The 57671-nt window shown below is 63.9% G+C and carries 46 protein-coding genes, 1 tRNA gene, 1 pseudogene and 1 riboswitch (2 of these 49 cut by a window edge); of the genes and pseudogenes, 26 read left to right on the forward strand and 22 right to left on the reverse strand.

The features are described 5' to 3' along the window. Window positions 1–853, forward strand: the 3' portion of a protein-coding gene (locus D8M36_RS06170) for a glycosyltransferase family 4 protein (protein ID WP_126847586.1). 200 nt of this gene lie to the left of the window's left edge; 853 of the gene's 1053 nt are visible here — the last part of the coding sequence; the start codon falls outside the window, past its left edge; its stop codon occupies window positions 851–853. Here D8M36_RS06170 and D8M36_RS06175 read toward each other — a convergent pair. From D8M36_RS06175 to dnaK, 4 genes are all read right to left on the reverse strand, one after another. Further along, a complete protein-coding gene (locus tag D8M36_RS06175) occupies window positions 850–1284 on the reverse strand; it encodes a heat shock protein transcriptional repressor HspR (RefSeq protein WP_126847588.1) in 435 nt (144 codons plus the stop codon). The genes D8M36_RS06170 and D8M36_RS06175 overlap by 4 nt on opposite strands. A 33-nt stretch (window positions 1285–1317) precedes the next feature. Continuing rightward, entirely contained in the window at window positions 1318–2313 is a 996-nt protein-coding gene (locus D8M36_RS06180) for a DnaJ C-terminal domain-containing protein (RefSeq protein ID WP_126847590.1), read from the reverse strand. Between the two features lie 136 nt (window positions 2314–2449). Further along, window positions 2450–3097, reverse strand: a complete 648-nt coding sequence (locus D8M36_RS06185; RefSeq protein ID WP_126847592.1) for a nucleotide exchange factor GrpE — start codon at window positions 3095–3097, stop codon at window positions 2450–2452. Then, entirely contained in the window at window positions 3094–4956 is a 1863-nt protein-coding gene (gene dnaK, locus D8M36_RS06190) for a molecular chaperone DnaK (RefSeq protein WP_126847594.1), read from the reverse strand. The genes D8M36_RS06185 and dnaK overlap by 4 nt, the downstream gene beginning before the upstream one ends. A 318-nt stretch (window positions 4957–5274) precedes the next feature. Between dnaK and D8M36_RS06195 the strand changes: the two genes are divergently transcribed. Continuing rightward, window positions 5275–5826: a methylated-DNA--[protein]-cysteine S-methyltransferase gene (locus D8M36_RS06195; RefSeq protein ID WP_126847596.1), complete on the forward strand. Its 552-nt coding sequence runs from the start codon at window positions 5275–5277 to the stop codon at window positions 5824–5826. Between the two features lie 64 nt (window positions 5827–5890). On the opposite strand, the gene D8M36_RS06200 is transcribed toward D8M36_RS06195, so the two are convergent. The 4 genes from D8M36_RS06200 to D8M36_RS06215 are packed head-to-tail and all read right to left on the reverse strand — an operon-like array spanning window position 5891 to window position 9343. Next, window positions 5891–6679 (reverse strand): amino acid ABC transporter ATP-binding protein, encoded by a 789-nt coding sequence (locus tag D8M36_RS06200; RefSeq protein WP_274542646.1) that lies wholly within the window; start codon window positions 6677–6679, stop codon window positions 5891–5893. Next, a complete protein-coding gene (locus D8M36_RS06205) occupies window positions 6666–7352 on the reverse strand; it encodes an amino acid ABC transporter permease (RefSeq protein WP_126847597.1) in 687 nt (228 codons plus the stop codon). Before D8M36_RS06205 ends, D8M36_RS06200 begins: the two co-directional genes overlap by 14 nt. Window positions 7353–7373: 21 nt before the next feature. After that, window positions 7374–8177 carry a transporter substrate-binding domain-containing protein gene (locus D8M36_RS06210; protein WP_126847599.1) on the reverse strand — a complete coding sequence of 268 codons (804 nt, stop codon included), beginning with the start codon at window positions 8175–8177 and terminating at the stop codon, window positions 7374–7376. Window positions 8178–8203: 26 nt separating this feature from the next. Further along, entirely contained in the window at window positions 8204–9343 is a 1140-nt protein-coding gene (locus D8M36_RS06215) for a trans-sulfuration enzyme family protein (protein WP_126847601.1), read from the reverse strand. A 281-nt stretch (window positions 9344–9624) separates the two neighbouring features. Between D8M36_RS06215 and D8M36_RS06220 the strand changes: the two genes are divergently transcribed. Beyond that, entirely contained in the window at window positions 9625–10350 is a 726-nt protein-coding gene (locus D8M36_RS06220) for an ABC transporter ATP-binding protein (RefSeq protein ID WP_126847603.1), read from the forward strand. Further along, window positions 10347–12911, forward strand: coding sequence for an FtsX-like permease family protein (locus D8M36_RS06225; protein ID WP_126847605.1), 2565 nt, complete (start codon window positions 10347–10349; stop codon window positions 12909–12911). Before D8M36_RS06220 ends, D8M36_RS06225 begins: the two co-directional genes overlap by 4 nt. Window positions 12912–13084: 173 nt before the next feature. Here D8M36_RS06225 and D8M36_RS06230 read toward each other — a convergent pair whose 3' ends face one another. Further along, entirely contained in the window at window positions 13085–14164 is a 1080-nt protein-coding gene (locus D8M36_RS06230) for an ADP-ribosylglycohydrolase family protein (RefSeq protein WP_126847607.1), read from the reverse strand. A 193-nt stretch (window positions 14165–14357) separates the two neighbouring features. On the opposite strand from D8M36_RS06230, the gene D8M36_RS06235 reads away from it, so the two are divergent. Then, a complete protein-coding gene (locus tag D8M36_RS06235) occupies window positions 14358–15179 on the forward strand; it encodes a hypothetical protein (protein WP_126847609.1) in 822 nt (273 codons plus the stop codon). Window positions 15180–15194: 15 nt separating this feature from the next. On the opposite strand, the gene D8M36_RS06240 is transcribed toward D8M36_RS06235, so the two are convergent. Then, a complete protein-coding gene (locus D8M36_RS06240; protein WP_126847611.1) occupies window positions 15195–16193 on the reverse strand; it encodes a YeiH family protein in 999 nt (332 codons plus the stop codon). A 135-nt stretch (window positions 16194–16328) separates the two neighbouring features. Here D8M36_RS06240 and D8M36_RS06245 point away from each other — a divergent pair, with 135 nt between their 5' ends. From D8M36_RS06245 to D8M36_RS06270, 6 genes are all read left to right on the forward strand, one after another. Further along, window positions 16329–18323 carry a M13 family metallopeptidase gene (locus D8M36_RS06245; RefSeq protein WP_126847613.1) on the forward strand — a complete coding sequence of 665 codons (1995 nt, stop codon included), beginning with the start codon at window positions 16329–16331 and terminating at the stop codon, window positions 18321–18323. Between the two features lie 3 nt (window positions 18324–18326). After that, window positions 18327–18911 carry a hypothetical protein gene (locus D8M36_RS06250; protein WP_126847615.1) on the forward strand — a complete coding sequence of 195 codons (585 nt, stop codon included), beginning with the start codon at window positions 18327–18329 and terminating at the stop codon, window positions 18909–18911. A gap of 45 nt (window positions 18912–18956) precedes the next feature. After that, window positions 18957–19062: riboswitch (TPP riboswitch) on the forward strand. A 54-nt stretch (window positions 19063–19116) separates the two neighbouring features. Then, window positions 19117–19761: an ECF transporter S component gene (locus tag D8M36_RS06255; protein WP_126847617.1), complete on the forward strand. Its 645-nt coding sequence runs from the start codon at window positions 19117–19119 to the stop codon at window positions 19759–19761. Next, complete coding sequence (locus tag D8M36_RS06260; protein ID WP_126847619.1) at window positions 19758–20366, forward strand: ECF transporter S component; 609 nt, start codon at window positions 19758–19760, stop codon at window positions 20364–20366. The genes D8M36_RS06255 and D8M36_RS06260 overlap by 4 nt, the downstream gene beginning before the upstream one ends. Then, the gene (locus tag D8M36_RS06265) at window positions 20363–22528 is read left to right on the forward strand and encodes an ATP-binding cassette domain-containing protein (protein WP_126847621.1); all 2166 of its coding nucleotides are present in this window, start codon (window positions 20363–20365) and stop codon (window positions 22526–22528) included. The genes D8M36_RS06260 and D8M36_RS06265 overlap by 4 nt, the downstream gene beginning before the upstream one ends. Further along, window positions 22525–22926, forward strand: a complete 402-nt coding sequence (locus D8M36_RS06270; RefSeq protein WP_126847623.1) for an ankyrin repeat domain-containing protein — start codon at window positions 22525–22527, stop codon at window positions 22924–22926. Before D8M36_RS06265 ends, D8M36_RS06270 begins: the two co-directional genes overlap by 4 nt. Here D8M36_RS06270 and D8M36_RS06275 read toward each other — a convergent pair. Then, entirely contained in the window at window positions 22923–23942 is a 1020-nt protein-coding gene (locus tag D8M36_RS06275) for an N-acetylglucosamine kinase (protein WP_161970218.1), read from the reverse strand. The genes D8M36_RS06270 and D8M36_RS06275 overlap by 4 nt on opposite strands. Window positions 23943–24073: 131 nt before the next feature. Between D8M36_RS06275 and D8M36_RS06280 the strand changes: the two genes are divergently transcribed. The 8 genes from D8M36_RS06280 (at window position 24074) to D8M36_RS06315 (ending at window position 33646) form a co-directional block, all read left to right on the forward strand. Further along, on the forward strand, window positions 24074–25378 hold the full coding sequence (locus tag D8M36_RS06280) for a sugar ABC transporter substrate-binding protein (RefSeq protein ID WP_126847627.1): 1305 nt from the start codon (window positions 24074–24076) through the stop codon (window positions 25376–25378). 89 nt (window positions 25379–25467) lie between these two features. Further along, entirely contained in the window at window positions 25468–26436 is a 969-nt protein-coding gene (locus D8M36_RS06285) for a carbohydrate ABC transporter permease (protein ID WP_126847629.1), read from the forward strand. A gap of 50 nt (window positions 26437–26486) precedes the next feature. Then, window positions 26487–27302: a carbohydrate ABC transporter permease gene (locus D8M36_RS06290; protein ID WP_126848014.1), complete on the forward strand. Its 816-nt coding sequence runs from the start codon at window positions 26487–26489 to the stop codon at window positions 27300–27302. Between the two features lie 9 nt (window positions 27303–27311). Further along, window positions 27312–28811 (forward strand): glycoside hydrolase family 3 N-terminal domain-containing protein, encoded by a 1500-nt coding sequence (locus D8M36_RS06295; protein ID WP_126847631.1) that lies wholly within the window; start codon window positions 27312–27314, stop codon window positions 28809–28811. Beyond that, the gene (locus D8M36_RS06300) at window positions 28808–30031 is read left to right on the forward strand and encodes an anhydro-N-acetylmuramic acid kinase (protein WP_126847633.1); all 1224 of its coding nucleotides are present in this window, start codon (window positions 28808–28810) and stop codon (window positions 30029–30031) included. Before D8M36_RS06295 ends, D8M36_RS06300 begins: the two co-directional genes overlap by 4 nt. Beyond that, window positions 30024–31022, forward strand: a complete 999-nt coding sequence (murQ, locus tag D8M36_RS06305) for an N-acetylmuramic acid 6-phosphate etherase (protein WP_126847635.1) — start codon at window positions 30024–30026, stop codon at window positions 31020–31022. The genes D8M36_RS06300 and murQ overlap by 8 nt, the downstream gene beginning before the upstream one ends. Before the next feature lie 9 nt (window positions 31023–31031). Continuing rightward, on the forward strand, window positions 31032–31943 hold the full coding sequence (locus tag D8M36_RS06310) for a MurR/RpiR family transcriptional regulator (RefSeq protein ID WP_126847637.1): 912 nt from the start codon (window positions 31032–31034) through the stop codon (window positions 31941–31943). Window positions 31944–32065: 122 nt separating this feature from the next. Further along, window positions 32066–33646 carry a glycoside hydrolase family 10 protein gene (locus D8M36_RS06315; RefSeq protein ID WP_126847638.1) on the forward strand — a complete coding sequence of 527 codons (1581 nt, stop codon included), beginning with the start codon at window positions 32066–32068 and terminating at the stop codon, window positions 33644–33646. Window positions 33647–33750: 104 nt separating this feature from the next. Here D8M36_RS06315 and D8M36_RS06320 read toward each other — a convergent pair whose 3' ends face one another. Genes D8M36_RS06320 through D8M36_RS06340 form a run of 5 tightly spaced genes read right to left on the reverse strand, consistent with a single transcriptional unit; the run spans window position 33751 to window position 37395 of the window. Further along, window positions 33751–34719 (reverse strand): isoaspartyl peptidase/L-asparaginase family protein, encoded by a 969-nt coding sequence (locus D8M36_RS06320; RefSeq protein WP_126847640.1) that lies wholly within the window; start codon window positions 34717–34719, stop codon window positions 33751–33753. A gap of 21 nt (window positions 34720–34740) precedes the next feature. Continuing rightward, on the reverse strand, window positions 34741–35241 hold the full coding sequence (locus tag D8M36_RS06325; RefSeq protein WP_126847642.1) for a GNAT family N-acetyltransferase: 501 nt from the start codon (window positions 35239–35241) through the stop codon (window positions 34741–34743). A 1-nt stretch (window position 35242) separates the two neighbouring features. Further along, entirely contained in the window at window positions 35243–36250 is a 1008-nt protein-coding gene (locus tag D8M36_RS06330; RefSeq protein WP_126847644.1) for an Fpg/Nei family DNA glycosylase, read from the reverse strand. 17 nt (window positions 36251–36267) lie between these two features. Continuing rightward, a complete protein-coding gene (locus tag D8M36_RS06335) occupies window positions 36268–36732 on the reverse strand; it encodes a ribose-5-phosphate isomerase (protein WP_126847647.1) in 465 nt (154 codons plus the stop codon). 42 nt (window positions 36733–36774) lie between these two features. Then, window positions 36775–37395 carry a mycothiol-dependent nitroreductase Rv2466c family protein gene (locus D8M36_RS06340; RefSeq protein ID WP_126847649.1) on the reverse strand — a complete coding sequence of 207 codons (621 nt, stop codon included), beginning with the start codon at window positions 37393–37395 and terminating at the stop codon, window positions 36775–36777. Between the two features lie 124 nt (window positions 37396–37519). Between D8M36_RS06340 and D8M36_RS06345 the strand changes: the two genes are divergently transcribed. The 4 genes from D8M36_RS06345 (at window position 37520) to nagE (ending at window position 44089) form a co-directional block, all read left to right on the forward strand. Beyond that, window positions 37520–39283, forward strand: a complete 1764-nt coding sequence (locus tag D8M36_RS06345) for an ABC transporter transmembrane domain-containing protein (protein ID WP_238638404.1) — start codon at window positions 37520–37522, stop codon at window positions 39281–39283. Next, window positions 39280–41127 carry an ABC transporter ATP-binding protein gene (locus tag D8M36_RS06350; protein ID WP_126847651.1) on the forward strand — a complete coding sequence of 616 codons (1848 nt, stop codon included), beginning with the start codon at window positions 39280–39282 and terminating at the stop codon, window positions 41125–41127. Before D8M36_RS06345 ends, D8M36_RS06350 begins: the two co-directional genes overlap by 4 nt. 209 nt (window positions 41128–41336) lie before the next feature. Next, window positions 41337–41999: a DUF402 domain-containing protein gene (locus D8M36_RS06355; protein ID WP_126847652.1), complete on the forward strand. Its 663-nt coding sequence runs from the start codon at window positions 41337–41339 to the stop codon at window positions 41997–41999. A gap of 104 nt (window positions 42000–42103) precedes the next feature. Continuing rightward, window positions 42104–44089, forward strand: coding sequence for an N-acetylglucosamine-specific PTS transporter subunit IIBC (gene nagE, locus D8M36_RS06360; protein ID WP_126847654.1), 1986 nt, complete (start codon window positions 42104–42106; stop codon window positions 44087–44089). A gap of 66 nt (window positions 44090–44155) precedes the next feature. Here the strand turns inward: nagE and selB are convergent, their stop codons facing one another. The 3 genes from selB to D8M36_RS06375 all read right to left on the reverse strand — a co-directional run bounded on the left by selB (window position 44156) and on the right by D8M36_RS06375 (window position 47533). Continuing rightward, a complete protein-coding gene (gene selB, locus D8M36_RS06365) occupies window positions 44156–45961 on the reverse strand; it encodes a selenocysteine-specific translation elongation factor (protein ID WP_126847656.1) in 1806 nt (601 codons plus the stop codon). Further along, complete coding sequence (selA, locus tag D8M36_RS06370) at window positions 45930–47327, reverse strand: L-seryl-tRNA(Sec) selenium transferase (protein ID WP_126847658.1); 1398 nt, start codon at window positions 47325–47327, stop codon at window positions 45930–45932. The genes selB and selA overlap by 32 nt, the downstream gene beginning before the upstream one ends. 111 nt (window positions 47328–47438) lie before the next feature. Continuing rightward, window positions 47439–47533, reverse strand: a tRNA-Sec gene (locus D8M36_RS06375). A 40-nt stretch (window positions 47534–47573) separates the two neighbouring features. Between D8M36_RS06375 and selD the strand changes: the two genes are divergently transcribed. Then, window positions 47574–48617: a selenide, water dikinase SelD gene (selD, locus tag D8M36_RS06380; protein ID WP_065248702.1), complete on the forward strand. Its 1044-nt coding sequence runs from the start codon at window positions 47574–47576 to the stop codon at window positions 48615–48617. A gap of 216 nt (window positions 48618–48833) precedes the next feature. Here selD and nrfD read toward each other — a convergent pair whose 3' ends face one another. From nrfD to fdnG, 3 genes and pseudogenes are all read right to left on the reverse strand, one after another. Further along, window positions 48834–49937 (reverse strand): NrfD/PsrC family molybdoenzyme membrane anchor subunit, encoded by a 1104-nt coding sequence (nrfD, locus tag D8M36_RS06385; RefSeq protein ID WP_065247549.1) that lies wholly within the window; start codon window positions 49935–49937, stop codon window positions 48834–48836. Further along, a complete protein-coding gene (locus D8M36_RS06390) occupies window positions 49934–50917 on the reverse strand; it encodes a 4Fe-4S dicluster domain-containing protein (protein ID WP_065247548.1) in 984 nt (327 codons plus the stop codon). The genes nrfD and D8M36_RS06390 overlap by 4 nt, the downstream gene beginning before the upstream one ends. Before the next feature lie 248 nt (window positions 50918–51165). Beyond that, window positions 51166–54348, reverse strand: a pseudogene (gene fdnG, locus D8M36_RS06395) (formate dehydrogenase-N subunit alpha); the annotation flags it as partial. A 237-nt stretch (window positions 54349–54585) separates the two neighbouring features. On the opposite strand from fdnG, the gene pepN reads away from it, so the two are divergent. Then, a complete protein-coding gene (gene pepN, locus D8M36_RS06405; RefSeq protein ID WP_074297293.1) occupies window positions 54586–57141 on the forward strand; it encodes an aminopeptidase N in 2556 nt (851 codons plus the stop codon). 116 nt (window positions 57142–57257) lie between these two features. Then, window positions 57258–57671, forward strand: partial view of a mechanosensitive ion channel family protein gene (locus D8M36_RS06410; protein WP_126847662.1) — the 5' portion only. The gene runs 513 nt beyond the window's last position; 414 of the gene's 927 nt are visible here — the first part of the coding sequence; its start codon is at window positions 57258–57260; its stop codon lies beyond the right edge, outside the window.

A 57671-nucleotide genomic window follows, 5' to 3' on the forward strand; every position in this document is an offset into this window, starting at 1 on the left:
CCCCCTCGCCAAGCGGCGTGGGGCGACGCTCGCCCACGTGCACTTCATTCCAGAGACCGTCGATGATTCGATCGCGATGCCGAAACCGGCACGCTGGGCGTTCTACCGCTACATGCTGAACTTCTACCGCACCACGGATACGCTCGTCACGGTCAATCCCTGGTTCATCACGGCGCTCGAAAGCGAATACGGCTTCGATCCGTCACGCATCACGTTTATCCCGAATTTCGTTTCGGAGGAACAGTTCCATCCGCTCGAGAGAAACGAGAGCATCGCACAACGGCGACGGGCCTGGGGTGCAGACGACACTCGCTTCGTGGTCATGTGTGCCGGCCAGCTCCAAACCCGCAAGGGATTTTTTGATCTTCTCGACGTTGCACGCGCGATGCCTGAGGCGCTCTTCGTGTGGGCCGGGGACTTTTCTTTCGGTCGCATCACGAGCGGCTACGAACAAATCACAAAGGCAAAAGAAAATCTCCCCGCGAACGTCAAGCTCATTGGGCTTGTGCCGCGCGAGGAGATGAATGAGTGCTTCAACGCCGCGGATGCGTTTTTCCTGCCAAGCTACGAGGAACTCTTTCCCATGACGATTCTCGAAGCCATGGCAACCGACACCCCCATCGTGGTGCGTGACCTCGTGTATTACGAAGGCGTGCTGTTCGATCACGCGACGCGCGTTGAGGCCGGTCGTGGCGAGATCGATGGGTTCGTCGAGGCCCTCACGAGTCTGAAGGACTCCTCCGCCGCGTATGCGAAGGCCCAGCAGTCCGCACGCGAAGGCGCGGCCCGCTATTCGAGGGCGTCGGTCGCCGAGCAGTGGCGCGAGTTCTACCGGAGCCAGCTCACGCGCTAGCGGGAACCTTCGGGCCTCCACACGACAAGCGCACCCGCTTGGCGTCGGCGTGGCCGCTGGCCGCGGCGCATCGCTTCGACTTCACCGGTTTGCGAGGTTGCGAAAATGCGGCTATCGCGGCGGCGCTGCTCGTCTCGCTCTTCGGTGACTTCGTCGAGTTCGGCCCTGAGCCTCTCCACCTCGTTTTGCAGCTCGAGGATCCGCTTAATTCCCGCAAGGTTGATGCCTTCCTCTTGCGAGAGGGCTTGGACCTGCCTCAACTGCGCGATGTTCCATGCGCTGTAGCGTCGCCCGCGCCCACTTGTGCGCTGTGGCGACACAATACCGAGCCGATCGTAGGTGCGCAGGGTTTGCGGGTGCATCCCCGTAAGCTCGGCCGCGACCGAGATGACGAAGACTCCCGCGTGCTCATCGAAACGTGACGGTGCCATGTCTCCTCCTTCTCGTGGCCGTCGGTCGTGGTGCTAACGGGTGGCGTTCTTTGCAAGATCCGCCCGCGGATCGAAGTCGCTCGTGGCCTCGGCGAAGTCGCGAAGGGCGCGCTCGGCGGTTTCGCTGAGCGTATCGGGAAGCGCAATCGTGAGCGTCACGAGCAGGTCACCCGTGCCCTTCTTGGCCCGAACGCCTTTACCTTTGGCACGCAGCGTGCGCCCGGAAGGAGTGCCGGCAGGCACTTTGAGCTTCACGCTTGAGCCATCGATAAGGGGCACGCTTATGGTCGTGCCGAACGCGGCTTCCGCGGCAGTGACGGGGACGTTTACCCGAAGGTTGATCCCGTCCATGGTGTAAAGCGGGTGGGGTGCAACCTTCGCGGTCAGCATGAGGTCGCCGGGGGCGCCACCGTTCGCCGACGCTTGCCCTTTGCCCCTGAGCCGAATTTTCTGTCCGTCGTGAACGCCCGCGGGAATACGGGTCGTAATGTTCCGCCCGCCCGCGCTAAACGACACCTCGGTTCCGAGCACTGCGTCGCGGAAGCTGAGCTTCACGCTCGCACTCACGTCGGCGCCTTTTTGGGGTGCCTGGCGCCCAAAACCGCCGTTCGGCGAGAAGCCTGCACGGCCCTGACCCCCGCCAAAGCCGCCTCCGCCAAACATTCCCATGAGATCTTCGATGTTGACGCCGCCCGCGCCACCACCGAAACCACCGCCGGTGAAGGCACCGAAGAGATCCTCGAATCCGCCGCCGGCGGCACCGCCGGGGCCCGAGGCGAAGCGCGCACCGCCCGCGCCCATCGCGCGGATCGCGTCGTACTGCTTGCGCTGCTCCGCGTCGCTCAGAATTGAGTAGGCCTCGCCCACTTCCTTGAAGCGCTCTTCTGCCGCGGCATCCCCGGGATGCCTGTCCGGATGCAGCTCTTTCGCCTTCTTGCGATAGGCCTTCTTGATTTCTGCTGCGGAGGCGTCCTGGGAGACGCCGAGGATCTTATAAAAGTCCTTGCTCAGCCATTCCTGCTGGCTCATGGTGTCTCCTCGTCAAAAGTGTGAATCTATGGAGCGAGGCGGCGGTGCGTGTGCCCGCTGCCTCGCGGTGTGCTGGTGGCGTCGGCCCGCCCCGCTTTGCTGTCACGTGGCGGGAGGGGCCGACGCTTGCCCTGCTTTAGTTGGGGCCGACCGTGCCCACGCGCGCCGGGCGCAGGACACGTTCCCCCATCATGTAGCCGGGCTGCATGATGACCTCGAGGCTCGTCGTCTCGGCCTCATCACTGCTCGAGTGCATGAGCGCTTCATGCTTTTCGGGGTCGAACTCTTCGCCAACCTCGCCGTAGCGAACGAGACCGTGCGCACCGAGTGCTTCCTCGAGCTTGCTCGTGATGGAGGCAAACGGGCTGTCCTCGGCGATATCCCCGTGCTGCCGAGCGAGCTCGATGTCGTCGAGGACGCTCAGAAGCGATGTGAGGACCTTTGCGACGGCCTGCTGCTGACCCACGACGGCGCTCTGTTCGATGCGCCTGCGCGAGTTCACGTACTCTGCCTGGTCGCGCTTGAGCTGCTCTTCGAGCTCGTTCACTTTCGCCTTGAGGGCTTCGGTCTCGGCGACAGCGCTCTCGTAGAGGGCTCCGGCCTCGGCGGAGAGATCGTCGACCTCGGCGCCGTCGGGCGTGTCAGTGCTGTTCGCGCCCGTCGCGGCGGGCGCGGGAGTTTCCTCCGGCGCGCCGTCGGTTGGCTGCTCGTTCATGTCTGGCTCCTCGCCTTTCGTGGACGTGCGCTTGTCGGTGAACGTGAACGGTTTGTCGTTCTCGCTCACTTGTCGTCCTCATCGTCAACGATCTCGGCGTCGACGACGTCGTCGTCTTCGCCCGAGGTGGCGTTGGTCGAATCCGCACCTTCGGCCTGACCTTCCTGCTCAGCCTGCGCGGCCGAGTAGATGGCGGTGCCGATGGCCTGGAGCTTTTCGCTCAGGGTCTCGCGTGCCGATTCGAGGTCGCTCGTCGAAGCATCCTCCTTGGCGAGCAGTTCCTTCGCTTCCTTGATCGCGTCCTCGGTCGCGGTCTTGTCGGCATCCTGGATCTTGTCGCCGTTGTCCTTGAGGAGCTTCTCGCCCTGGTAGGTGAGCTGCTCAAGGGTGTTGCGGGCGTCCGCGTTCTTGCGGCGCTCGGCATCCTCGGCGGCGTGCGCCTCGGCGTCCTTCACCATGCGGTCAATCTCTTCGTCCGAGAGGCCCGAGCCGCCCGTGATCTGGATCGACTGCTCGTTGCCGGTGCCGCGGTCCTTCGCGGACACGTTCACGATGCCGTTCGAGTCGATGTCGAACGTGACCTCGATCTGCGGCATGCCTGCGGGGGCCGGCGCAATGCCCGAAAGCTCGAAGGTGCCGAGCAGCTTGTTGTCCCGCGTGAACTGGCGCTCGCCCTGGTAAACCTGGATGGCGACCGAAGGCTGGTTGTCGTCGGCCGTCGAGAAGACCTCGGAGGTCTTGGTCGGGATCGCCGAGTTGCGCTCGATGAGCTTCGTCATGAGGCCACCCTTGGTTTCAATACCGAGCGAGAGCGGCGTGACGTCCATGAGGAGCACGTCCTTGCGGTCGCCCTTGATGACGGCGGCCTGGAGCGCAGCACCGTACGCCACGACCTCGTCGGGGTTGACGCCCTTGTTGGGCTCCTTGCCGGTGAGCGAAGTGACAACTTCGGTCACGGCCGGCATGCGGGTCGAGCCGCCCACGAGGATCACGTGGTCGATGTCGGAAACCGAGACGTCGGCGTCCTTGATGACCTGGTGGAACGGCGCCTTCGTGCGCTCGAGGAGATCACTCGTGAGCTCCTCGAAGTGCGAGCGCGTGAGCTTCTCGTCGAGGTGAATCGGGCCGTTTTCGCTCATCGAGAGGTACTGGAGCGAGATGTTGGTCGAGGTCGAGCTCGAGAGCTCCTTCTTGGCCTGCTCAGCGGCCTCCTTGAGGCGGTGAAGGGCAATGCGGTCCTTCGAGAGGTCCACGCCGTCCTTGTTCTTGACCTGGCTCACGAGGTAGTCCACGACGCGCTGGTCCCAGTCGTCGCCGCCGAGGCGGTTGTCGCCCGCGGTCGCAACGACCTGAATGGCCGAGCCGTCTTCGTCCTTCGAGATTTCGAGGAGCGACACGTCGAACGTACCGCCACCGAGGTCGAACACGAGGATGCGCTCGTCGTCCTTACCCTTTTCGAGGCCGTACGCGAGTGCGGCGGCCGTCGGCTCGTTGATGATGCGCAGGACGTTGAGGCCCGCGATCTGGCCGGCGTCCTTCGTGGCCTGGCGTTCCGCGTCATTGAAGTAGGCGGGGACGGTGATGACCGCGTCGGTCACGTTCTGGCCGAGGTACGACTCGGCATCGCGCTTGAGCTTGCCGAGGATGCGAGCCGAGATTTCCTGGGGGGTGTACTTCTTGTCGTCCACATCGGTCGTCCAGTCGGTGCCCATGTGGCGCTTGACGGACGAGTACGTGCGATCAACGTTGGTGGCTGCCTGACGCTTAGCAACCTCACCGACGAGAACTTCGCCGGACTTCGAGAAGGCAACGACCGACGGGGTCGTGCGTGCACCTTCGGCGTTGGCGATGACGGTGGGCTCGCCACCTTCGAGAACGGCGACGACGGAGTTGGTCGTGCCGAGGTCAATTCCTACTGCCTGTGACATAAGTGTTCTCCTTCCGCGCATGCGGCCGAGTGGATTTTTTCGGTGGCCGCATCGCTATCAACATGTCGGTTGCTCATGAACGCGACTAGTCAACGCACCCCGTCGCCGGGTTGTCAATCGACGTGTCACTGAACTTGAGTTCACTAGGCTCAACTCTCATTGAGGGGCGGTTATTCCATCGCGCCTCAAACATGACGCACGCCACATTTCTCGCGTCTTCTTGGCTGCCTGCGTTATGACGCACCTCCAAGGCATGCGTGCCAGAATCGAACGCGCTGGAGCTCCACCAGCACCCTCGAGCCACGGAAAGAAGCGGTCATGCCCACACACTGCGCCGACCCCCTCTCGCTCGAATTCGCCGAAACCCCTTCGCCCCTAGGCACACTTCTCTTCGCGGCAACGTCACACGGGCTCGTGCGCATCGCCTTCGAAAGTGACGACCTCGACGCCATGAAGGCCCTTACCGAAGCGCAACTACGCAAATCCCAGCCGCTCGCAGCGCAAGAGAAGCCTCTCGATCCTCGCGATGTGCTGAGCGACGCAAAAAATGAGGTCCTCGGCTTTCTCGAAGGAGACCGTCGGACCTTCACGCTCCCTCTTGACCGCTCCCTCTCCCAGGGCTTTCGCCGGAGCGTGCACGAGGCGATCGAGCTGATCGGTTTCGGCGAGAGGCAAAGCTACGCGTGGGTCGCTGAGCGTGCCGGCAACGCGAAGGCCGTGCGCGCGGTGGGCACGGCGTGCGGCATGAATCCCCTCCCGATCGTGGTGCCGTGCCACAGGGTCGTGAAGTCCGACGGCAGCCTGGGCGGCTATAGCGGCGGGATTGAGAAGAAGCGTTTCTTGCTCGCGCTCGAGGAGATCGAGGCCTGAAAATAAGGCCGCGACACACACGAGGGACCGTCGGCCCCTCCCTCGCTCCGGTGAAGTCGACGGGCTAGACCGAACCCACGACGTTGACGAAGCGCCTCAAGCGCTCGTCCTGTGACTCGAAGAAGTCATCGGGCTCGCCGTTGAACAGGATTTTGCCGTCCTCGAGGAAAACAACGCGGTCGGCGACACGGCGCGCAAATTGAAGCGAGTGGGTCACGACGACGAGAGTGCGATGCTCAGACGCGAGCGACGAGAGCACCGCGATCACCTCGGCGGCGAGTTCCGGATCGAGCGCCGACGTGGGTTCATCGAAAAGCAGATAGTCGGGACTCAGAGCGAGCGCGCGCGCAATGGCGACACGTTGCTGCTGACCGCCCGAAAGCCGCGCGGGATAGGAATCGACTTTCCCCGCGAGACCGACCCGCGTAAGCGCCGTCATACCGAGCTCTCGAGCCTCAACCTTCGCCACTCCTCGGGACTTCACCGGCGCAAGCGTCACGTTCTCAAGAGCCGTGAGGTGAGGGAACAGGTTGAACTGCTGGAACACCATGGTCGAATGACGCCTGATCTCGCGGATCTTCTGCTCAGCGAGTTTGCGGCTCACGTCGATCGGGCCGGACCCGAAATCGAGCGTGCCCTCATCGGGCTTTTCGAGCAGGTTGATCGAACGAAGAAGCGTCGATTTGCCCGAGCCCGAGGGGCCGAGGAGAACGGTGGTCTTGCCGGGCTCAATATCGAGATCAACGTGGTCGAGTGCGGTCAGGGCACCGAACCGTTTCGTGATCGACCGCAGCTTGAGAGGCTCGCGAGCGGCGCGCGCCTCGAGACTCGTGGGGTTTTCAATCGCGCTCAACGTACACGCTCGCTTTCTTCTCGAGCCAGGCCTGGAGAAGGCTCAGCAAAGAGACGAGGGCCAGGTAAATCGCGGCCACAAGGATATAGAGGTAGAACGGCTCGAATGTCGCTGCGGCACGCTGCTGCGCGACCATGAACATGTCGAGCAAGGTGATGGTCGAGACGAGACTCGTGCCCTTCACAAGATCGATGAAATCGTTGCTGAGAGGTGGAAGCGCGATCCGGAATGCTTGCGGGGCGATGACCTTGAAGAAGGTTGTGCGGCGGTCAAGATCGAGCGTCGCAGCCGCCTCGTACTGGCCGCGCGGAATCGAAAGGATCGACGCACGCACGGCCTCGGAAGCATACGCACCGCAATTCAGCGCCAGGGTTCCGACGGCTGCCGTCCACGGATTGAGCATGAGCCCCGGGAAGACCTTCGGGAGACCGTAAAACACAATGAAGAGCTGCACGAGTAGGGGCGTTCCGCGAAAAACCCACACGTACAGCCACGCAATCGCCTTGAGCGGGCGAAAACGCGAGAGCCTCGCGCTCGCCGCGAGAACGGCGAGCACGAGCGAAATCGCGAAGGCGATGAGCGAAAGCGGGATCGTGACCTTGAGGGTCGCGAGAAGCATTGGGCCGAGCGCGCCCGACCACACTTCTAACGCTCGTGAAAGATCGAAATTCACCTGGACAGCTCCGTGACGAGACTACTGCTTGGGCGTGAGGTCAAGACCGAGCCACTCCTCGTCGATCTTCTTGATCGTGCCGTCCTCAAGAAGTTCAGTGATGGCCGTATTGATTTTCTCGGTGAGCTCGCTTCCCTTCTTGAGCGCACCGGCGATGAGGATCTCGGTCTCGAGTTCCTCGTCGAGCACCGTGATGGGGGCATCGGGGTGCTCTTCGAGATACGTGTTGAAGGCGACGACTTCGTTTGCGGTCACGTCAGCGCGGCCCGACGAGACAAGCTCAATCGACTCGGCAAAGCCGGGGGACGCGACAATTTCGGCACCGGCATCGGTCATCACTTCCCCCCAGTTTGAGGTTGTTGTCTGGGCAGCCCGGCGCCCCTTGACGTCAGCGAGGGACGCAATGTCCGAGCCTTCCGGTACGCCGAGCCGCCCCTGGGTGAGGGCGTAGGGAACGGTAAGATCGAAGGCTTTCTTACGTTCGTCGGTCACCGCCACATTGTTCATCACGAGGTCGTACTGACCAGCATCAAGGCCCGCGAGGAGGCTGTCCCACTTCGCTTCGGAATACTCGACCTTCGTGCCGAGTTTCTCCGCGATTGCTTCGATGATGTCAATCTCAAATCCCACGAGCTTTCCCGATTCATCGTGGAAGTTATAGGGCTTGTAGACGCCTTCGACACCAACCTTGAGCACGTCGCCGGCGCTGCTCGAGCCACCGCCCCCTTTCTCAACCGTGGAGGAGCCGCACGCCGCGAGAGCGAGTGCAGCGGCAGAAATACCGGAGGTGGCAAGGATCGAGCGACGCGAAACAAAACGGGACATGAGGACTCCTTGAAATGAGGGCTGGATTATGAGTTCTTGGCGGCATCAAGCGCCTGATCGAAGTCAGCGAGGAGGTCGTTGATGTTTTCGATCCCCACACTGAAGCGCACGAGAGTATCCGTGATGCCTGCGCGTTCGCGCGCAGCCTGCGTCATGCCGTCGTGGCTCATCGTCGCGGGAATCGACATGAGGGATTCGACTCCGCCAAGGCTCACCGCGAAGGAGGGAATCTCAAGCGCGTGGAGGAACGTCTTGAGGTCGTAACCCTCGGCGAGCTCGAAGGAGAAAACTGCACCGATACCCGCGGCCTGGCGCTCGTGGATTTCACGCTCATGCTCGCTGAAGGACCCGGCTGAGAGCACGGTCGCGATGCCAGGATGTTCCCGCAGGTGGGCAACGAGCTTCTCGGCATTCTCCTGCTGGCGGGTGATGCGCAGCGGAAGAGTTTTGATCGCCTGGAGAAGACGGATCGAGGTGAAAGGCTCGAGAACTCCGCCGAAGACCTTCTGACTCAGCCGAATATTCTCGGCGAGGTCGTCATCATTCGTGGTCACGGCACCCGCGAGAAGGTCACTGTGCCCGCCGAGGAACTTCGTCGCGGACTGCACGACGAGGTCGGCACCCATGTCGAGGGGGCGTTGAAGCACCGCGGTCATGAAGGTGTTGTCGATGACGAGGAGAGCGCCGTGCTCGTGGGCGAGCTTCGCGAGGCGCTCGATATCGACGACTCGCAGCGTGGGGTTGCCGGGGGTCTCCACGAAAATCATGCGGGTCTTTTCGCTGAGGTCCGCGCTCGTAATAGAGCCGAGGTCGTCGAAGAACGTGCCGGTGAGACCTGCGCGCGGGAAGATCTTTTCGACGTAGCGGAAGGTGCCGCCGTAGACATTCGAGGAGAAAAGAACCTCGTCACCAGGACTCAAAAGGCTCAAGACCGAGCTCACCGCCGCCATTCCAGTTGCGAAGGCAAAACCATGCTTCGCCTCCTCAAGGTTGGCGATCACAGACTCGAGATCGCCGCGCGAGGGGTTCGAGCCGCGCTGGTAGGCGTAGTCGCCATCAATCGTGTCGATATCGAGTTCGAAGGTTGAGGAAAGGTGGACGGGCGGAACAACCGCCCCGAATTCGCTCGTGCGCGGCGCGAGAATGGCGCGGGTATCGATATGCATGTCTCTCCTCAATCGTGTCGTTACACCGTTCTTCGAGGCCATCCGCGCTAACTAACGCTTATGCACCCCATAAGCTCTTCCATAGTAGGGGTTTTCGGCGGAGAAAACCAAAAGGTGTGACGCACTATGACGCACCAGAAGCCTCCTCACACCTCCGTCTCAGGTATGAGCCTTGCGCACACGAAGCATTCTCAAGTCTGTTGCCTCACACTCGAAGATCGCGAAGAATAAAAGGCGTTGCGACAGTTATCGCCACTTGCCCCGACCGAGAAGGACACCCCATGACCACACAGGCCCCTCCCACCCCCGTCGCCGTCAGCGCACGCTCCGTCACAAAAACCTACGGAAGCGGAAACGGCCGCGTTGTCGCCCTCAACGGCGTCAATCTTGACATCCACGCCGGCCAGTTCACCGCCATCATGGGCGCCTCTGGCTCGGGTAAGTCCACGCTTCTGCACTCACTCGCGGGCCTCGATTCGATTGACTCCGGCACTATCACGGTCGAAGGCACCGAGATCACCGCACTGAGCGACTCCCAGCTCACGAAACTTCGACGCGACCGCATCGGCTTCGTTTTTCAGTCCTTCAATCTTCTGCCGATGCTCACGGCTCAGGAAAATATTCTGCTTCCTCTCGAACTCGCGGGGCGCAAGGCCGATCAGCAGTGGTTTGGCATGCTTGCCCAACGTTTTGGCCTTGCCGAGCGTCTGAGCCACCGCCCGAGCGAGCTTTCCGGCGGTCAGATCCAGCGCGTCGCACTCATGCGCGCTCTCATTACCCGCCCCGCCGTCATCTTCGCGGATGAGCCAACCGGCAACCTCGACTCCGCCTCCACGGAAGCTGTTCTGAGCTTTCTTCGCGAGAGCGTCGACGTGCTCGGGCACACGGTCGTCATGGTGACTCACGAAGACGACGCTGCGCAGCGTGCCGATCGCATCCTTCGCATGTCGGATGGTCGCATCATCGCCGATGACTACATCGGTCAGAAAGCGGTGCAGGCGCGATGAGCACACTCAAGCTTCAACCAAGGCGCCGGCACCTCGCCGCCGCTATCACCATTGCCCTCACGAGCGCCTTCATCGCGATCGCCGTACTCGCCGTCGGTTTTCTTGGCGACGCCGTGCGCGCACAAATGACCGAGCCGGTCGCCGGTGCGAGCGCGGTTGCGCAACCCGCGTACAGTAGCGACACGAACCCGGCGGCTTTCACGCCCGAGGCTCTCGGAAAGGTCGAGGGTGCCGACGGCGCCTTTTACATGTCGACCGGATTGGTGGCCATCGCCCTCGATGAAGGCGAAACGGGTCAGGAAAACCCGCTCAAGTCAAAGGGCACCTTCGTGCAGGTCAACCCCGTGCGTCCGGGCGCGGGGGCAGACTTCATTGAAGGTCGGGAGCCGAGCGCCGAAAACGAGGTGGCCGTAGACTCGACGTACGCAAAAAAGCGCGACCTCACGATCGGGAGCACCCTCGCGGTGCAGTCCCTCGATACCGGTGAGACTCTCGAGTTCACCGTTTCGGGTATCAATCGTCCCCTCCTCTCGCAGGTGCTCAACCCGGGAGGCCGGCTCACCTTTTCGAACGCCGGAATCGACCTCATCATTGGCGCCGGGAGCGACTCCGAGCAACAGTCCTTCTCCATGTACCCCATAGCCGTCGTCGCGAAACCAGGGGTGAGCGAAGAACAGCTGGTCGCAAACCTCGAGAGCGCCGGTTACGATTCGGCGATCACCGTGACGAAGTATCTCGAGGAAACAGCATCGATCTCCCTCGTCATCATGGCCTTGCTTTCAACGGTCCTCTTGGCGTTCGTCTTGATCGCGATTGCCACGAGCGCGCTCGTGGTCACCAATTCCTTCGCCGTCACGATGGCCCAGCGAAGGCGCTCGTTCGCCCTCGCACGCGCCCTCGGTGCGTCGAGGCGTCAAGCGATGTGGGCGATCGTTCGTGACGCTCTCCTCGTGGGTGTCGTGGGTGCCCTTGCCGGTGTTGTACTCGCCTACCTCGCATGGTGGGGCATCCTTCTACTCGGGCGTGCAACCTACACCGAAGCTCTACCGTTGATCCCGGGCTTCAACATCCTCGCCGTTCTCGTCCCGCTCGTATCCTCGCTCATCCTTGCCGTCTGTGCCTCGGTTTTCCCAGCCCTCGGCGCGATGCGCGTCAAGCCGCTCGAGGCTCTGCGGCCTGCGGAAGTGGCCTCGGGCAAACATGCCTCGCTTATCCGTACGATCTTCTCCGCCGCCGTGGTCACGTTCGGCATCGTGCTGATACTCGGCTCTTTCGCCGTGGCAATTGCGCTCGACGACAACGAGTACGCGCCGCTCATCTCGATGCTTCTCGCGTTCGTTGGTTCCATCACCGTTTTGCTCGGTGTGATCGGGGTTCTCCCCGCACTCATTCCCCCGTTCGCGAAGGCCGGTAACGCGATCGCCTCAGCTCTCGGCCTCACGAGCGCACGCTTCGCGCTCCTCAATGCGGCGCGTCATCCGAAGCGCACGGGCATCACGATGTCGGCGCTGATCATTGGCACCACCCTCATGGCGACGATGGCCGCCGGGGCAGTCACGGCCGAAAAAACTCTCATTCGGGAGGTGACCGACCGCTTCCCGGTCGACTCGATTATCGCGGCGACGGATATGCCCGCCGGTTTCCTCGACAAGGTCAAGGGCACCCCGGGCGTCGGCGAGGCCCGAGAGGTTCCCGCCGCTGATTTGATGATCGGCGGCGCTTCCGAAGAGATGACGACCTTCGCCCCGACCGCGGACGACATCAAAGCCGTTGCAACGTCCGATCAGATCGAACTGCCACAACCGGGAGAAATCATTCTCGGCAAGGACCGTGCGCAAAAGTTCAAGGTGAGCGATGGCCAGGTCATCACCATTACCGGCGAGGACGGCTCGTCTCACGAGCTCAAGGTCCGCGTCTCGGGACGCCTCGCGATTTCTCTCATCAACCCAGACACCCTCCACGGTCTCGGCGTTCGCGAGGGCAAGGCGGTGTTCGCAAAATTTGCGGATCCGAACTCCCCCGAGCGTGCAAACACCTCTATTTTCGACGTCATTGTGTCGGTCGGGGAACTTTCCGAGCAGTTGCCTCCCGACACCGTCATGATGGTGAAACTCGAGGGCGCCCAGCGCGAGATCATGTCCACGGTAATCCAAACCCTCTTGACGATTACGGTCGTGCTCCTCGCCGTAGCTGTGGTCGTGGCACTCGTGGGCGTGGCCAACACGCTGAGCTTGAGCGTCATCGAACGCTCGAGTGAGTACGCACTCATGCGGGCACTCGGCACATCCAAAGGGGCGATTCGCGCGATGCTCCTGTGGGAAGGCGCGTTCATCGCCTCCATCGGTTCTTTGATCGGCGCGGTGCTCGGGTGCCTGTTCGGCATCCTCGGTGTGCGCTCGCTCCTCGTAGGGGACTTCGCCTTCTACCCTGCAGTCCCGTGGCTGTATCTCATCGTGATTGTCGTGGCTGGGCTCATCGCCGGCATCCTCGCCTCGATTCTTCCCGGGCTTCGGGCGAGCGCGGCAGCGCCCGCGCAAGCGCTCGCACGGAGGGATGAATAGGAAGAATATGCCTCGTGCCCGGCTCTTCTCATAGCGGTCGGCACAGGGGTGGGGAGCGGTGCGTGCACGCCGCCCCCACCCCTGTTCTTTACGGGTGAAAAGGTGCAGGGCAATCCGGAAATGGAGGGCGTATTCGGCGGGTTCCTCCGCCCCTCACGGGCGAGCGTGGCGGCTCAGGAAGCGTCGGAGCGCTCGAGCACGGCCGTGGCGAGTTGCACGAGATCTTCTCCGGTGATGCCGGGCCAGCCATTGAGCGCCCGCCGCCACACTGGGTCGATCGCCTTGAAACCCACCGTGGCTCCCGCGAGGGCACCGGCGATGGCAGCAACCGTGTCGGTGTCGTTACCGCTGCGCACCGACGCTTCGAGCACGCGCGCGAAGTAGGCGCGCCGCTCAAACTTGTCTTCGGGAACGCGACCCGCGTGCCACAGAGCCGAGACTGCCGCTTGGAAGGCGTGGATCACCCATCCGTTTCGCGCAAAGTAGGCGGGCGGCACGCTGTGCGCCTCGGCAATGAGTCCCCTCCAACGCTCGCGCCGTTCGGGGGCAAGTCGTGTGAGACCGATGCTGACATCGAGCTCCCCCGTGAGGATCGCGTGGCGGATCGCGAAGCTCCACAGAACCGCGGCTTCGATTGTGTCGAGATCGACGTGGGTGAGGGTGTTGACGGCAACGACGGCACGCTCGAGTTCATCGTCGCTCGCGTGCAGGTGGGGCAGAACGACCGAGTGTGTCCGCATGAGCCCGCCGTTGCCAGCGGTGTGATGCCTCTCCTTGTTGATGACGCGCGCGGCTTCGTGCATGTCGCGGCCCGAGGGCACGCTGTTGCCGTGGGCCTCGGCTGTTTCGAGCGCGGCAAGGAGCACATTCGAGGTGAGGATTCCGATGTCGGGCGTTTCACGTGACCACTGGAACCAGCCGGCGGCGATCGCATCGAGGGCACTTTCGCGTTCGAAAGGTGTCGTGTGTTCGCTGTGGGCGGCGGCGCGCAAGATCACGATCGCCATTGCCGTATCGTCGGTCCACTCCCCCGGCTTCCAGCCGAGCTGACCTCCGCCAGCCATCGCCACGTCGTCGGAGTCTGCGATCGGCGGCTCGAATTCGTAAGGAGCGCCGAGCGCGTCGCCCGTGGCAGCTCCAAGAACTGCACCGAGTGCACGTTCACGCTGCTGTTTCTTCAGGGTAGGGGTGTCGCGGAGGTCCTGTTTTCCTGGACCTTCTGGGGCCTCGTGTGAAGGGGCGATGTTCGACATTTCTCGTTCCCCTTTCTTCGCATAGTTTGCCGGTGCGGTGAGTGCACGGCGCGGAGCCCACGCCTCGTCGCGCACACCAATGTGCCAAGTTTAAGCTGGGTTCCTCGCATTTTCCTGTGCCTAATGGGCAAATGCGAGTTGTCTCATTACGCTTGGAGGGCGCATCCGGCACCCGGTTGACCAAGGAGAATGTGTGAGTACAGCGCCCGAACCCGCCCACGTTGTGGATCCCGGCACCGATCGTTGTTCGTGCGGCAGCGATCATGATCACGGTCCTACGGGCAACGACGTCGTTCACGCGCTCGGGCGCGGGTTTGCGATCCTCTCGCTCCTCACTCCCCTTCTCGCCCTTGTCCTCTTCGCCGCGTGCCTCGTGGCGACACCGACTTCGGCCGGTGTGCTCTTCCTCGGCATTGGACTCGGGCTCGCGCATCTCGCGCTCATGCTCGTGGCCGGCGCGGTCGGTGCGAAGAAGGGCCCGGCGATGACCGCTTCGCCGTGGTTCCTCGTTGGCCGCGTGGCCATCGAAGAGCTCCTGCGTTTGCTCGTCGCACTCATCGCCCTCGTGACCCTCAGCTGGCAATGGAGGGGTGCTTTGGGCCTGTGGATCGGCGTGGGGGCGATGCTCGTGTGGGCCATTCTTGCGACCGTGCAGCTTGCCACGTCACGTCGGCGCATCGCGCGCCCGTCGGATTGGTCGAAGGAGACTGTCCTGAGCGTCCTCGACGGTGGCATTTCGGTGCGCCGAGCGATGACCGTGCGCTTTGTTGATATCGCGGGTCTTTTCCTCTTCCAACTCGGCGCGTGCACACTTGTGACAGCAGCTCCGATCATGACGGTCGCGACAATCGTTTTGTCGATAGCCTCGGGCCTTTCCACCCTCATCGTGCAGAGCCTGAGCCCGGCGCGCCGCAAGAATTCTCCGTGGGTGTTCGCCCCCTGTGCGATCGGCGTCGTGACGGCCGCCCTCGCCGTCGCCTTTGTGCTTGCGCCCGGGGTCGCGGCGCTCTCCTAAGGCGCCCGACGCTTGCTACGCGCCCATCGTTCCCGAAAGCACGACCATGGCGAGCGCCAGCAGGGCGATCCACACGGTACTGAGCGCGCCAAGAATGACGGGACGTCCACCCACGCGCATCAGGCCCTTGACCTTTACACCGAGGCCAAGCGCGAACATCGCCGCAGCAAGCAGCCCGGTTTGCAGCAACTTGAGCCCCGAAAGCGCCCCGGCGGGGATGATGTGGAGTGAACCGATACCGATCATGACAAGGAACCCCACGACGAACAGCGGGACGATCGGCGGGCGCTTCGCTCCTTCGCGGAGCGTGCCGCGCGAGCGCTCCGCGAAGGAGAGCGCAACGGCGACCGGAGCGAGGAGAACGACGCGCGTGAGCTTGACGATCACGGCGACCGAGAGCGCCGCAGCCCCATAGGCTCCGCCCGCGGCGACGACCTGCGCGACCTCGTGAATGCTCGCGCCGATCCATGTACCGCCGGCGACCTCTCCCATTCCCATGGCGTGGGCAGCGAGCGGCGCGAGCGGGATCATGAGGGTGCCAAACAGGACAACGAGGGCGATTGCTGTGGCGACCTCTTCCTCGTCGGCATCGGCGATGTCCTCCACGCCCGCCACGGCGGCCGCGCCACAAATCGAAAAGCCACACGCAATAAGGATCGAGAGCGGGCGGCTTATCCCGAGCAACCTCGCCATCGCGAGCGTCCCCACAAGCGAGAGGGTCACAACAAGCACGACTCCTACGATCACGCGCCATCCAAGAGAGAGGATGTCCCCGACCGCGAGTTGGAGGCCGAGAAGCACAATCCCCACGCGCAGGAGTTTCTTCGAGGAGAATTGCACACCCTCGCCCCACGAGTCGGGTATCGAAACGATATTCGTGAGCACTGCGCCGAGCACGATCGCGAGAAGCAAGGGGCTGAGCGCGGGCACGGCAAGATTTACGGCCACCGCAATCACGGCGACGAGAAGGCACGGCACGAGCCCGGGCAGGAGGGTACGCAAAGAAGAAGGCATGGCCCCATCCTAGGAGCCCCGCCGCGACCAGGTAAATTTTCACGGCCATCACGTGATACATCCACCGTTCACAAAGGCCGGATCGCTACTGTGGAGGGAACCGTCGGAACCCGTTCCCTACCCCGGAGGACCCTCATGACCTCGCCCACCGCCCAGACCGGTCTTGACCTCACGCAGATCGACGAGTGCGTTCGCCCTCAGGACGACCTTTTTGGTTTCATCAATGGCGCGTGGCTTGCCTCGGCTGAGATCCCTGCCGATAAGCCGAGCTACTCGGAATTCACGCGGCTGCGCGACCTCTCGGAGGAGCGCGTGCGCGGCATCATCGAGGACGCCGCCAAAACTGAGGCTTCCACCGAAACGATCGAGGGCAAGATCGGCGCGCTGTATGCGCTTTTCATGGACGAGCAGCGCCTGAACGAGATTGGCACGCGTGACCTCGAACCCCAGCTCGAGCGCATCCTTGGTCTCGAGGATCGCGCGGCGCTCACGAGCTTCACAGGCGAAGCAACCGCGCCCACGGGAATCATCGCCCTCTACGTGTGGAACGACGCGAACAATCCCGATCGTTACCAGGCGCAGATCGGGCAGGCGGGCCTCGGTCTTCCCGATGAGTCCTTCTACCGCGAGGAGCAGTACCAAGCGATCCGCGAGGCCTACGTTGATTACCTCGCGACTCTTGCCGACCTTGCGCAGCTCCCTGGGCGTGCCGGGCTCCCCGACGGCGATGCCCGCGCCCTCGCCGAAACCGTCATGGATCTCGAGACCCGCATCGCGAAAGAGCACGTCGACGTCGTGCGGAGGCGCGACAGCGAGAAATCCAATAACCCGATGACGATCGACGAACGCGCCGAGGCCTTCCCCGGTTTCGATTGGGATGCCTACTTCGAGGGCGCCGGTGCGAAGGCCGAGTGGGTCGAGACCATCAACATCAACGAACCCGAGTACACGAAGGCCATCGCCAAACTGTGGGGAAGCGAAAGCCTCGAGAATCTCCGCGCGTGGCTCGCACTGCACGCGATCGATGCGGCAGCACCGTACCTCAGCGAGGACTTCGTGAGCGCTCACTTCGATTTCCACGGCGCCACTCTCTCGGGCACCACCGAGATCCGCGAACGCTGGAAGCGTGGCGTGAGCCTCGTCGACTCGGCGCTCGGCGAAGCCGTGGGCGAAAAGTATGTCGCCGAGTATTTCCCGCCTGAGGCGAAGGAACGCATGGAGCACCTCGTCGAGGCACTCATCACCGCCTACCGCGAGTCGATCTCTTCGCTCGAGTGGATGACCCCCGCGACCCGCGAGAAGGCCCTCGCGAAGCTCGAGAAGTTCACGCCGAAGATCGGCCACCCCGAGGAATGGAAGGACTACTCGAGTCTTGACATTGACCCCGACTCGCTCCTCGCCACCGTCGGAAATATCGCGACCTTCACCCACAACTTCGAGCTCGGAAAGCTCGGCCGAAGCGTCGATCGCGGCGAATGGCACATGACCCCGCAAACCGTAAACGCCTACTACAACCCCGGTGCGAACGAGATCGTGTTCCCCGCGGCAATCCTTCAGCCGCCGTATTTTGGGATCGATGCGGATGACGCCGTGAATTTCGGCGGGATCGGCGCGGTGATTGGTCACGAGATTGGCCATGGCTTCGACGACCAGGGCTCCAAGTACGACGGTGACGGCGCGCTCAAGAGCTGGTGGACCGAGGCGGACCGAGCGGAATTTGAGAAGCGCACGCGCTCACTCATCGCCGACTACGATGCGATGAGCCCGCGCAATCTCTCAGATGAGCATCACGTGAACGGCGCCTTCACGATCGGCGAGAACATCGGCGACCTCGGCGGGCTCACGATCGCGCTCAAGGCCTACCTCAATGAGGTCGGCGAGGCGGCACACGAGGTGGGGCCCGACGGCTACACGGGCATCCAGCGCCTCTTCCTTTCGTGGGGTGCTGTGTGGCGCGGAAAGAACCGCGAGGCTGATGCCATTCGTCGCCTCGCGATCGACCCGCACGCTCCCATGGAATTCCGCGCGAACGGGGTCGTGCGCCATATTGATGCCTTCCACGACGCCTTTGAGGTGAAGGAAGGCGATGGGCTCTTCCTCGCCCCCGAGCATCGCGTGAGCATCTGGTGAGCGATGGCGCGCACGAGCGGAACTCTCGCACCCTTTAAAGGCAGGGTGAGGCCGGGGCGGGTCGCCTGGACCCGCGTCGCCCTCACCCTCGTGATCGGCGCGGCGATCTGTATCTTCGTGCTTCTCACGTTTGGCGATTCCGGGATTGGCACCGCGGTGATCCTCGCCTTGGGGTTTGCAGGCTATGCGGCGTGGGCGTGGCTGCGCACGTCGATCACGTTCGTCGTGGACGAGCATGGTGTGACGCCGCGCCTCGGGGGTTTTTTCACGCGGCCCACGTGGCCGCTCGAAAATTTCCGCACGGTCCAATTGCGCACGGTCGCACCCGAACGAGTCGGTTCCCTCGTGGGCAACATCGGGCTCGGGCGCGCCGAAGTCACGGTCTCGACTCTGAGCGACGTGAGTGCGGTCGAACCGTTCAAGCCTCGTACACTCCTCGGCCCCCAGGCCGACACGTCGTTCGCGGTGACGCACGGTGGCGAGCTCGTCGAGATCATCGGTCGCGACGGAAAGGCGTATCTGTTGAGTCCCGAGAAACCTCGCGAAGCCGCGGAGGCGATTGCGGCGGCGATCTCATTCGCGCGCTGAGCGATCACGCGAGCATCGACACAGCCATGTAGGATGTTCGGCGTCATCCACAGACAGGGGAGCACCGACCGGTGCTGAGAGTGCGCAAAGGGCGCTGACCCTCGAACCTGATCCGGGTAGTGCCGGCGTAGGGAGTCGGGATTTCTCGCGTGCCGCGGTGGCAAGGCTGCCGGGGCGTGCCCCTTCCGAGTGGGAAGGAGTGGTGATGACGAACGCACACGCCCCTCGACCGGGCTTTTCGGACCGCATCAAGTACCGCACGATCGACCTCGTGGTGATCGTCATGGTGGGCGTGGCCTTCGGCGTTGCCTTCGCCGGCTACGCCCAGCTTTACAACCTCACCGCGCCTCTCACCTCGGTGTTCCCCCCGCTCGAGGGCCTCCTCACGGGTTTCTGGTGCCTTCCGGCCCTCGTCGCGATGTTGATCGTCCGCCGCCCGGGCGCGGCCTTCGGCGCGGAGATTATCGCGGCGTGCCTCGAGGCGCTGCTCGGGAGCCACTTCGGCGTGGGCGCCGTCATCTCGGGTCTTCTTCAGGGAGCGGGCTTCGAGATTGCGTTCGCACTCTCGGGGTGGGCGAGCACGAGCGCGGCGGTCGTGATCGGCGGCTCGCTTCTCTCCACCTTCTTCGAGTGGCTTTACGAGATCGTCGCGTATTTCCCCTCGTGGTCGGCGACCTACAAAGCCATGCTTCTCGTTTTCTTCTGGATCAGCGCCCTGACGCTTCTCGCGGCCCTTGGTCGCGCGATTGTCGCGGCACTCGCGAAGGCCGGCGCGCTCAATCAATTTTCGGTGAGCCGGGACTTTACCGTTTCTGCAGCCCCGCGTGGCAGCTCTAGAATCGATGCATGATGACCACAGCTGCTCCTGATAACCATTCCGCTCTTCGCTACCGCACTATCGATCTTCTCGTTGTTGTATCGATGGGCCTGATCGCCGGCGTCGCATTCTTCGCCTACGCCGCAGGTCTCGGCGCCCTCAAACCCGTGTTCTCGCTTTTCCCGCCCAGTGAAGGCATCGCCGCGGGACCGTGGGCTCTGCCGGCAGCACTCTCGATGCTCATCGTTCGCAAGCCGGGCTCGGCCCTTGGCACGATGTGGATCGGCGCGATCATCGAGGCGCTTCTCGGCTCGCACTTCGGGTGGACAGTGCTCATTTCGGGGGCGATCGTCGCGATCGGTTTCGAGGTCATGGGTGCAGCCACCAAGTACGCAAAGCCGTCGTTCAAGTGGATTCTCGCAGGTGCGTGGATCTCGATGGTCGCGCAGTGGATCTGGGAGCAATTCGTGTTCTTCCCGAGCTGGGCCGTGCCATTCCGCCTCGCACACCTCGTACTCTTCCTCATCTCGGGTGTCATCCTCCTCGCTCTGCCCGCACCGGCAATCGTGCGTGCACTCGCGAAAGCGGGGGCACTCGGGAACTTCGCGCCCGGGCGTGAGGAGGCCGCACAGCGGTGAGTGAGAGTCCGACGCTTGCCCCGCCACGCGGTGCCGTGGGTGTGGGGATCGACGACTTCACCTACACACCACCGGGGCGCACATCCCCGGCACTTTCTGGACTGTCGCTCGAGATCCCCCCTGGTGAGCGCGTGCTCCTTACGGGGGCGAGTGGCTCGGGAAAATCGACAATTCTCAAGGCTCTGAGCGGCCTCATTCCCGAGGACCCGCCAGAGGGAACCGACCCTTCTGTTCCTTTGCCCGAGCCCTCCCCCGTGCCGGGGGTTACCCTCATGGTGCAAAATCCCGTGCACTCGTTCGTGGGTGCCACCGCGGGAATCGATACGGCCTTCGGCCCCGAAAACGCGAGCGTCGATCCTGCTCGCATGCCGGAAGTCGTGCGCGATGCGCACGCGGCCGCCGCGTTTTCGTCGCCGCTCGAGGCGAATCCCTATCACCTTTCTGGAGGGCAGCAGCAGCGCCTCTCACTCGCCGGTCTCCTTGCGACCGGATCGGGGGCTTACGCTCTTGACGAGCCTCTCGCGATGCTCGATGAGGCAACGGCCCTTGCGGTGCGCGACGCCATTTGTGCTGCCACAAAGGGCCTGACGCTCATCGTCGCGGATCATCAGGTGGAACTGTGGCTCGATCACGTCGATCGCGTTATTCGCATCGGAGAGGGCGGTCGCATTCTGGAGGATGTTTCCGCACAGACATGGCGAAGCTCCGGGGCTCGCAGCGACGAAACCTTCGCGACCAGCCACGCGTGTGCACAACGCACCGGCGATGACTCTGCCCTCATCGACCTCGAGGTTCCCGCGACGCTCGAGGGCCGCACTCTGTTTGCCGGCCCCGTTCACGTCGAGCTTTACACCGGAGAACTCGCCGCGCTCACGGGCCCAAGTGGCATCGGCAAGTCCACCTTGATCCGCTACCTTCTCGAGGAGACCCGTGAACGCACGGGTAGGGGTAAGCGCGCAGCGAAGAAGGCGCCGTTTCGAGCCGCATGGCTCCCGCAAAACCCCGAGCAGAGCTTCGTCGCCCGCACCGTCCTCGACGAGGTGAAAGCCGGCGCCGAGGATCCGAGCGACGATGAGGCCGCACGGGCGTGGCTCGAAGCGACGGGCCTCGCTCACCTCGAATCCGCCGGCCCCTTCACGCTTTCAGGGGGTGAGCAGCGTCGTCTCGCCTTCGCGACGGCACTCGCCTCGGGCCGCGACATTCTCGTGCTCGACGAGCCGACTGTGGGCCTCGACGACGCGGCGTTTGGCGCGGTGGCTGAGCTCATTGCTCGCGCACTCGTCAGCGGCCGCGCGGTCCTTGCGGCCACCCATGACGAGCGGCTCGTGCGCGCGTGCGACCGAGTCATTGCCCTCGAGGCAGCGCCGGGGCGTGATGATCTCCGAGAGAGTATCGCGTGCCAGCAACCGTCGGACTCGTCCCCCGCTCCCCCGATCCCGCGCGTTCCCCACCCGCCGCGCGCCGTCGCTGCCGATAAGCTCAATCCACTCACGATCCTCGCGATCGCCGTTTTAGCCTTCGCGGGATCGTTCGGAATGCACACGCTCGCGCCGACGCTCACGGGCACCATTCTCACGCTCATGCTCATCCCTCTCGCCTGGCGCACTCCAGCCCGGCTCATGGCGCGTCTTGCACCAATCGTGCTCGCGGCGCTCACCATCGCGTGGTCGGCCGGGATTCTCTCCGGCAGGCCACTCGGCGAACTGTCGACATGGCAGGGCGCCGGCGTCGAAGGCCTGAGAATCTTCGCCATGGTCGGCCCCGGCGCGATCCTTCTTGAAGGTCTAGACCCGACCCGCTTCGGTCAGGCTCTAGCCCAAAAGTGTCATGTTCCCGCGCGGTTCGCGGCAGCCATGAGTGCGGGCCTCGCGCGGCTCGGACACGTGTTTTCGCAGTGGGGCGACATCGTCTTTACGCGCCGCATCCGCGGCATCCAGCAGCGCAACTCCTTCGCGCTCTACGCCGGTGCAACGTTTGCGCTTCTCGTCTCGACGCTGCGCGGCGCGGAGATCCAAGCGCTCGCGATGGATGCGCGCGGATTCGCGACTGCGCAACGGCGCACGTGGGTCCACGATGCGCGGTTCACGTGGCACGATGCGTGGGGCTTGGGACTCGGGATCGTCCTGCTGGCCGCGCCCATCATCGCTACGCTTGTGGCATGAGTGAAAGCACCGCGCCCCAGCCCGGTACCGACGCCGACACCGATGAGGCCGCCGCTCTTGCGCGCGCCCTCATGGATGCCGCGCGAGAGGGGAACGTCGACGCCCTTCGCCGTGCGCTCGACGCGGGCGTTCCGCTCAACATGCAAGATGCGGATGGCAACACCATGCTCATGCTCGCCGCCTACCACGGCCACGAGGCGCTCGTGAGGCTGCTCGCAGAGCGCGGCGCGGACGTCGATCTCCTTAACGACCGTGGCCAGAGCCCGCTCGCGGGCGCTGTCTTCAAGGGCTTCGACGACGTAGTCGAAGCCCTCGTCAACGCTGGCGCTGATCCGGACGCGGGCAGGCCAAGCGCGCGCGACAGTGCCAGCTTTTTCGCGCGTCACTACACCTTCTAAAGCCGACTTTCCGCGCGTGCGAGCGCGAGAGCCCCGTCGAGGGGCGAGGCTGCCTCACGTACGTCGAAGCCTTCGCGCTCGAGCGCGTAGCGCACGAGGTCCCCGATGGGACCGCGCGAGGTGAGAACGCTTCCTGCGAGAACGACGCACACAGGAGACTCACCGCGCAGAGGTTTCGCAAGCGCAAGCGCGCCCTCAAGGAGAGACTCGACAGCCTCCGCGACAATCTCCCTCGCGACCGGATCCCCCTCCCCCTCACCGAGGTGACCGAGCTCGGTGACAATTGGTGCGAAACGCCCGTACTCCGCCGGGGCAAGGTCATAGACCTCCCGGATGAGGGCTTGGCGCGGATCGAGGGAAGCGGCGTTCTCCCGCGGGGGAAAGCCGAGTTCTTCACAGATGCGGCCGGTGAGAGCCGTTGCGGGGCCGCGTGCATCGAGGTCCGCCGCCGTCGCTTCGAGCGCGCGTTTCCCAAGCCAGACGGCCGAACCGATGTCTCCGAGGAGCCACCCCATGCCGTCGCGGCGCACTGACTCCACGCCCCTCACGAAGCTCACGCTTGCCGCGCCGGTACCCGCAAGAACGAGAACGCCGGTGGGTCGGGACGAGGATGCCGGGAAGGCACTCGCGAATGCCGTGCAGAGGTCATCGACGACACGAACATTGGCGGGATCGACCTGGAGGTGGTGGGCCGTCGCTTGCGAAACAACGGCCTCACGCACGAGTGCCTCGATGCGCTCGTGGCGGGCGGGACCCGCTCCAGAAATTCCGAAGACGGCCTTTTCCAGGATGCTGTCGCTCTCGAGTTGGGCGAACGCGCGCGCAAGTGTCTGCTCGAAGTGGTCGAGCGCGTCGGGGCCGGAGGACCGCACGTTAAATCCCGCCCCATCGACCCGAATCGCGCTGGAGCCTTCGCACTCGTGCGCACGTGCCGCGTGAGGCTCGCGAACGCCCTCGAGCGCGAGGCGCGTGTGGGTCGCTCCGACGTCGGCGCCCAGGAGCATGGGAATCGGCATATCAACAGTCCTTTCGGTCTCCGTCAGTATGTCACCAGCGCCACAGATTGTGGTAAGTTTCATCACGAGGCATGCGTATGAAATATTTTTTCACATCGGTGCCCGGACCCTCATAGCTCAAAGGAGACACTATGATCACCCGCAGGAACCTCATCGCCACCGGCGCACTCGGCGCCGCCACCGTTGGCCTCGCCGCGTGCGGAAAATCGGGCGATTCCTCCTCCAACCCCACCGACAAAGCCGCCAACGACGGCAAGACCATCACCCTGTGGATCATGGAGGGCACGAACGCCAAGACCGATGAATACGTCAAGGCCCTCCAGGAGGAGTTCACCAACCACACGGGCGCCACGCTCAAGGTGGAAGTCCAGCCCTGGGATGGTGCTCACGACAAGTTCGTCACCGCCATGGCGGGCGGCACCGGCCCCGACGTCGCCGAGATCGGCACGACCTGGACACCCGAGTTCGCCGATGCCGGCGGCCTCGATGACCTCACCGAAGACGTGAAAAACGCCGGAATCGACTCCGACCTCGTCGACGCCCTCAAGGAAGCCGGCACGCTCGATGGCAAGCTGTACGGCATGCCGTGGTACGCGGGTATCCGCTCGATCCTCGCGAACAAGGACATCCTCGAAGCGGCGGGCGTGAATTCGCAACCGCAATCATGGGACGACCTCCTCGCCATGATCGAAACCCTCAAGGCAAAGAACCCCGACGTCATCCCATTCCCCGTCAACGGCGGATCCCCCTTCGCTCTCCTCCCCTTCATTTGGGGAGCAGGCGGCGACATCGCCGAAGGCTCCGGCAAAGACTGGAAGGCCACGATCAACGAAGCGCCAGCGGTCGAGGGCCTCACGTGGTACACCGATCTCGCCCTCAAGCATGGTGCCTCGACCGAAGCCGCCTCGACCTGGAAGGAAAACGATTCCCTCAAGCAGTTCCAGGAGGGCAAGGTCGCCATGTTCATCACCGGTTCGTGGGTGCCCGCGACCGTGAAGGCAAGCGACGAAGAACTGTTCAACAAACTCACGGCCTTCACCATCCCCGCCAAGGACTCGGCGATCGCCGCGAGCTTCGTGGGCGGTTCCCACCTGTGCCGGTTCCTCGACTCCGAGGAGCCCGAGCTCGCCTTCGAACTCATCAAGCTCATGACGACCGGCGAGTTCGCGACTCGGTGGAGCGAAGAGACGAACTTCTTCCCCGGCACGAAGTCAGCGCTCGACGACACCATCAAGAACGGCACCGACCTCACGAAGGTCTTTGCTTCGCAGATGACAGAAGCGGGGAAGTCGGTTCCCGTCACCCCGATGTGGGGCCAGATCGAGGGCAAGAAGACCCTCCCGAACCTGCTGAGCAACGTGCTTGCCGGTGGCCAGGCCCCGCAGGCTGCTGCTGATGCTGCCGCTAAGGAAATGGACGGAATCTTCGGCGCCTAAGCCATGTTTTCGTTCACCGACCATCGCTCGGGGCCCACTTTCTGAGGGCCGGGCCCCGAGCCTCCAGCTCACGTTCGAAAGCTTCCTCGATGACCACCTTGAACGACACTCACGAGAGTGCGCTGCCCCCGGCTGACACGAGCCGCTCGTCACGACTGTCGATGTGGGCGCGCCGGCACTTGCCGCCGTGGCTGCTCCTCGCGCCCGGGCTCCTCACGCTCGCGGTCCTGCTGATCTTCCCCCTGTTTCGTGTAGTCGACCTCTCGCTTCAGGACTACGGCCTGCGGAACCTGCTGAAGGGCACCACCAACTACGTGGGCTTCGCCAACTATTCGGCGATTCTCAGCGATCCGCATCTGTGGACAACCGTGCTTCCGAACACCGTCGGATTTGCGGCCGTGTGCGTGGTGCTCACGATGCTCGTGGGCGTCGCCGTTGCGCTTTTTCTCAATACGCTCTCGCTTACGTGGCGCAACATCTGCATCGGCGCGATCATGGTCGCGTGGGCCGTTCCCGCGCTTACCGGCACCTACGTGTTTGTGTGGCTGTTCGATCCCACGAGCGGCTTCGTCGCGAGTGTGCTCGATAGTCTCGGGCTGTTCACGCCGGGCAGCATGAACTGGTGGGATTCGCGCGTGGCGTTCTATTCAATCGCGGCGCTCAACGTCGTGTACCACGGCTTTCCCTTTATCGCCGTGACGACCCTCGCCGGGCTCCTCACAATCCCGGAGTCTCTTTATGAGGCCGCGAAGGTCGATGGCGCGAGTGCGTTCAAGCGCTTCACGAACGTCACCATCCCGATGATCCGGCCGATCCTCGCCGTGTGCATCATCTTGTCGACTATCTGGGATTTCAAGGTCTTCACACAGATCTATCTCATGCCCGGCGGCGATGGGTCGAACAGGCACATGATGAACCTCGGCGTGTGGTCCTACACCGAGTCGTTTGGGCAGGGAAAGTACGGCATGGGCTCTGCTATCGCGGTGCTTCTCACTCTTGTCCTTCTCGCGATCTCCGTGGTCTACATGCGTGCACTCATGAAGGAGGATGAACTGTGAGTACCTCTACCTCGAGCGTTACCCCGCCCGCAGAAAATAAGAAAAACCCGCTGCGCCCCGCAAACATCGCGAAGGCAATCGGCATCGTCGTTCTTCTTGTGTACGCCCTTTTCCCGTTCTACTGGATGCTCACGACCGCGGTCGATACACACGCCAACTCGCGCGGCGCGGGCATTCTTCCCACGAGCTTCACGCTCGACCACTTTAAAACCGTCCTGATCGACGCGAACTTCTTCGAATACATCAAGGTCTCGCTCATCGTCGCGGCCGGAACCGTGCTCCTTTCTGGCGCAATCGCGCTGTTCGCGGCGATTGGCGTCGCTCGCTACCGCTTCCGCCTTCGCACCGTCGTGCTCGTGCTCGTGCTCATGGTGCAGATGGTGCCGCTCGAGGCTCTCGTGATCCCGCTGTTCCTTCAGGCGCGCACCCTCAACATGCTCAACTCGCTCCTCGGCCTCGTGATCGTCTATCTCGCCTTCTCGCTTCCGTTCGCGATTTGGAACCTCAAGGGTTTCGTCGCCGCGGTCCCGAAGGAGCTCGAGGAAGCCGCCTACATCGATGGCGCCGGATGGTTCCGGATGTTCTTCTCGATTCTCCTGCCGCTCGTCGCCCCCGGTCTCGTCGCCACGAGCGTATTTGCGTTCATCACTGCGTGGAACGAGTTCATTTTTGCCCTCACGTTTATGACGGACTCGTCGAAGTACACGGTGGGCGTTGGTTTGCGGACGTTCTTCACGCAGAACACGGCCGATTGGGGGCCGATCATGGCCGCCTCGACCATCATCGCGCTTCCCGTTGTGATCTTCTTCGTCCTGGTCCAGCGCCAGCTTTCGTCGGGGCTCACGGCAGGCGCGGTCAAAGGTTAGAAGGTGACCATGTCCCAGTCTCGTTTTGATGCCGATGCTCTCGCACCGCTTCTCGCGTCTTTTCCCGGCACGGGCGTCCCTCCGTGGCTCGCGCAGGCGCTCGAAGCCGGACTCGGCGGTGTGTGTCTGTTCGGGTACAACACGCCGAATGCGCGCGAGGCCCAAAGGCTCATCGCCCAGGTGCGTGAGGCGAGTCGCACCGAGCCGGTCGTCACGATCGACGAGGAGGGCGGCGACGTCACTCGCCTCTATGCGGCGCGCGGCGGTACGTTCCCCGCAGCACGTGGTTTTGGGGACATCGACGATCCCGAGCTTTCGCGCGAGTACGGCGAGGCCATCGGGCGGGTTCTCGCCGCGATTGGCGTGAACATGAATTTCGCCCCCGTCGCAGATGTCAACACGAACCCTTCCAATCCCGTGATCGGTGCGCGCAGTTTCGGCACGTCGCCGGGGCGGGTCGCGCGGCATGCGCGGGCGGTCTGCGAAGGGCTTGCGCGCGCGGGGGTGCTCAGCTGTGCGAAACATTTTCCCGGCCACGGGGACACGGCGGTTGATTCGCACGTGGGTCTTCCGACGGTTGCCCTGTCGCGCGAGGATGTCCTTGGCCAGCATGTCGCGGCCTTCCGCGCGCTCGGCAGCGCGCCCGATGCCGTCATGACAGCCCACATACGTGTGCCGTCTCTCGGGGAGGGGCCCGCAACGATTGCCCCGTGGTCGTATGCTCTCGCTGCGCAAACCAATCCCGATGCGCTCGTCGTCACCGATGCTCTCGACATGGGGGCGATGACCACATCGGTGGGCTACGCGGAGGCGGCCGTGCGGGCGCTTGACGCGGGCGCGCACCTGCTGTGTCTTGGGACGTCGATCCGCCGCGATGGCGAAAACATGCTTGTCGAGGCCCACGACGCGATCGCTGAGGCTCTTCGTTCGGGGCAGCTAGATCGTGATGAGCTGCGCTCGCGCGCCGAGCGCGTGCGCACGGCACTTGCGGGCCGCGCGAGCGCGTCTGCGTGCACCGTGCAGGCGCTCGAGAGTGCGGAGGCTCATCTCGAGGCAGTTGGTAAGCGTGCCTCTCGACGTGCGGTGCGGTGGGCACGCGGATCGTCGCCTGTTGCGGGCCATGTATCGACCGCCGCCATCGTCGATGCGCGCTTCGCGCACGATTACGCGGCGGGTAAAGGGCGCACCTTCCTCGCGCCGGTACTCGAGCATCGAGGCATTCGCCTTCTGCCCGCAGACCCGCCGCCGGGCTACGAAAGCCCTCAGGTGACGTTCGTGCTCACGCGGCTTGGCTCGGCGAGTGACGCGGAAACCGCTCGTCTCGAGAAGGCCGCCGCTCACGCACACGAGTTAGGGTCGCGTCTGATCGTCCTTCACACGGGTGTTCCGGAAACGGCGCCGCTCGCCCACACTCTCTCATCGCCCGCCGCTGTTCTTCTCACTTACGGCGCGAGTCGGGGCGTCATGAGTGCCTCAGCCAATCTCGCTCTCGGAGAGGTCGTTCGATGAGGATCCTCGGTCTCATGACGGGTACGTCGGTTGATTCGGCGGATTTCGCCCTTGTCGATTTCTCCCGCGACGGCGACGTGCTTCGCGCGCGTCTCGTAAGTTCGGGCGAATACTCGTGGCCCGAAGCGCTTCGCGACCGTGTCCTCGAGGCTGTGACCAGCGCGAGTGTTCCCTCGCTCGCGGAGCTCACACTGCTCGATGCGCACGTCGGCGAGTTCCTCGCTGACGTCGTCACGCGCGTGCTCGACGATGCCCGCGACTTCGGGTCCGACACGCCACTCGATCTCGTCGTCTCGCCCGGGCAAACGCTCTTTCACAACGTCGAGGGCGGGCGCACCCTCGCGACCCTCGCCATCGGGGATGCCTCCCGAATCCACGCCGCCACCGGGATTGCGGCGCTGAGTACCGTTCGCAGTGCCGACATCGCCCGTGGCGGGACCGGCGCGCCACTCGCCCCTCTCCTCGACCAACTCCTGCTCGGCCCCGATGGCGGATGCGCGGTGAACATCGGCGGGATTGCCAATGCGACGCTGTGCACTCCGGCAGCCGTCGGAACCGCCGCTCCTACGCTCGTGCGCGCGGGTGACACGGGCCCCGGTAACGGGCTCATCGACGCGGCCGCCGCCCTTCGTACGGGAACGGCGTGCGATACGGATGGCGCCCTTGCCGCTGCCGGGCGCGTGCACGAAGGTCTTCTTTCAGCGCTGCTCGCCGACCCTTACTTCGCACTTCCCTTTCCAAAGTCCACGGGCCGGGAGTACTTTTCGCCGGCGTGGCTCGCCGCTCGCGCACGCGAGGCGGGCGTCGACCTGGACAGGCTCAGCACAGAGGATCTGCTCGCGACGCTCACGGAACTCACTGCCTGCACTCTCGCCGATGCGCTCAAGGCCGAAGTGGGGCACGAGCCTCGCACTCGTCTTCACGTGACCGGCGGTGGCGCCCACAACCCGACCCTCATGGGCCGCATCGAAGCGCTCCTACCTGCATGTACGGTGACGACGGGCCCGCTCGGCGGTCTCGACCCCGACATCAAGGAAGCGTTCCTCATGGCCCTGATCGGCTACTACTCTGCGCACGGCTTGCCCGGTGCGCTGATCGATGCCACGGGTGCCGCAGAGCCCGCTGTGCTCGGTCACCTCACCCCGCCGCACGCCCTGCGCACCGTCCCGATATCGACAACCACACCCCGCCAACTTCTCGTGGAGGATTCCCGTGACTGATTCACATGGCCCGCTCACGCCGCTTGTCCAAGTGCATTCGCCCACCGAGGAGCGCAATCCCCGCTCTCGCGATATCGACACGCTCGCATCCGCGCAAGTCGTCGAGCGCATCCTCGCGGAAGATGCCACGGTCGTCGCGGCCGTGCAAGCGCTGACGCACGAGATCGCGCGTTTGACCGACCTCTGCGTAGAAGCCCTCTCGAATGGGGGCCGCGTGCACTACGTGGGAGCAGGGACCTCGGGTCGTCTCGGTGTTCTCGATGCGGTCGAGCTCCTTCCCACCTACAACGCAGGCTCCGATATGTTCGTCGCGCATCTGGCCGGCGGCGACGGGGCAATGATGAAAGCTGTCGAGGGCGCCGAAGATAGCGAAGAGCTTGGCGCGAGTGTGGTTGCGGACCACGCGGGCGCGCACGACGTCATCGTGGGGCTTGCCGCGAGTGGCCGAACCCCGTACGTGAAGGGCGCGCTTGCGGCTGCCCGCGAGCGCGGACTCGCCACGGCGCTCGTGAGCGCCAACCCGAATGCACCGCTCGCCGCGCTTGCCGATGTCCCGCTTCTCGTGAACACCGGCCCCGAGGTCGTCACCGGGTCGACCCGGATGAAAGCCGCGACCGCGCAAAAGGTGCTCCTCAACGCCCTGTCGACGTCGGTGATGGTGCGTCTCGGCAAGACGTTCGAGAATCTCATGATTGACGTGCGGGCCACTAACGAGAAGCTCGTCGCTCGTACCGTGAGGATCGTGCGTGAGGCAACCGGCGTGAGCGAAGAGGAGGCGCGTGCGGCACTCGAGGCAACGGGCCACAATCTGCGTGCCGCTCTTGTCCTCGTGCTTGCCGGTGCTCCGCTCGAGCAGGCCCCGGAGGCCCTCGAGACCCTCGCGCAGTTCCCGCCTTCTGCGAAACGTCCGGGAGATGCCTCGGGAATCCGTTCCGCGAGCGAAGCTCTGCGCGCCCGCGTGGACTCTCCGACGGTTGCCGAAGGACAGTAGGCTCCCACCATGACAAGCGAAGGCTCCCAGCGCCCACCGGCACGCGTCCTCGATGCTCTCGAGGATGCCGCGACGAGCGAGTCGCGTACGCTTGCCCGCGCGAGCCGCTACCTTCTGGATCATCCCGATGAGGCCCTCACCCAGCCGATCGCCGAGATTGCCGCGGCCTCTCGCACGTCACCGGCGAGCATCGTGCGACTTGCCACGAGTCTCGGCTTCAGCGGCTTTAGGGAGCTGAGGGCTGCGTTCCGTGAAGACCTGGCGTTTTCGCGCGGGCGGGCGACGACGATTGCGGGGGGCGATGAGCATGCCGCGAGCGCGCTTGCTGCCGATATCGACCCGCAGGATTCACTCGAAGCCGTCGTCAAGAAAGTGGCGTTTGCCGATTCGCGCGCGGTTGCCGATACCGCCGATGCCGTGAGCATCAGCGAACTCGAGCGTGCGCGGACGCTGTGCACGAAAGCCCGCCAGGTGGTCACGTTCGGTGTGGGAGCCTCGGCGTTTGCGGCGATGGACCTCGAACAAAAGCTCGCCCGCATCGGTATGCGCGCCACGAGCTATGTGGATGCCCACCAGGCCCTGCCTGCGGCGTCGCTCATGGGCGACGGCGATGTCGCGGTCGGGATTTCGCACTCCGGCGAAACGCTGGACATTCTCGATTCTCTTGCGATTGCGCAGGATGCGGGGGCGGCGACGATCGCGATGACGAATGCACCGTCGAGCGAGATCGCTCGCCTTGCGGATATCACTCTGCTGACCCACGCCCACGAGTCGGAGCTGCGCTCAGGGGCGACGGCTTCAAGGATTGCGCAGCTCACCGTCGTAGATTTCCTCTTTGTCGCCATTGCGCAAACGCGCATGGACGAGGCTCACGAGGCGCTCGCGCGCACCTATTCCGCGGTTTCGGCGAGGAGGCGGTAACCCCCACCACCGGCGCTTCATCCCTTCCACTTTCAGGGTGGAGAATACTGCAGGTCAGGGCCCGCATTCGGCGCTTAACGTCGTTTCTCCACCGTCACGAGCATCTCAACGAGGAGACCTTTATGACTCATCTTTCACGCCGTTCATTCGTGACGCTCTCCGGCGCCGCCAGCGCGGGCGCCTTCGCCGTTGCAATCGGTGCGGTCCCGGCCGTCGCATCGCCTTCCCCCCAGGGGCCGAGCGCTTCCGACGCAGCCGCGGCCCCACGCGTACGCGAGTTTCGCGCGATGTGGATCGCCTCCACCGACAATATCGACTACCCAAGCCGCACCGGCCTCAGCGTCGAGGACTCCAAAGCGGAATTCCTCGCCTGGCTTGATCTGGCGAAGGAACTCAACCTCAACGCGGTGATTTCGCAAATTCGCCCGGCTGCCGATGCTTTCTGGCCCTCGCCGTATGAACCGTGGTCGCAGTTCCTCACGGGCGAACAGGGCAAGGATCCGGGATTTGATCCCCTCGCATTCCAGATCGAGGAGGCCCACAAGCGCAACCTCGAATTCCACGCGTGGTACAACCCGTTCCGGGTGTCGATGACCGAATCCGTCGACCACCTCGTCCCCGACCATCCAGCGCTCGTGAACGAGGAGTGGGCATGGGCGTACGGCACGAAGACCTATTTCGATCCGGGCATCCCAGAGGTTCGCGAGCACTCGCTACGCGCGATCATGCACTCGGTCGAGCACTACGACATCGATGCGGTCCACTTCGACGACTACTTCTATCCGTACAAGGTTGAAGGCAAGGACTACCCGGACCAGGCGACCTATGAACGCTACTCGGATGGCACGTCCTCGCGTGATGACTGGCGCCGTGAGAACATCACGATCTTTATCCGCGAGATGCGAGAGAGGATCCGCTCGTGCAAGCCGTGGGTGAAGTTCGGTATCAGCCCGTTCGGCATTTGGCGCAACGACACGAGCGATCCCGCCGGTTCTGCCACGAGCGGGTCGGAGAGCTACGAGATCATTTGCGCGGATTCGCGCGCGTGGGTCAAGGATGGCCTCGTCGACTACATCAATCCTCAGATCTACTGGCCGATCGGGCTTGAGGTCGCCGACTACGCGGCGCTCGTTCCCTGGTGGAACGATGTCGTCGAAGGCACCGATGTCGCACTCTACATCGGCCAAGCGATGTACAAGCAGGCCTCGGGCGCAATCGAGGATCCGGAAGAGATGGCACGCCACCTCGACTTCAATCGCGACTACCCGCGTGTCGAGGGCGATGTGTACTTCTCGGCGAAGTCAGTGCGCGATGAGCGAGACGGTGCGATGGGCGAGGTCGTTCGCCGCCACTACGCCCATCCCGCGATCGTGCCTGTCATCGCTCACATGGGAGGAGCCGCGCCGCGCACGCCAAAAGGCCTCAAGGTGCGCTGCTCGCGCGGCAATGCCGTGGTCGAGTTCAATCGCCACCCCCATTCTGAGGCGACGAGTTTCGCGATCTACCGGGTCTCGGGTGCGCGATTCGATCTCGCTGAACTCGCAGATGGCCGCAACCTTCTCGCGTGTGTGCGCGCCGATGCGCAAGTCGTGCGCCAGAGCGTTCATGTTGAGGGGGTCGCGGGCGGTGAGTGGATCGTCGTGACGGCACTCGACCGCCTGTGGAATGAATCCGCGCCGTCAAAGGCCACTCGCGCGCGCTGACCGGGGCATCTATGCATCTGGATGAGGGTGCAGAAAACGGGCACATCGCGTCGTTTTCTGCACCCTCACCGTTTGGGGCGTGCGACGCTGGGCGCGACTCGTGACTAGAGGTGAACGCGCACCTCGGCCCCGTCGCGGTACGCCGAAAACATCATGGGCGAGTTATGAGCGATGACCATTTCCCCGGTGGGCAGCACTGCGATGAGGCCCCCGCTCGAGCCCTTCTCGGTGAGGGTCTCCTCGATAGTGGCCGCAACGGCGGTGGGAAGGTCGCAGGCCGCATACCTCATGCGCGCGGCAACGTCGTAGGCCACAACGCCGCGGAGGAAGGCCTCGCCCTCCCCCGTGCATGACAGTGCCGCGAGTCCATCGCGCGCGTACGTGCCCGCCCCGATCACGGGGGTGTCCCCGATCCGACCGACATCCTGCGCGCTGATTCCTCCGGTCGAGGTTGCGGCGGCGAGGTGCCCCTTCGCATCAAGGGCCACAGCTCCGACGGTGCCATGCCTCGGGCCGCTCTCATTCTTGTCAAGCAACCTTCGCAACTGAGCGAGGCGTCGCTCGGTCACAAACCACGCGCGGTCCGCAACCTCGAGGTCCCAGTCACGCACAAGGTCGGCGGGCGGATCGACGATCATCACGTGGTCGGTGCGTTCCATGACGGCGCGCGCCGCACGCACCGGGCTCTTGGCATGCCGACTCGCAAGAACTGCGCCGGCGAGGCCGCTAACCCCGTCCATGACCGAGGCGTCGAGTTCGGCGCGCCCGTCTTTCGCGAGCGCCGCGCCTCGCCCGGCATTGAACAGCGGGTTCTCCTCGAGCGATTGCACGGCAGCGCAGCACCCCTCGAGGGCGCTTCCGCCGCCCGACAGTACCGCTTCACCGGCCGCGTGTGCCTCGCGCAGGCCACTCGCGTAGTCGGCCTGTTCACCGAGCTCAAGGATGCGACCGCCGGCACCGCCGTGAATCGCGAGCGCCCACGGCTCGGCGCTCGCCCGGTGGATCGTAAGGGTGGCTGGTGGCTGGACGTTCTCCTCGCCGGCTGCGCGCGCGGCAGACACGCTCGTGTTCATCGTCGCTCCTCCTCGAAACACCTACGGGTGGTGGTACTCCATCGTGTAATGCGCGATCCCGGCCTCGTAGAACTCGTCGCTCACGGTCACGTAACCGAGCGATTCGTACCAATCTTTGAGGTAGGACTGCCCATGGATCACGATCTTCTGGGTGCTCTCGCGCTCCTTACACAGGTCGATCGCCGCGGCCATGAGATCGCCGCCATAGCCGCCACGGCGGGCACTCTTGGCGCACGCGAGGCGACCGATTCTCATGCATCCCTCACCGGGAAACACGCGGATCGTCCCGATCACATCGCCGTCTTTTTCCCACCACACGGTGATGGTGGAATCCTCGCGGTCGAGCCCGTCGAGTTCTTGTTCGCTCGATACCCCCTGCTCAATGATGAACACGTCCTGGCGGAGCATGCACAGCGAGTACACGATCTCGGGATCCATGAAGCTGAGGTGCGACGCCTTGAGGGTGGAACCGTCGGGCCTTTCGGCGAGCACGCGCAGGTCAAACTTGGGGTGTGGGGTCATCTCATTCACCCTCCCGAGTGTAGGCCCAGCTCGCCGCGCTATTCACGTCCGTCCAGCCTGCTTTACGCACGCGGCGCTTTTGGCAGCGGGGACACCAGTAGAGCGCGCGCCCGGCAAGGTCGGCATCGCGAATGTTCGCTTCGCACACGCGGCACGGGAAACCCTGGCGGTGATACACGTAAAACGACTCCTCGCGCGGAACACTCGCGGGGTCATCATCTCCGTTTTGGTACACGGGAACCGTGCGTTCGTTGAGCTCGCGGTGAATCTTCCGATGCTCGGGCTGAGTCGTGACTATGCGGCCCGTGCGCTCGCCGTACCCCATGAGAGGCACGAGATCCTCCCACAGCGCCTCAATCAGCGGTGTTGTGAGTTCGTTGCCGGGCACGTAAGGGTCGAGCCGCGCACGAAACAGCAGTTCGGCGCGGTAGATGTTGCCGATGCCCGCGCATACGCGCTGGTCCATGAGGAGCTGACCGATGCTTTGGCGTGATTTCTTAATGCGCCGCACAAACTCACGCGGATCGGCGTCCGAGCGCAGCGGGTCAGGCCCGAGACGTTCGAGCACCGCTTCCCGCTCAGCCTCGTCGATCACGCGGCACTGGTTGGGACCGGTCAGGTCAGCAAGCCCCTCTGCTCCGCGAATGCGGAGTCTGACGTTAGCCCCGGGCACAATCGAAGCCCAGGAACCGTCGGACGCCACCTCAAGCCCCTTGCGGGGCGCACCGATCGCGCGCACCTGATGGAAACGCTCACTGCCCGCGAATGTCCACGAGCCGTACAGCCCCAAGTGAATATGGATGAATCGAAGCGGTTCGGTGTCCTCGTGCGGAGCGAAGCCCATGAAGAGGTGCTTGCCCGCCGCCTCGGCTCGCGCCATGACCCAGCCGTCGAGTTCCGCGGCTCCAGCCTCAAACCGGCCCTGCGGCGACGAAAGCCGCACCCGGGTATTTCCGAATGCGGCGTTCATCGCACGTGCGAGCCGGTGAATCGTATGCCCCTCGGGCATCGCTCACCGCCCTTTCGTTAGCGCTCCTGGTACGTGCCAGTCTTCTCGTATTCGGCGATCTTGCCGATGCGGCGCACGTGGCGCTCGTCGCCCGAGAAGGGCTCGTTGACAAACGTCTCGATGAGAGCGATGAGCTCCTCCTCGCTGTGCTGGCGGGCGCCAACGGCAATCACATTCGCGTCGTTGTGCTCACGCGCGAGCTTGGCTGTCGCCTCGTTCCACACGAGTGCCGCACGCACGCCCTGAACCTTGTTCGCGGCGATCTGCTCCCCGTTTCCGGAGCCACCGATCACGATTCCAAGGCTTCCGGGATCCGCGACGACCGCCTCACCGCAGTCCGAACAAAACGGCGGGTAGTCATCAAGCGGATCGACCACGAACGCGCCGTGGTCGATCACCTCGTGCCCTTTCTCCTCAAAGACGGTGATGAGCCGGTTCTTGAGGTCGAAGCCGGCGTGGTCAGTGGCGATATGCAAGCGCATGAGCGGCCCTTTCTTGTGTGATCAATTGAGGCGTTGAGGGCATCAGGAGAAGTCGAGGCCGCCGGTGCGAGCGCGCTTGAGTTCCGCGAAGCCACGCACGCTCGCCATCGACGCAAGGCCATCGAGAAGCGCACCGGCTTCCTCACCGCGCGGCGCACGGGTGAGCACGGGGCCGAAATAGGCGGTTCCCGAGCCGAAGGAGATCACCGGCGTACCAACATCGTTGCCTACCAGGCGCTCGACTTTTGCCTGCTCCTCACGCAACTCAGCCTCGTAGGTGCGTCCTTCCCAGTGCTCGAGATACGAGGCATCGATTCCGGCTTCCTCAAGGGACTCGCGCGCCACCTCAAGGAAGTCGTCGCGGCGGTCCTGGACGTGGAAACGTTCGCCCCAAGCGGTGTACAGCTTCGAGAACGCCTCTTGGCCGAGTTCGCGCTGCACAGCCATGAACAGGTGGGCGGGGTCCATAGTCTTGTCGATCGCCGCCCGATAGTCGGGGTCGAGCTCGCGCCCCTCGTTCAGTACGTACAGCGACATGATCGAGAAGCGTGGCGTGAACTCGGGCCGTGCCTGCACGGCGTTGAGAAGCCAGCGGCTCGTGACCCACGCGAACGGGCACGTGGGGTCGATGTAAAGAAGAACGTCGCGATTCGTGGTGCTCACGTGGCACTCCTTTCGTGGCGAATCAATTCCGGCCCATTGTGTCAGACGCCACCGTCCGTTTTCCGAGAACCGATTGCACAACCCCGCCTTTCTTCGTTCACTTAAACGGATGAGCGAAACGCCTATGAGCACTACAAACACCCGTGCTCGCACGAGAGACAAGCGCCATGCTTCGGAGGCTCACCTTAGTCGAACCGAACTTCGTGAGCGCTCGGTGATGCGCGCGATGGTGCGCCGCAATGCGCGCCCACTCACGTGGTTCATGGTGCTCGCGATGGCGAGCGAAGCGATCAATATGTTCATCCCCATCGGGATCGGCCTCGTGATCGACCACGGCATCTTTAAAGCCAATCTTTGGCTCACCGCGGGCGGTGCCGCGGGTCTTGCAGGGCTCCTGCTTCTCTCCAACTGGTGCTGGGCGCGATTTTTCGAACCGATCATGGAGATCCGAGCGCGCGAGCAGCACAATCTGCGCCTCGCCGTCACCGCGGCTGCCCTCGACCCCGCGTCCCGACAGATCGATCGCCCCGCAGGGGAAATCCTTTCAATCGCGACCTCGGATGCTGATCGCGCTCCCGATGTCTTCGACATGATGACGTGGGCCGTGCCCGCGTCGATCGCGGTTGTGGGCGCGGGTGTGTGGCTCACGCTCATGAATCCCCTCGTGGGACTCATCGTGTTTGCGAGCCTTACCCTGCAAGTGCTGATCTTGAGGGTCGTCACCCCGATTCTCTCCGAAAAGTACGACAACCAGCAGTCGCGAGCCGCCGACGCTGCCGCGACCGCGACGGATCTTGTGCACGGCCTTCGCGTGCTGCAGGGCCTCGGCGTGCAGACTCGCGCCCGCACCACGTATCGCACTCGGTCACGCACCGCCCTCGATGCCGCGCTCACCAACGCTCGCTTTTCAGGTCTTTCAGACGGCCTCATGCTCTTTACCTCTTCGATCATGATTGCCGCGGTCGTCGTCGCCTCGGGTACGCTCACGCTCGAAGGCGCGATGTCGGTAGGCGTGTTCATCTCGATTGCGGGTCTCGTGCGCAATCTTTCGGGCATGATGGCGGGTCTCTCAGGCGTGCCCGTGTGGTGGGCGAGCTTCTCGACCTCGGCGCGCCGCATCCGCCAGCTCCTGAGCGAAATGGGGCGAAGCATCACCGAGCCCGCGCTCAATTCTCTCGTCAAAGCCGGCTCGCCCGAGGCCCTTTCGGCACGCACGGAGCCCACTGCTCCCCCACGTCTTCCGGGCCTCGGGGAGATCTCCACCCCTCTTCTCGGCACCGTGCGCGATTCTCAGATCGTCGCACTCGTTCCCGAATCCGCTTCCGACGCCCGCCTCGCCCTCAGCGAACTTTCTTCGCTCGACATTCCGCGCGAAAGCCTCCTTATCGAGCCGCACGCAGTCGACCTTTTCGATGGCACGCTGCGCGAGCAACTCGACACAAAACGCCCCGCTCCAGGCGCTTCACCCGGCACGACGACCGATCCCGATACCTGGGCGCACGCGGCTCTCGAATCCGCAGGCGCAGATGATCTTTTGAGGATCCTGCCCGAGGGGCTCGACACGCGCATCCTCGACCGCGGCGCGAACCTCTCTGGTGGCCAGCGCCAGCGCCTGGCTCTCGCACGCGCACTTGCGGCGGATGTTCCCGTGCTTGTGCTCAACGACCCGACGACCGCGGTCGACGCCGTGACGGAACACAAAATCGCCCAAGGGGTGCGCGAGGCGCGCAAGGTCGAGGACCGCATCACGGTGCTCATCGCGAAGGCTCCGGCGCTTCTCGATCAGGCCGACCGCGTGCTCTTCGTGCGAGGCGGCGAGGTAAGCGCCGAAGGCCCCCACCACGAGCTCATGCACGCCGAGGCATACCGGAAAGTGGTGCAACGATGAGCGAAAACAGCACGCGCGCGGCAAACACTGCGAGCGAAGCCGAACGCGACCTGATCGCCTCGATGGAGGCCGAAGGCGACGTGGCGCGCCAGCTTTCGCGCCACGCGGAGCTCCTTCCGATTGCTTCCTTCGGTGAGACCGGCCGATTCATGCTCGGCCGGCTTCGCGACTTCACTCCTCTCGCCCTCGGGATGCTTGCGGCAACCATCATGGCCGCGCTTGCAGGTGCGCTCGGCCCGTACTTCATGGGGCGCGCGGTAGACGTGGTCACGGCCGGAGGAACTACTCAGGCGCTCTGGACCATCGCCGGAATGCTCGTCGCAGCGGGCGCCGTACAAGCGCTCGCCTCGGCTCTTTCACGCGCCCTCATCTCGGGACTCGGCCAGCGCCTCCTTGCGGGAATGCGCGAGGACGTCATCGACCGCGCCCTCGATCTGCCCACGCAAACGATGGAGCAGGCGGGCATCGGCGACGCACTCTCGAGAGTCGCCGATGATGTCGATGTGACCGCGAAAGCCGTCAACAACATCGTGCCGTGGCTCGTCACGGTGATCTTCCAAATCACGGTGACGTTCATCGCGCTCGTCATGATCAGCCCGTGGCTTCTCATTCTCGTTGTCGCGATCATTCCCTTTTACGTGTGGGCACTGCGTTTTTACCTGCCGCGTACGAACCGCATTTATCGCGTCGAGCGCATTGCAAAGGGCGCGCGTGCACAGGGTCTCCTTGCCGCAATCAATGGCGCCCCGACCGTGCACGCCTACGGCATCGAAGAGCGCGAGACGCGGCACGTTGGCTCGCTGAGCGCCGCCGCCTACGCGCTCGTGTTGAAAATTTTCCGACTCATCGTCCAAGTCGTGTGGATCATGATGATCCCCGAAACCCTCGCCGTCATTCTTGTGCTGCTCATCGGTTATGCGACCGTCCAGGCGGGGCTCATGCCGGTGGGGCTCGTGGCCTCGGCGTGCATCTACATCGTGACGCTCTTTTGGCCGCTGCAATCGCTCATCTTTTCCCTCGACGACGTGCAGTCGGCCGCGGCGAGCCTTACGCGCATGGTCGGCGTCATCACCTCCATCGGCCCCGCCGCTTCGCCCGGGACCGAAGTGCCGAGGGACGGCTCCATTCGCCTCGAGGGGGTCGCCCACTCGTATCACGAGAACGGCCGGATCGTGCTTGCTCCGATCGATCTATCGATCGAGGAGGGAGAGACTGTCGCACTCGTGGGGGCATCGGGCGCGGGCAAATCGACCCTGGCCTCGATCATGGCGGGGACACTCACCCCGCGCTGGGGTCGTGTGCTCCACGGCGGAGCCGACCTCGCGCATGCGGACCTCGAGGCCGTGCGCTCTCACGCCTCGATCGTTTCGCAGGACGTCCACGTGTTCCACGGGACTCTCCGCGAAGACCTTCGCCTCGCGAACGCTGAGGCGCGCGATGATGAGCTATGGGGCGCTCTTGCGCGGGTCGGTGCCGAAGAATGGGCGAGGCTCCTTCCCAAAGGGCTCGACACCGAAGTTGGCGAGAAGGGCACGAAACTCAGCGCCGAACAGGGCCAGCAGCTTGCGCTCGCGCGCATCGTGCTCCAAGACCCGGCGATCCTCATCATGGATGAGGCGACGGCCGACGAAGGCAGTTCGGGCGCGCGAGTGCTCGAACGTGCGGCCCTCGAGGTCGCACGCGGTCGCACAACGCTCATCGTGGCGCATCGCCTTTCGCAAGCGAAAGAGGCGGATCGAATCCTGGTCATGGCCGACGGCGCGGTTGTGGAATCGGGAAGTCACGAGGAACTTGTCGCGCTCGGCGGGCGCTACGCCGAACTGTGGAATGCCTGGTCTCGCTAAAGGGCAATCCTCGCTTTCGGCCTGAGCGGTGCCACCTCCCCACCATCCGGTACCGCTCTTTGACGCGCCGTGAAGGATGACACTCGCATAACGTGCTCGCACTCCGGTAGGCTCGAGGCATACTCGTTTCCCCTTCCGGAAACCATGTGACTTTGCGGAATCGGCCCGTCGCGGAGCATCCGGGAGGCTTATGGGGCCACGGAAGAGTCATGAATACCCAGAAGCGTTGGTCCGCTGGGGACCACGTGACCTGGACGTACTACACGCACGCGCACGAGACCATCACCGTGCGACCGGGAACCGTCGTCATTGATGATGACCGCGGAATCGTCGTGTGGATCGCGCCGGGCACGGAGGTTCTCCTTCCCGTACTCGAATCAGGTGCCCCGCTCAGGCGCGCGGGCGACGAAGGCATGTTCACCGCCCCTCGAACGCAATCAAAACAGCTGTGGACCGGTAACGGCATCCTCATGATCGGCCTGCCCGATAAGCCCTACTCGGTGTGGTTGTTCTATAAGGACGATGGCACTCTCGGCTGCTATTACGTGAACCTCGAGACCTCGCTCGAGCGCACGGAGGAAGGGGTACGTTCGCGCGATCTCGTTCTCGACCTCGTGGTGCTCCCCCGCCACGACTATCACTACAAGGATGAGGACGAACTTGAGGGTGCCGAGCGAATCGGGTACTTCAGCCACGAGATGACGGAGCAGATTCGGGCATGGGGACGCGAGGCCGAACGCGACATCGAAGCCTGGGGCTACCCCTTCAACGCGGGCTTTGAGTATTTCTTCCCGAACCCCGCGTGGGACCTGCCTAAGCTCCCCGAGCACTACTCGTGGGACATGGACCTCACGCGTGCACGGCGACGCTGATCTCTGCGTTTTACCAACCCCGTAGTATATTCCTACCTCGGGCGTGACCGCGTCCGCGTTCCTCGCGCAAGGATGCGCACTTTCCCTTGGAGTGATACGTCTTGATGAAATTCTTCCAGCGGCTCGGCAGGTCACTCATGCTGCCGGTCGCCGTACTTCCCGTCGCCTCGATCTTCTCGGGGCTTGGCTACTGGATTGCGGGTGCCACGGGCGACCCGAACAACATCATCGGAGCGTTCCTCGCGGCAGCGGGTGGCGCGCTGATCGATAACATCCCGCTCCTTTTCGCGATCGGTGTCGCGCTCGGCATGCCGAAGAAGGCCGACGGCGTCGCAGCCCTCGCCGGCCTGACCTCGTGGCTCACGGTCACCACTCTCCTCAAACCCGAGACCATCATGAAGTTCCAGGGCCTGAGCGATGTGGCGCAGGTCGACCCCGCATTCAGCAAGGTCAATAACGTTTTTGTGGCCCTCATCTGCGGCCTCATCGCAGCGTGGAGCTTCGATAAATTCAAGGACACGGAGCTTCCTGACTTCCTCGCATTTTTCTCGGGCAAGCGCTCGGTGGCGATCATCTCGGCCCTCCTCTCTCTCGTCGCCGCACTCGTGCTCATGTTTGTGTGGCCGCTCGTCTTCGGTGGCCTCGTGGCCTTTGGCGAGTGGATGCTCACGCTCGGCCCGGTCGGCGCCGGCCTCTATGGCTTCTTCAACCGCCTGCTCATCCCGCTTGGTCTTCATCACGCGCTTAACGCCGTGTTCTGGTTCGATATCGCGGGCGTGAATGACCTCAACAACTTCCTCGCGGGCACCGGCACGCGTGGCGTGACCGGCCAGTACATGACCGGGTTCTTCCCGGTCATGATGATGGGCCTTCCCGGTGCTGCCCTCGCGATGTATGTGACGTCGAAACCGTCGAAAAAGAAAGCGACGGGCGGCATCCTGATCGGTGCGGCGTTCGCGGCGTTCCTCGTGGGCATCACGGAGCCGCTCGAATTCCTCTTCATGTTCCTCGCTCCGGGCCTCTATCTGATCCACGCGATCTTCATGGGGATCTCGATGGGCGTCACTGCCGCCCTTCCCGTCCGCTCGGGCTTCGGCTTCTCGGGTGGCTTCATCGACCTGGTCCTCCAGTGGGTCAACCCGCTCGCGATGAACCCGTGGGCAATCTTCCTCATGGGCGCCATGTGGTTCGTGATCTACTTCCTCGTGTTCCGTTTCGTGATCCTCAAGTGGGACCTCAAGACCCCGGGCCGCGGTACCGACGAGGATGAGACCGATGACGAAAGCGACTCTCAGGCCACCGGCACCGACAAGTACGTCCTCACTGCACACCGTTTTCTCGAGGCGCTCGGCGGCAAGAGCAACATCGACGAGGTCGAGAACTGCGCGACGCGCCTGCGCTTGAGCCTCAACGATGTGTCCCTTGCCGATGAGCAGGCTCTCAAGGCCGCGGGTGCGACGGGCGTCATGAAGCCTGGAGGCAACCTTTATCAGGTGATTTACGGGCTCAACGTGCAGTTCGTGAAGGACGCGATGGAGGGCCTCATGGACGGTTCGATTGAACCGCCCGCGCGCGCCGAGGCCGAAAGCATTGCTGATCCGGCACCCGTCGCGAGTACTGAGGGCTCCGCTGCCGCCCCCGCGGCTTCTCCTGCCGCAACTACCGTTGCCGACAAACCCGAGTTTGCGCTCGTGCGCATGCGCCAGCCCCTCGAGGGGGCAATCGTCCCGCTCGAGGATGTTCCCGATTCAACGTTCGCCGAACGGCTTCTCGGTGGCGGCGTCGCGATCGACCCGAGCGGCAACCAGGTCGTGACTCCCGCCGCTGGCGTCGTGTCGCAAGCGTTCCCGACGGGTCACGCCGTGGCGCTCACGCTCGACGACGGCGCCGAGGTCCTCATCCACGTGGGCCTCGACACCGTGAAGATGAACGGCAAGGGCTTCACGGTGCGCGTGAAGAACGGTGATCGCGTCGTCGCGGGCCAGCCTCTTGTGGACTTCGACCGCTCGGCGATCGAAGCGGCGGGCTACAAGGCGATCACGCCCGTCGTGATCCTCGGCCACGCGGATTCACGCATCGAGTTCGTCTAAGCACGCGCCTCAGTACACCATCGTTCTCCCCGCACTGGAACCACTTCGGTGCGGGGAGAACGCAATTTAACGAACGATTTCGCGGTGCCCCGCATCGATGCGGCGCGTCCAGCCCTTTTTGTCGAGGTGCTCAAGGAGCGGAATCACGGTGCGCCGCGTGGTACCGAGAGCACGACGCGCCTGCGAGGTGGTAAACGGCTGCGGGAGCGCCGCGAGCTCGCGCATCGCGAGGGCGGGTGCGGTGGGCAGCAGCACAAGGTTGTCCGACGGTTGCCCAATTCTCAAGAGCCGCCCCTGTTTCGCTGCAGCGGCGAGTTCTTTCGCACTCAGACCGAGCGCCGCGAGATCTCCAAGTTCCGGGGCGTTGAACGGGTCCCTCTTGAGTTTCGCTTCGAGCGTGGCAACGCTCGCTTCGGCCTCGCCGAGTCCCGCTTGCACGGAGGGGTCGACGATCAAACCGTCACGTTCAACGAGCGCCGCCTTTCGCACGATCATCGGCAGAAGATCAGGAGCTGGTAGGGCAAGGGCCTCAAAGGCTTCCTTACGCGAGAGCCCAGGGCGAAGCGCATTCGCTTTGGTCGCACCGGCGACGCGTTCCCTCAGTGCGCGGCCACGATTCTCGAGGAAGGCATCGCTCACGAGCCAGCCGCCGTCGGACACAACCCCCTCAAGCTCGCCGCTCACCTCGAAGCCCATTTTCCTCAGTTCCTTTTCGAGGATCGCTCCGCGGCGCTCAATCTCGCGCCTCGCGTCGCCGTGCTCGCTCATGTGCTCGAGCTCGGTTTCACGGGCGCTCCCGGCCCCTCTCCTACGCAACTCTGGCGGGTCGACGTCGAGCACCCGCACGCCACCGAGCACTGCTCTCTCCCCCGTACCGCGCATGACGAGTCGATCACCGATCACGAGCGGGAGGGGTTTATCGAAGGTGAGGCGGGCGTGGTCTGCGCCGAGGGGCCGCACCCGCGCGTTCACGGCCGCGCTGCCCACGTGGATCATGGTCTCGCGTGGAATATCGTCGAGGCTGTCGCCGCTCACGCTGCGCACGTCCACGACGCGAGTGAGATGGAAGGCCTCGGGGGTGAGGAGTACATCGCCGCGGTGGATGTCGCTCGCGGGAATTTGGCGAAGGTTGAGGGCGGCGCGGCTCACGGGTTCAACAGCGTCTTCGCGCGCACCCCGGGACTGCACGCCTCGCACGCTCACCTTTCGGGGCTCAGCGCCGTCGTGTCGCGTGCTCACGAGTATCAGGTCGTCGCCGGGGCGCACGGTGCCGGCCCCAAGCGTGCCGGTCACGACGGTTCCCGCTCCGTCGATCGTGAAAGAGCGATCGATCCACAGGCGCACGCTCTCGTGCGGGGACGCCGCTGCGACGCTTGCCACGAGAGCATCGAGTTCACTTCGGAGGGCGTCGATGCCCTCCCCCGTCACGCCGGAAACACCGCATGCGGGAGCGTGGGCAAGTCCCGTGTCGGCGAGTTCGCGCCGTGCCTCGGCAATCACGGCCTCGACGCGATCGGGTGCGCGATCGGCACGAGTCACTACGATGATGCCGTGCGAGATCCCGAGGGCCTTCACGGCATCGCGATGGTCGCTCGATTGGGCGCTCCAGCCCTCATCCGCAGCGACCACGAATAACACGATCGGCACCGGGCCGAGGCCCGCGAGCATGTTGCCGATGAACCGTTCGTGGCCGGGAACATCCACGAAACTCACGCCGCGCCCGGAAGGGAGCGTGCACCACGCGAAGCCAAGGTCGATCGTGAGACCGCGGCGCTGCTCTTCCTCCCAGCGATCCGTTTCTATACCTGTGAGCGCACGGATGAGAGTGCTTTTGCCGTGGTCAACGTGGCCGGCGGTCGCGATGACGTGCATGGCGTCCTTTCTCGCGTTTCAGGAGCGCAGCGATCGCGCTCTCAAGCTCGTCGTCCTCGAACTCGGGAATGCAGCGCAGGTCGATGAGGCACGCACCGTCGCGCGTCGTCGCGATGATCGGCCGCTCAAGGCCCCTTAGTTCGGTGGCGAGGCGCTCGGGTAGCTGCAGCGCCCACCCGGGAATGGGGACTTCAGCGCCGCCGCCTCCGCCCACACGGCCATCGTGTGGCACGACCTCGCACGGTTCGTGAGTGCGCGCGCGGAGTGCTCCCGCGAGTGCTTCCGTACGCGCTTTGAGCGCGTCGGGGTTGGTGTGGAGCGCTTCGAGAACGGGAGGCGTGGGGCCTCCGACGGTGGCTTCGAGCGCGGCGAGCAAAAGCTTATCGGCGCGCATCGCCCGCGCGAGGGGGTGGCGGGCCACGCGCTCAACCCATTCCTTCTTCCCGAGGATGAGCCCGGCTTGCGGGCCACCCACGAGTTTGTCGCCGCTCGCGAGCACGAGATCTGCACCCTGCTCGAGGGCTTCGGTGAGGGTCGGTTCGTCCGGTAGCAGCTGCTCGGGAGAAAAGAGCCCCGAACCTATGTCGACCACGAGCGGCAGGCCATTAGCGTGGGCAAGTTCGGCGAGTTCAGCAATGCTCACGGCGCTTGTGAAACCTTTAATGACGTAGTTGCTCGCGTGGATCTTGAGGATCGCGGCAGTGCCTTCTCCAAGGGCCTTTTCGTAGTCGGCAATGTGCGTGCGATTTGTCGTGCCCACCTCGCGAATCACGGGTCCCGTGGATTCGATGAGCTCGGTGAGGCGGAATCCCGCGCCGATCTCGATCATCTCTCCGCGACTCAACACAATTTCACGCCGCTCCCCCGCCCCGGGGCCCGCAAGGGTCGTCGCGATGAGCGAAAGCGCCGCGGCACCGTTGTTGACCACAAGCGCGTCCTGCGCTGCCGGGCACGCCTTGAGCAGCGCCTCACGCGTAGAGACGCCACGCTTGCCTCGCAGACCAGTCTCGAGATCGAACTCGACATCAACGTAGCCCGCAGCGGCTTCCAGGGCGTTGATCGCCTGGGGTGAAAGCGGGGCGCGCCCAAGATTCGTGTGGACGATCACGCCGGTCGCGTTGAGCACGGGCGTAAAAGCACTCACGCGAGTGTTCTCGAGCGCGGCGAGCACCTCGCCCTCCACCTCTTCCGGCGCGATCTTCCCGGCGCGCGCGCGGTTTTGCGCCTCGCGCACGAGCTCGCGCACGTTCTCCTCACCGATGCGCTGCTTCGCCTGTTCGACCGCCTCGAGCGCGAGTAGAGCATCGGTCCGTGGGATTCGCCGTCGTGGATCGTCGCCTGCTGCCGGGGGCGCGGTTCGTGACATATCGCGGGGCACCTTCGCTCGAAACTCAAAATCGCGGATGACGTGGCAAGCGTCGGACCAGCATCCCCACGTGCCACGCGCGCCCCGCCGAAAAGGCGAGGCGCGAAAGCTTGGCGGAGGCGGACGGGAATCGAACCCGCCATACCGAGCTACTCGATATCACCGGTTTTGAAGACCGGGGCGCCCACCAGGACACGTACGCCTCCGCGCACGAATCTACCAGTGAAAACGCTTAAAGTGGAAAGCATGAACGTCAACGAAGATCCCCAGAGCACCGACAAACCTGACTTCAGCAACTACCCGCGCCTCACGACCATGGCGCACGGCGGCGGTTGCGCGTGCAAGATCCCGCCGGGCGAGCTCGAGGATGCCGTGAAAGCCCTCACCGGTCAGAAATTCGACTCGGTGATCGTGGGGCTCGACGATGGTGATGATGCCGCCGCGGTGCGCGTGCGCGGGGACCTCGCGGTGCTCTCCACCGCCGATTTCTTCACGCCCGTCGTAGACGACCCCTACGACTGGGGACGCATCGCCGCAGCCAACGCCCTTTCAGATATTTACGCCATGGGAGGCGAACCGGTCGTCGCCATCAATCTCGTGGGCTGGCCCCGCGAAAAGCTCCCCATGGAGATGCTCTCGGAGGTGCTGCGCGGGGGCCTCGACGTGGGGCGCGAGGCTGGCGTACCCGTCATCGGCGGTCACAGCGTGGATGACCCCGAACCGAAGTACGGTCAGGCGGTCACGGGCATCGCGAAGCCCGACGCTCTCCTGCGCAACGATGCGGCCGAGGTGGGACTTCCGCTCACGCTCACGAAACCGATTGGCGTCGGTCTTTTGAACAACCGCCACAAAGCAACGGGCTCGAGCATCGACGAAGCCGTGAAATGGATGACGACCCTCAACGCCGAAGCCTCGAAGAAGGCTCTCGAGATCGGCGCGAAAGCCGCGACCGACGTGACCGGTTTTGGCCTGCTTGGGCATCTGCACAAAATGGCGCGCGCCTCAGGTGTGAGCGCCGTGCTCGAGCGTGCAGCCGTGCCGGCGATGGGCGATGCGCTCGACGCGCTTGCGGGGGGTTTTATCTCGGGAGGCACTCGGCGCAACCTCGACTGGGTGCGCCCCTCACTTCGTGCAGGAGCGGGCATTACCGAAGAAGATCTGCTGTTCCTCGCCGATGCGCAGACCTCGGGCGGCCTTCTCGTCGTGGGAGAGATCCCCGGGTACCCGGTCATCGGTGAGATCGTGGCCGCGAGCGACGACGCGCCCGCAGGCAGCGTCCAGGTCCGCTAGGCGCCGTCGGAAGAAAAACTGAGCGAAAGGCCCGCCCCGTGTACGAGTCCGCCCTCGATCTTCCCCTCACCCCCTCCCCTAACCCCTCCCTGAATTGCATAGGGGTTACGGGGGTTTGAACCGCCGCACCTCGACCGAAGTCGATGCGGCTTACGAAAAATGGGGGCTATGGCACCCAGCCATAACCCCCACTATGTCTATGCAATCCAAAGGACGCTAGTCGGCTTCGGGACCCGTCACGATCGAATCGTCCACGATTCCGTGCTTGCGGCGGCGCTCGAGGCGCTCCTTCTGCGGAATCACCGTATACTTCGGATCACGCGCCGACTGGAAGCCCGCGTCGAGAATACCGAAACGCGTAAACGCACTCGCCGCCGCGAGGCACGCACCCGAAGCAATCGCGATCGCGCGGTGTTTCTTCGCGAAAAGCCCCGTCACGGCGCCCGCAATAAGCAGCTTCTCCGCGATGTGCATCTTCTTGCCGCCATCGCCGATTTCCAGCGGCTCAGCTTCGAGAGGGTGCATTTCCTTCTTCATCGCGCGAAGCGAAAGCATGTCGCCTGCAACACCCGCGAGGGCGAGACGCTGAACCGGACCGATCTCGTCAAGCGGGGTCGACAGCATCGCCGTGCCGGACGCGGCAAGGCTCGCCGACGAGGCAAACAAGAACGGGAGCGAGAACTTGCCGCCATTCCACGCGGGAAGCGCCGAGTCACCAAGCAGCACAGCGGTGTACACCGCGAGCGGAGCGCCCGTTGCCGCCTGACCCCACGAGGCCGGCTTCTCCATGAACCGTGCGACCTTGCGAAGAGGACCGAGAGGGAGCTTCTCCCCCGTCATACGGTCAAACTCGTTTGCAAAGGTCACGCCTGCATTCACGCCGTACGCGGAAATGATCCAGGTGCCGAGGTTCATGGGGCTCGTGGGCTTGAAAGTGCGCATCATGTTGAGGAAGCGCTCCGGGCGGCCGAGGTCCGCAATGAGGCTGACCGTGCCGATGCCAAGCGCAGCGATCGAACCGACGCGCGCATTGCGGCGCAGCGTGTCACGACCGGTCGCCTCAGCGGCAAGCGCGATGAGGCCCGAAGAGCCGGCAACACCACCGAGGAAGAGGTACACGCCGATCGGGTACTCCCACGGCGGAGCCTTGACGATCTGCCTACCGTAATAGCTCGTAAACTGGACGTCCTCGACCATCGAGACCTCGCCCATACGGTTCTGACCGCGCTTACGGGCGCCGTCATACTTGGTTGCTTCAGGCCGACGCTTGCGGCGCATCGGCTGCGGCGGGCGGTAACTGTCGAACTCGTTCTGGCTCATTTCCTCTTACCTCCCACGAACATGAGGGCGGTCGTCGCGATCATTGCCCCTGCGGCGAGGGCCGCGCGGCCGTACATCTTCGGCAGATCCATCGTGCCCACACGCGGGTCCGGCGGAAGACCGTACACCTCGGGTTCGTCGAGAAGAAGGAACACTGAGCCGAGGCCGCCAACGCCGTCGTTCGGGTTGGCGCCATAGAGGCGAGCCTCGGTCATGCCCTCCTCGTGGAGCTTCTTCACGCGCTGCTTGGCCTTCGCGACCATCTCGTCGCGATCGCCAAACTTGATCGACGTTGTCGGGCAGGTCTGCGCGCATGCCGGCTGCTGACCGTCCTTGAGGCGGTCGTAGCACAGCGTGCACTTATTCGCCGTGCCCTTGTTCGGGATGTCCTGCTCGAGATGCGGGCGATCGTCGCGGTCGGTCTTCGGGGAGACCGTGCCGTCGTCACGACGCTCGATCACGCCGAACGGGCACGTGTACACGCACGTGCCACAGCCGTTGCAGACGTCGGCCTGCACCACGACAGTACCGAATTCCGTGCGGAACAGCGCACCGGTGGGGCACGCATCGAGGCAACCCGCGCGCGTGCAGTGCTTGCACACGTCCGAAGCCATAAGCCAACGGAATTCTTCCGTGTGCTTTGGCTGCTGCTCGCTCGGCGGTTTTTGACCGATCTTCGGCATGCCGAGGTTCACGAGCTGGCGACCCGACTCGCGGGCCTGCTCGATGCGCTTTTCAGACTGCTCGATAAAGGCGACGTGACGCCACGTGTTCGCGCCGAGCGAGCCCGTGTTGTCGAACGACGAGCCGAGTAGCTCGAAGTTGCCGTCCTGGGGGTTGCGGTTCCATTCCTTACACGCGACCTCACAGGCCTTACAGCCAATGCAGATCGATGTGTCGGTGAAGAAGCCCTTGCGGTCGTGCGTGTGTTCCCATCCCGAAACGGAGATGGGATCAGCGGTCGTGTTGAGAAGACTCATCACACACCTCCATTCTCATCGTGGGACGCTTGCGAGTTGTCGTTGACCATGCTCGTGCGGCCGGTTTCGCCGTCTTGGCCATTGGATCCGGTGTCCGTCTCCTCGTCGACCTTGTTGGCGCGCCGCTGAGCTTCGTTCGAGCCCGGCTTCGACGCGGCAATCCCCGTGAAGCCGGCTTTGTTGGAGCCGCGGGTTGTCTCCTCGGCAACCTTCGCGTCCTGCTCTGCGCTCGTCTCGGAGATGCCGGCATCCTTAGCGGGAACGGTCACGCGCTGCATGCCGGTCTCGAGGGTGATACCAGCCTCGCGCTGGTACTTCTCCACGAGGTCCACGAGCTCGGGGCCACGCGGCCTGCGACCCGGAATCATCGCCACCGAGGAGTACTTCGAATCCTGGATGCCGGTGTTCGGGTCCATCGTGATACCGAGCAGGTCGTTCGCGCCGTCACCCGTGATGATCGCGTCTTCGCCCACACCCCAGTGGTACGGCAAACCAATCTGATGCACGGTGTGGCCGTTCACGTTGAGCGGCTTGAAACGCTTCGTCACAAGTACTCGCGCTTCGATCGCGGCACGCGGCGAGATGAGGGTTGCCCACTCACCGTTCTTCACCCCAACCTCGTCAGCGAGTTCGGGAGAAATCTCCGCGAACATCTCCGGCTGAAGCTCGGCGAGGTACGGAAGCCAGCGGCTCATGCCCCCTGCCGTGTGGTGCTCGGTGAGTCGGTACGTCGTGAAGACGTACGGGTACACCTCTTGCAGAGGCTCGCCGTAACCGGGCGCGGTGAGGTTCTCTTCGCGAGGCATGACCACGCGGGTGGGCTGGTTCTGCTGCGGGTACATGATGTTCGGCAGCTTCGATTCCACGGGCTCGTAGTGAGTCGGGATCGGGCCATCGATCATGCCCTTCGGTGCGAACAGCCAGCCCTTACCGTCGGGCTGCATGATGAACGCGTCATCGCCGGCGAGCGCCGCGGGGCCACCCACGGTCGCATCCGGGCGCGCCTTCGGGTTGAGGCCCACGGGGAAGTCGGGAACGTCGTGACCGACCCACTTCTCCTGGTCTTCGTCCCACCAGATCCACGCCTTCTCGGGGCTCCAAGGCTTACCCTCAGGATCCGCGGAGGCACGGTTGTAAAGGATCTTGCGGTTGGCCGGCCACACCCAGCCCCATTCCCTTTCGGTGTAGGGACGGCCATCGGCGGGCTCGCGAACCGCGGCATGGTTGATACCGTCGGCATACACACCGGCGTAGATCCAACAGCCACCGGCCGTGGAACCGTCAGCCTTCATGTCAACGAACTTCGCAAGGGGCTTGCCCTTGTTCTCACCCTCGGTGTAATACCCGTTGATCTCGCGAATCACGGCTTCGGCATCGACCTCGCCGTGTTCGTCGAGCGGGTAATCCCACGTCATGTCGAGCACGGGCCGATCGCGCGGATCGTCCGAGTCCTTGAGGGCCTCGCGAATGCGGTTGCCGAGATCGAAGAAGAACTGCAGCTCGCTTTCGGCATCGCCCGGCGGGGTGACGGCCTGATGGCGCCACTGCACCATGCGCTGGGTTTGCGTGAACGAACCGGCTTTCTCCGTGTGGTTCGCGGCGGGCATGAAGAACACTTCGGTGTCGATGTCTTCAGTCTTCAGCTCGCCCGTTTCGATCTCGGGACCGTTCTTCCAGAACGTGGCCGTTTCGATCATGTTGAAGTCGCGAACGACGAGCCACTTGAGGTGGCTCAGCGCCTTGCGGTGCAAGCGACCGTTCGAGCTCCCGACCGCGGGGTTCTGACCGAGCACAAAGTAGCCGTCCACCTTGTCCTGGAGCATAAGCTGCAGGGTCTGGTAGGTACCGTGCGCACCGGTGAGTCGCGGCAGGTAGTCGAAGTGGAAGTTGTTCTCCTTCGTTGCACTCTCGCCCCACCACGCCTTGAGAAGGCTCGCGGTGAACTCCTCCGATTTCGCCCAGAAGCCCTTTTGCTTCTTCGTGCCGACCGAGTCGAGATAGGTCTCCCACGTGTCCGTCACGCCTGCCTTCGGCATCGGAAGGTAGCCGGGAAGGATATGGAAGAGGGCCGGGATGTCGGTCGAGCCCTGAATATTGGCGTGTCCGCGAAGCGCGAGAATACCCGAGCCTGGACGGCCCACGTTACCCATGAGCAACTGGAGAATCGAGGCCGTGCGAATGAACTGCGCGCCGCCCGTGTGCTGGGTCCAGCCCACGGCGTAGCAGAACGCGGTCGTCTTGTCGCGGCCCGAGTTCTTCACGATCGAGTCGGCGATATAGGCGAAGTCTTCTTGGCTCACGCCGCAGACCTTCTCCACAACCTCGGGGGTGTAGCGCTTGAAGTGGCGCTTGAGGATCTGGAACACGGTACGCGGGTGCTGCAGGGTTTCATCGCGAACGGGGAGGTTCTTCTCCTCGTCCATCTCGTATTGCCAGCTCGACGGGTCGTACGCGCCGGTCTCGGGATCGAAGCCCGAGAAGAAGCCGTCAAGATCCTCCGGATCTTGATAGTCCTTACTAATGAGGGTTGACGCGTTGGTGTAGTGCTTCACGTATTCCTCGAAGAACAGGTTGTTCTCGAGAACGTGGTTGATGAGAGCACCGAGCAGAACGATGTCGCCACCCGCACGAGTGGAAACGTACTTGTCTGCGAGAGCCGAGGTACGCGAGAAGCGCGGATCCACGTGAATCACGCGTGCACCGCGAAGCTTCGCTTCAATAACCCACTGGAAAGCGACCGGGTGACACTCGGCCATGTTGGAGCCTTGGATGATGATGCAGTCCGCATTCGCGAGGTCCTGCACCGGCTGCGTGGCTCCGCCGCGCCCAAACGAGGATCCCAAACTGGGAACCGTGGCGCTGTGTCATATGCGGGCTTGGTTCTCGATCTGAATAGCGCCCGTGGCGGTAAACAGCTTCTTGATGAGGTAGTTTTCCTCGTTATCGATGGTCGCGCCACCGAGCGAGGCGATACCGAGCGTGCGGCGCACGGGGCGGCCGTGCTCGTCGGTATCCTGCCAGTGCTTCTTGCGCGCTTCGAGGTAGCGCTCGGTAATCATCGACATCGCGGTCTCGCGATCGAGCTTGACCCACTCTTTCGACTTCGGAGCGCGATAGAGGATGTCGGTTACGCGCCCGGGGGCGTTCACGAGCTGCTCACTCGCAGAACCCTTGGGGCACAAACGGCCACGCGAAATGGGCGAGTTCGGATCGCCTTCGATCTGGATGACCTTGTTGTCTTTCACGTACACGCGCTGGCCACAGCCAACGGCGCAGTAGGGGCACACGCTCTCAACGACCTTATCGGCGGTCGTGGTGCGCGCCTTGAGGTTCTGATACGTGGGCGACTGGGAGGTGGGGCCGAGCCCCAGCACATCGCGAGACTTGGCCTGCCTCAGCACAGGCCAATTAAGAGGATTTAGTGATGCCATGGCACAACCCTACCAGGGCACGCAATAAAAGAAACCCTGGTCACAGCCCACTTTTCAAAACTTTACCGTTGCAAAAACCGGCAAACGTCGGACCCTGGCAGCCACCCGGCCGCCCGGACACGCCCGGCTCGCTCGCCCCTCCGCTCTCCCCACTCCCCCGCGCACTCCCACACTCGAGTGCGAAGATGGAAGAGACCCGCGCACGAAGCGGACCCTCAACCCAAGGAGACTTCGAGAATGACCTCCGAAAATCTCACGCGCGCCGAAGCGCAGGAACGCTCCTCGTTCCTCGAGACCACGCACTACGACGTGCACCTCGACCTCACGCAAGGCCCGAAGACCTTCCTCACCGAATCCACCATTTACGTGAACTCGACCGAGGAACGCGAGACCTTCGTGGACCTCATCGCCCCGGAGGTTCTCGAGATCACCCTCAACGGGGAGACTCTCGACAACCCCGCGGAACGCTTCGACGGCGCGCGAGTCCAGCTTCCCGCGCTCAAGATCGGCGAAAACGTCATCACCATCCGCGCGAATGGCGCCTACATGAACACGGGTGAGGGCCTTCACCGCATGGTGGACCCCGTGGACAACGAGGTATACCTCTACACCCAGTTCGAGGTTTCCGATGCACGCCGCATGTACGCGAACTTCGAGCAGCCCGACCTCAAGGCCACGTTCGCCTTCACCATCACGGCCCCGGCCCACTGGCGCGTCATCTCGATCGCCCCGAGCCCCGAGCCAGTTCCGGCCGGAGAGGATTCCGACGGTCAGCCGATCGCCACGTGGAGCTTCGAGAAAACACCGAAGATCTCGACTTATCTCACGGCGCTCATCGCCGGTAAGTACGAGGGCTACGACGGCACGATCAAGTCCCGCAACGGCCGCGAGATCCCCGCGGGCGTGTACGCACGTGCGTCGCTCGCCGAATATCTCGACGGCGAATACATCGTCTCAGTTGCGCAGCAGGGCTTCGAGTTCTACGAAAACCTTTTCGATTACGACTACCCGTTCCCGACCTACGACCAAATCTTCGTGCCCGAATACAACATGGGCGCAATGGAGCACCCGGGTGCGGTGACCTTCGTTGAGCGCTACGTTTTCCGCAGTGCCGTCTCCGACGCGATTCGCGAACGCCGCGACCTCACTATTCTCCACGAGCTCGCCCACATGTGGTTCGGTGACCTCGTGACCATGAAGTGGTGGGATGACCTGTGGCTCAACGAATCGTTCGCCGAGTTCGCCTCGACCCTTTCCTCGGCGCGAGCCACGCGCTGGACGAATGCGTGGACGACCTTCGCGGGCTCCGAGAAGGCTTGGGCCTACAGCCAGGACCAGCTGCCTTCCACGCACCCGATCGTTGCCGACATGGTGGACTTCGATGCCGTGGAGACGAACTTCGACGGCATCACCTACGCCAAGGGCGCCTCGGTTCTGCGTCAGCTCGTTGCCTACGTGGGCGAGGACGCCTTCTTCGAGGGCCTTCGCGCGTACTTCAAGAAATACGAGTGGCAGAACACGACCCTCAACGACCTTCTCGACGAGCTCGAGGCCACGAGCGGCCGCGACCTTCGCTCGTGGAGCAAGCTGTGGCTCGAAACGACCGGTGTCAACACGCTCCGCCCCGAAATTGAGCGCAATGACGACGGCACCGTGGCATCGTTCGCGGTCCTTCAGTCGGCCGCCGGTGAACACCCCACGATCCGCCCGCACCGCCTCAAGATCGGTGGCTACAGCCTCGAAGGCGGCGTCGTGACCCGCACCGTGAGCGTCGAGACCGACATCGACGGGGAGCGCACCGAGATCGCCGAGCTCACGGGCAAGAAGGCCGACCTGTGGCTCATCAACGACGAGGACTTCACCTACGCCAAGGTGCGCCTCGACGATGACTCGCTCGCGTTTGCCCTCGAACACCTCCGCGAAATCGATGATGAGCTCGCCCGCACCCTCGTGTGGAGCGCGACGTGGGATATGACTCGCGACGCCGAGCTCCCGAGCCGCCGCTACCTCGATCTTCTCCTGAAGAACATCGACCGCGAAAAGGACTCCTCGGTTTTGCGCACGCTCCTCGGGCGTCTGGACCTCGTGGGCACGCGCTACGCGGCTCCGGCCGAGCGCGCGGAACGCGAAAAGAAGGTTGCCTCGGCGCTGTGGGAGCTCACGCAAGGGGCCGACGGCGGCAGTGATCAGCAGCTTCAGTTCCTCGAGTCGTACCTCCAGTTCGCTGGCGAGGGCGACCTCGACACCGTGAAGGGCCTGTTCGACGGCTCGGTCACCCTCAAGGACCGCGAGATCGACACCGACCTCACGTGGCAAATCACGATTGCCCTTGCGGCACTCGGCGGAATTGACGAGGCCGGTATCGACGAGGTCCTCAAGAGCGACGACACGCAAAATGGCCGCAAGAGTGCCCTCACGGCAAAGGCGGCGATCCCGACCGCCGAGGCCAAGGCCGCGGCGTGGAAGAAGACCGTCGAGGAAGACACACTCGCGAACGAGCACCTCACCTCGGCGATCGTCGGCTTCAACCGCGCAAGCGAGGAACTGCGTGCACCGTACATCGATCCGTACTTCGAGATGATCGAGAAGGCGTGGGCCTCCCGCTCGAGCGAGATCGCGAACCGCCTTATCCAGGGCTACTTCCCGGGCCAGTACCCGAGCGAAGAGATCGTCGCGAAAGCGGACGAGTGGCTCGCCTCGCACGAGGACGCGATCTACGGCATGCGCCGTCCCGTTCTCGAGGGCCGCGACTCGGTGGCCCGCGCGGTGCGCGTGCAAAACGCCGACAAGTAATCCGCTGAGGAGGCTGCGCTAAGGGCGCGGCCACCGTCGGAAACAGTGGGCGGCCTCACCATCGGTGGGGCCGCCTTCTTTATGCACACTCAAGGTTACGGGCCTACGGTTGGGGCATGAATCTTTTGGCAGAGACGACGACCGAAGAAGCCTTCTCGCTCGTGGATCGCGTTGGTGAGTGGCTACTTTCAAACGGGATCACGATCCTCGTGATCATTCTCGTGGCCCTCATCGTGCGGTTTGTGGTGGGTGCGCTCATCAATCGCGTGTTCACGACGATGTATCAATCGGGCTCACGCATTTCCCGCATGACCAACGTGGTGGTGAAGAAGAACCCCGATGCGGGGATGGCAGCCGCCAATGAGGAACGGCGCAAGCAACGCGCCGACACCCTCGCAACCGCGTCGAAAAACGTCGCGAGCGTGATCATCTGGTCGATCGCCTTCGTCATGATCCTCTCTCAAGTGGGCGTCAACATCGCGCCGATCATCGCCTCGCTTGGTGTCGCGGGCCTGGCCGCCGGTATCGGC

The sequence above is a fragment of the Dermabacter sp. HSID17554 genome (assembly GCF_003989295.1).
Taxonomy (GTDB): Bacteria; Actinomycetota; Actinomycetes; order Actinomycetales; family Dermabacteraceae; genus Dermabacter; species Dermabacter vaginalis.

Coding starts and splice junctions, on each gene's coding strand:
- nagE (WP_126847654.1), top strand. CDS start 42,104: ATGAAATTCTTCCAGCGGCTCGGCAGGTCACTCATGCTGCCGGTCGCC.
- D8M36_RS06255 (WP_126847617.1), top strand. CDS start 19,117: ATGACGAACGCACACGCCCCTCGACCGGGCTTTTCGGACCGCATCAAG.
- D8M36_RS06195 (WP_126847596.1), top strand. CDS start 5,275: ATGCCCACACACTGCGCCGACCCCCTCTCGCTCGAATTCGCCGAAACC.
- D8M36_RS06295 (WP_126847631.1), top strand. CDS start 27,312: ATGTCCCAGTCTCGTTTTGATGCCGATGCTCTCGCACCGCTTCTCGCG.
- D8M36_RS06210 (WP_126847599.1), bottom strand. CDS start 8,177: ATGTCCCGTTTTGTTTCGCGTCGCTCGATCCTTGCCACCTCCGGTATT.
- nrfD (WP_065247549.1), bottom strand. CDS start 49,937: ATGAGCCAGAACGAGTTCGACAGTTACCGCCCGCCGCAGCCGATGCGC.
- selA (WP_126847658.1), bottom strand. CDS start 47,327: ATGTCACGAACCGCGCCCCCGGCAGCAGGCGACGATCCACGACGGCGA.
- D8M36_RS06250 (WP_126847615.1), top strand. CDS start 18,327: ATGGCGCGCACGAGCGGAACTCTCGCACCCTTTAAAGGCAGGGTGAGG.
- D8M36_RS06315 (WP_126847638.1), top strand. CDS start 32,066: ATGACTCATCTTTCACGCCGTTCATTCGTGACGCTCTCCGGCGCCGCC.
- D8M36_RS06240 (WP_126847611.1), bottom strand. CDS start 16,193: ATGCCTTCTTCTTTGCGTACCCTCCTGCCCGGGCTCGTGCCGTGCCTT.
- D8M36_RS06280 (WP_126847627.1), top strand. CDS start 24,074: ATGATCACCCGCAGGAACCTCATCGCCACCGGCGCACTCGGCGCCGCC.
- D8M36_RS06355 (WP_126847652.1), top strand. CDS start 41,337: ATGAATACCCAGAAGCGTTGGTCCGCTGGGGACCACGTGACCTGGACG.
- D8M36_RS06320 (WP_126847640.1), bottom strand. CDS start 34,719: ATGAACACGAGCGTGTCTGCCGCGCGCGCAGCCGGCGAGGAGAACGTC.
- D8M36_RS06325 (WP_126847642.1), bottom strand. CDS start 35,241: ATGACCCCACACCCCAAGTTTGACCTGCGCGTGCTCGCCGAAAGGCCC.
- D8M36_RS06285 (WP_126847629.1), top strand. CDS start 25,468: ATGACCACCTTGAACGACACTCACGAGAGTGCGCTGCCCCCGGCTGAC.
- D8M36_RS06245 (WP_126847613.1), top strand. CDS start 16,329: ATGACCTCGCCCACCGCCCAGACCGGTCTTGACCTCACGCAGATCGAC.
- D8M36_RS06260 (WP_126847619.1), top strand. CDS start 19,758: ATGATGACCACAGCTGCTCCTGATAACCATTCCGCTCTTCGCTACCGC.
- D8M36_RS06180 (WP_126847590.1), bottom strand. CDS start 2,313: ATGAGCCAGCAGGAATGGCTGAGCAAGGACTTTTATAAGATCCTCGGC.
- D8M36_RS06175 (WP_126847588.1), bottom strand. CDS start 1,284: ATGGCACCGTCACGTTTCGATGAGCACGCGGGAGTCTTCGTCATCTCG.
- D8M36_RS06350 (WP_126847651.1), top strand. CDS start 39,280: ATGAGCGAAAACAGCACGCGCGCGGCAAACACTGCGAGCGAAGCCGAA.
- pepN (WP_074297293.1), top strand. CDS start 54,586: ATGACCTCCGAAAATCTCACGCGCGCCGAAGCGCAGGAACGCTCCTCG.
- D8M36_RS06310 (WP_126847637.1), top strand. CDS start 31,032: ATGACAAGCGAAGGCTCCCAGCGCCCACCGGCACGCGTCCTCGATGCT.
- D8M36_RS06270 (WP_126847623.1), top strand. CDS start 22,525: ATGAGTGAAAGCACCGCGCCCCAGCCCGGTACCGACGCCGACACCGAT.
- D8M36_RS06215 (WP_126847601.1), bottom strand. CDS start 9,343: ATGCATATCGATACCCGCGCCATTCTCGCGCCGCGCACGAGCGAATTC.
- D8M36_RS06335 (WP_126847647.1), bottom strand. CDS start 36,732: ATGCGCTTGCATATCGCCACTGACCACGCCGGCTTCGACCTCAAGAAC.
- selB (WP_126847656.1), bottom strand. CDS start 45,961: ATGCACGTCATCGCGACCGCCGGCCACGTTGACCACGGCAAAAGCACT.
- D8M36_RS06230 (WP_126847607.1), bottom strand. CDS start 14,164: ATGTCGAACATCGCCCCTTCACACGAGGCCCCAGAAGGTCCAGGAAAA.
- D8M36_RS06390 (WP_065247548.1), bottom strand. CDS start 50,917: ATGAGTCTTCTCAACACGACCGCTGATCCCATCTCCGTTTCGGGATGG.
- D8M36_RS06330 (WP_126847644.1), bottom strand. CDS start 36,250: ATGCCCGAGGGGCATACGATTCACCGGCTCGCACGTGCGATGAACGCC.
- dnaK (WP_126847594.1), bottom strand. CDS start 4,956: ATGTCACAGGCAGTAGGAATTGACCTCGGCACGACCAACTCCGTCGTC.
- D8M36_RS06220 (WP_126847603.1), top strand. CDS start 9,625: ATGACCACACAGGCCCCTCCCACCCCCGTCGCCGTCAGCGCACGCTCC.
- D8M36_RS06300 (WP_126847633.1), top strand. CDS start 28,808: ATGAGGATCCTCGGTCTCATGACGGGTACGTCGGTTGATTCGGCGGAT.
- selD (WP_065248702.1), top strand. CDS start 47,574: ATGAACGTCAACGAAGATCCCCAGAGCACCGACAAACCTGACTTCAGC.
- D8M36_RS06345 (WP_238638404.1), top strand. CDS start 37,520: ATGAGCACTACAAACACCCGTGCTCGCACGAGAGACAAGCGCCATGCT.
- D8M36_RS06275 (WP_161970218.1), bottom strand. CDS start 23,942: ATGCCGATTCCCATGCTCCTGGGCGCCGACGTCGGAGCGACCCACACG.
- D8M36_RS06225 (WP_126847605.1), top strand. CDS start 10,347: ATGAGCACACTCAAGCTTCAACCAAGGCGCCGGCACCTCGCCGCCGCT.